This is a genomic window from uncultured Desulfosarcina sp. (assembly GCF_963664155.2).
Taxonomy (GTDB): domain Bacteria; phylum Desulfobacterota; class Desulfobacteria; order Desulfobacterales; family Desulfosarcinaceae; genus Desulfosarcina.
Map to the genome: position 1 here is coordinate 1 of NZ_CAXXXH010000001.1, position 57,179 is coordinate 57,179.

Annotated in this window: 56 protein-coding genes and 1 pseudogene (1 of these 57 running past the window's edge); 27 read left to right on the top strand and 30 right to left on the bottom strand. The window is 51.1% G+C overall.

The genetic code is table 11. The features are described 5' to 3' along the window. Positions 1-82: 82 nt before the first annotated feature. The 4 genes from ACHZBS_RS00005 to ACHZBS_RS00020 form a co-directional block, all read right to left on the bottom strand. Positions 83-859: a serine aminopeptidase domain-containing protein gene (locus tag ACHZBS_RS00005; RefSeq protein ID WP_319404488.1), complete on the bottom strand. Its 777-nt coding sequence runs from the start codon at positions 857-859 to the stop codon at positions 83-85. Positions 860-1,501: 642 nt separating this feature from the next. Then, positions 1,502-2,686, bottom strand: coding sequence for a metallophosphoesterase (locus tag ACHZBS_RS00010; RefSeq protein WP_319404489.1), 1,185 nt, complete (start codon positions 2,684-2,686; stop codon positions 1,502-1,504). A 173-nt stretch (positions 2,687-2,859) separates the two neighbouring features. Continuing rightward, positions 2,860-3,420, bottom strand: a complete 561-nt coding sequence (locus tag ACHZBS_RS00015) for a flavodoxin domain-containing protein (protein ID WP_319404490.1) — start codon at positions 3,418-3,420, stop codon at positions 2,860-2,862. Positions 3,421-3,878: 458 nt separating this feature from the next. Further along, positions 3,879-4,649, bottom strand: a complete 771-nt coding sequence (locus ACHZBS_RS00020) for a hypothetical protein (RefSeq protein ID WP_319404491.1) — start codon at positions 4,647-4,649, stop codon at positions 3,879-3,881. Between the two features lie 206 nt (positions 4,650-4,855). Here ACHZBS_RS00020 and ACHZBS_RS00025 point away from each other — a divergent pair, with 206 nt between their 5' ends. Further along, positions 4,856-5,776 (top strand): DMT family transporter, encoded by a 921-nt coding sequence (locus ACHZBS_RS00025; RefSeq protein WP_319404492.1) that lies wholly within the window; start codon positions 4,856-4,858, stop codon positions 5,774-5,776. Here ACHZBS_RS00025 and ACHZBS_RS00030 read toward each other — a convergent pair. The 6 genes from ACHZBS_RS00030 to ACHZBS_RS00055 form a co-directional block, all read right to left on the bottom strand. Then, positions 5,741-6,556, bottom strand: coding sequence for an AraC family transcriptional regulator (locus ACHZBS_RS00030; RefSeq protein WP_319404493.1), 816 nt, complete (start codon positions 6,554-6,556; stop codon positions 5,741-5,743). The genes ACHZBS_RS00025 and ACHZBS_RS00030 overlap by 36 nt on opposite strands. Positions 6,557-6,649: 93 nt before the next feature. Continuing rightward, entirely contained in the window at positions 6,650-7,819 is a 1,170-nt protein-coding gene (locus ACHZBS_RS00035) for an aminotransferase class III-fold pyridoxal phosphate-dependent enzyme (protein WP_319404494.1), read from the bottom strand. Between the two features lie 82 nt (positions 7,820-7,901). Next, a complete protein-coding gene (locus ACHZBS_RS00040; protein ID WP_394707954.1) occupies positions 7,902-8,384 on the bottom strand; it encodes a hypothetical protein in 483 nt (160 codons plus the stop codon). Further along, positions 8,375-9,232, bottom strand: coding sequence for an IS3 family transposase (locus ACHZBS_RS00045; protein WP_319409048.1), 858 nt, complete (start codon positions 9,230-9,232; stop codon positions 8,375-8,377). The genes ACHZBS_RS00040 and ACHZBS_RS00045 overlap by 10 nt, the downstream gene beginning before the upstream one ends. Beyond that, complete coding sequence (locus ACHZBS_RS00050) at positions 9,229-9,534, bottom strand: transposase (protein ID WP_319404496.1); 306 nt, start codon at positions 9,532-9,534, stop codon at positions 9,229-9,231. The genes ACHZBS_RS00045 and ACHZBS_RS00050 overlap by 4 nt, the downstream gene beginning before the upstream one ends. 726 nt (positions 9,535-10,260) lie before the next feature. Beyond that, a protein-coding gene (locus ACHZBS_RS00055; protein WP_319405970.1) for an IS3 family transposase occupies positions 10,261-11,396 on the bottom strand; the annotation gives its coding sequence in 2 pieces (ribosomal slippage) (positions 10,261-11,117 and positions 11,117-11,396; 1,137 coding nt in all). Positions 11,397-11,440: 44 nt separating this feature from the next. Here ACHZBS_RS00055 and ACHZBS_RS00060 point away from each other — a divergent pair. Continuing rightward, complete coding sequence (locus ACHZBS_RS00060) at positions 11,441-11,953, top strand: GGDEF domain-containing protein (RefSeq protein ID WP_319404497.1); 513 nt, start codon at positions 11,441-11,443, stop codon at positions 11,951-11,953. Positions 11,954-12,052: 99 nt separating this feature from the next. On the opposite strand, the gene ACHZBS_RS00065 is transcribed toward ACHZBS_RS00060, so the two are convergent. Beyond that, entirely contained in the window at positions 12,053-12,295 is a 243-nt protein-coding gene (locus ACHZBS_RS00065) for a hypothetical protein (protein ID WP_394707955.1), read from the bottom strand. Between the two features lie 193 nt (positions 12,296-12,488). Between ACHZBS_RS00065 and tnpC the strand changes: the two genes are divergently transcribed. Continuing rightward, positions 12,489-13,880 carry an IS66 family transposase gene (tnpC, locus tag ACHZBS_RS00070; RefSeq protein WP_319404498.1) on the top strand — a complete coding sequence of 464 codons (1,392 nt, stop codon included), beginning with the start codon at positions 12,489-12,491 and terminating at the stop codon, positions 13,878-13,880. Between the two features lie 271 nt (positions 13,881-14,151). On the opposite strand, the gene ACHZBS_RS00075 is transcribed toward tnpC, so the two are convergent. Then, entirely contained in the window at positions 14,152-14,586 is a 435-nt protein-coding gene (locus ACHZBS_RS00075; protein WP_319404499.1) for a helix-turn-helix domain-containing protein, read from the bottom strand. A gap of 596 nt (positions 14,587-15,182) precedes the next feature. After that, entirely contained in the window at positions 15,183-15,797 is a 615-nt protein-coding gene (locus ACHZBS_RS00080; protein WP_319404500.1) for a LysE family translocator, read from the bottom strand. A 257-nt stretch (positions 15,798-16,054) separates the two neighbouring features. Here ACHZBS_RS00080 and ACHZBS_RS00085 point away from each other — a divergent pair. Next, positions 16,055-16,306, top strand: a pseudogene (locus ACHZBS_RS00085) (transposase); the annotation flags it as partial. Positions 16,307-16,545: 239 nt separating this feature from the next. Here the strand turns inward: ACHZBS_RS00085 and ACHZBS_RS00090 are convergent. Then, the gene (locus ACHZBS_RS00090) at positions 16,546-17,793 is read right to left on the bottom strand and encodes a glycosyltransferase family 4 protein (RefSeq protein WP_319404501.1); all 1,248 of its coding nucleotides are present in this window, start codon (positions 17,791-17,793) and stop codon (positions 16,546-16,548) included. Continuing rightward, positions 17,790-18,620, bottom strand: a complete 831-nt coding sequence (locus tag ACHZBS_RS00095) for a hypothetical protein (RefSeq protein WP_319404502.1) — start codon at positions 18,618-18,620, stop codon at positions 17,790-17,792. Before ACHZBS_RS00095 ends, ACHZBS_RS00090 begins: the two co-directional genes overlap by 4 nt. 303 nt (positions 18,621-18,923) lie before the next feature. Between ACHZBS_RS00095 and ACHZBS_RS00100 the strand changes: the two genes are divergently transcribed. Continuing rightward, on the top strand, positions 18,924-19,259 hold the full coding sequence (locus tag ACHZBS_RS00100) for a hypothetical protein (protein WP_319404503.1): 336 nt from the start codon (positions 18,924-18,926) through the stop codon (positions 19,257-19,259). Between the two features lie 55 nt (positions 19,260-19,314). Here ACHZBS_RS00100 and ACHZBS_RS00105 read toward each other — a convergent pair whose 3' ends face one another. The 4 genes from ACHZBS_RS00105 to ACHZBS_RS00120 all read right to left on the bottom strand — a co-directional run bounded on the left by ACHZBS_RS00105 (position 19,315) and on the right by ACHZBS_RS00120 (position 23,889). Beyond that, positions 19,315-20,853, bottom strand: coding sequence for an SDR family oxidoreductase (locus ACHZBS_RS00105; protein ID WP_319404504.1), 1,539 nt, complete (start codon positions 20,851-20,853; stop codon positions 19,315-19,317). Then, a complete protein-coding gene (locus tag ACHZBS_RS00110) occupies positions 20,850-23,075 on the bottom strand; it encodes a PEP/pyruvate-binding domain-containing protein (RefSeq protein ID WP_319404505.1) in 2,226 nt (741 codons plus the stop codon). Before ACHZBS_RS00110 ends, ACHZBS_RS00105 begins: the two co-directional genes overlap by 4 nt. Next, positions 23,053-23,523 (bottom strand): pyridoxamine 5'-phosphate oxidase family protein, encoded by a 471-nt coding sequence (locus ACHZBS_RS00115; RefSeq protein ID WP_319404506.1) that lies wholly within the window; start codon positions 23,521-23,523, stop codon positions 23,053-23,055. Before ACHZBS_RS00115 ends, ACHZBS_RS00110 begins: the two co-directional genes overlap by 23 nt. Positions 23,524-23,670: 147 nt before the next feature. Next, complete coding sequence (locus ACHZBS_RS00120; protein ID WP_394708026.1) at positions 23,671-23,889, bottom strand: hypothetical protein; 219 nt, start codon at positions 23,887-23,889, stop codon at positions 23,671-23,673. Between ACHZBS_RS00120 and ACHZBS_RS00125 the strand changes: the two genes are divergently transcribed. The 4 genes from ACHZBS_RS00125 to ACHZBS_RS00140 all read left to right on the top strand — a co-directional run bounded on the left by ACHZBS_RS00125 (position 23,815) and on the right by ACHZBS_RS00140 (position 26,990). Continuing rightward, the gene (locus ACHZBS_RS00125; RefSeq protein WP_319404507.1) at positions 23,815-24,024 is read left to right on the top strand and encodes a hypothetical protein; all 210 of its coding nucleotides are present in this window, start codon (positions 23,815-23,817) and stop codon (positions 24,022-24,024) included. The genes ACHZBS_RS00120 and ACHZBS_RS00125 overlap by 75 nt on opposite strands. Before the next feature lie 332 nt (positions 24,025-24,356). After that, positions 24,357-24,542 (top strand): hypothetical protein, encoded by a 186-nt coding sequence (locus ACHZBS_RS00130; protein ID WP_319404508.1) that lies wholly within the window; start codon positions 24,357-24,359, stop codon positions 24,540-24,542. Between the two features lie 13 nt (positions 24,543-24,555). Continuing rightward, a protein-coding gene (locus ACHZBS_RS00135; protein WP_319405970.1) for an IS3 family transposase occupies positions 24,556-25,691 on the top strand; the annotation gives its coding sequence in 2 pieces (ribosomal slippage) (positions 24,556-24,835 and positions 24,835-25,691; 1,137 coding nt in all). Between the two features lie 195 nt (positions 25,692-25,886). Next, a complete protein-coding gene (locus ACHZBS_RS00140; protein WP_319404509.1) occupies positions 25,887-26,990 on the top strand; it encodes an EAL domain-containing protein in 1,104 nt (367 codons plus the stop codon). 110 nt (positions 26,991-27,100) lie between these two features. On the opposite strand, the gene ACHZBS_RS00145 is transcribed toward ACHZBS_RS00140, so the two are convergent. After that, positions 27,101-29,143 (bottom strand): PAS domain S-box protein, encoded by a 2,043-nt coding sequence (locus ACHZBS_RS00145; RefSeq protein ID WP_394708027.1) that lies wholly within the window; start codon positions 29,141-29,143, stop codon positions 27,101-27,103. Continuing rightward, positions 29,050-29,433 (bottom strand): PAS domain-containing protein, encoded by a 384-nt coding sequence (locus tag ACHZBS_RS00150; RefSeq protein WP_319404511.1) that lies wholly within the window; start codon positions 29,431-29,433, stop codon positions 29,050-29,052. The genes ACHZBS_RS00145 and ACHZBS_RS00150 overlap by 94 nt, the downstream gene beginning before the upstream one ends. Positions 29,434-29,610: 177 nt before the next feature. Between ACHZBS_RS00150 and ACHZBS_RS00155 the strand changes: the two genes are divergently transcribed. After that, on the top strand, positions 29,611-29,766 hold the full coding sequence (locus tag ACHZBS_RS00155) for a hypothetical protein (RefSeq protein WP_319404512.1): 156 nt from the start codon (positions 29,611-29,613) through the stop codon (positions 29,764-29,766). Here the strand turns inward: ACHZBS_RS00155 and ACHZBS_RS00160 are convergent. Beyond that, the gene (locus tag ACHZBS_RS00160; RefSeq protein ID WP_319404513.1) at positions 29,763-31,139 is read right to left on the bottom strand and encodes a hypothetical protein; all 1,377 of its coding nucleotides are present in this window, start codon (positions 31,137-31,139) and stop codon (positions 29,763-29,765) included. The genes ACHZBS_RS00155 and ACHZBS_RS00160 overlap by 4 nt on opposite strands. Positions 31,140-31,975: 836 nt before the next feature. Between ACHZBS_RS00160 and ACHZBS_RS00165 the strand changes: the two genes are divergently transcribed. The 9 genes from ACHZBS_RS00165 (at position 31,976) to ACHZBS_RS00205 (ending at position 40,013) form a co-directional block, all read left to right on the top strand. Continuing rightward, positions 31,976-33,859 carry a GspE/PulE family protein gene (locus tag ACHZBS_RS00165; protein WP_319404514.1) on the top strand — a complete coding sequence of 628 codons (1,884 nt, stop codon included), beginning with the start codon at positions 31,976-31,978 and terminating at the stop codon, positions 33,857-33,859. Positions 33,860-33,866: 7 nt separating this feature from the next. Then, positions 33,867-34,706, top strand: a complete 840-nt coding sequence (locus ACHZBS_RS00170) for an HDOD domain-containing protein (protein WP_319404515.1) — start codon at positions 33,867-33,869, stop codon at positions 34,704-34,706. 581 nt (positions 34,707-35,287) lie between these two features. Then, positions 35,288-35,572, top strand: coding sequence for an integration host factor subunit alpha (locus ACHZBS_RS00175; RefSeq protein ID WP_319404516.1), 285 nt, complete (start codon positions 35,288-35,290; stop codon positions 35,570-35,572). Further along, on the top strand, positions 35,569-35,877 hold the full coding sequence (locus tag ACHZBS_RS00180; protein ID WP_394707956.1) for a PilZ domain-containing protein: 309 nt from the start codon (positions 35,569-35,571) through the stop codon (positions 35,875-35,877). Before ACHZBS_RS00175 ends, ACHZBS_RS00180 begins: the two co-directional genes overlap by 4 nt. Before the next feature lie 43 nt (positions 35,878-35,920). Further along, positions 35,921-36,499 (top strand): hypothetical protein, encoded by a 579-nt coding sequence (locus ACHZBS_RS00185; protein WP_319404517.1) that lies wholly within the window; start codon positions 35,921-35,923, stop codon positions 36,497-36,499. Between the two features lie 483 nt (positions 36,500-36,982). Next, the gene (locus tag ACHZBS_RS00190; protein ID WP_319404518.1) at positions 36,983-37,249 is read left to right on the top strand and encodes a DUF4405 domain-containing protein; all 267 of its coding nucleotides are present in this window, start codon (positions 36,983-36,985) and stop codon (positions 37,247-37,249) included. Between the two features lie 3 nt (positions 37,250-37,252). After that, on the top strand, positions 37,253-38,842 hold the full coding sequence (locus ACHZBS_RS00195) for an AAA family ATPase (protein ID WP_319404519.1): 1,590 nt from the start codon (positions 37,253-37,255) through the stop codon (positions 38,840-38,842). After that, a complete protein-coding gene (locus ACHZBS_RS00200; RefSeq protein ID WP_319404520.1) occupies positions 38,835-39,812 on the top strand; it encodes a universal stress protein in 978 nt (325 codons plus the stop codon). Before ACHZBS_RS00195 ends, ACHZBS_RS00200 begins: the two co-directional genes overlap by 8 nt. Before the next feature lie 33 nt (positions 39,813-39,845). Beyond that, on the top strand, positions 39,846-40,013 hold the full coding sequence (locus tag ACHZBS_RS00205; RefSeq protein WP_319404521.1) for a desulfoferrodoxin FeS4 iron-binding domain-containing protein: 168 nt from the start codon (positions 39,846-39,848) through the stop codon (positions 40,011-40,013). 7 nt (positions 40,014-40,020) lie between these two features. Here ACHZBS_RS00205 and ACHZBS_RS00210 read toward each other — a convergent pair whose 3' ends face one another. After that, positions 40,021-40,176: a hypothetical protein gene (locus ACHZBS_RS00210; RefSeq protein WP_319404522.1), complete on the bottom strand. Its 156-nt coding sequence runs from the start codon at positions 40,174-40,176 to the stop codon at positions 40,021-40,023. A gap of 178 nt (positions 40,177-40,354) precedes the next feature. On the opposite strand from ACHZBS_RS00210, the gene ACHZBS_RS00215 reads away from it, so the two are divergent. The 6 genes from ACHZBS_RS00215 (at position 40,355) to ACHZBS_RS00240 (ending at position 46,045) form a co-directional block, all read left to right on the top strand. Then, positions 40,355-40,777, top strand: a complete 423-nt coding sequence (locus tag ACHZBS_RS00215; protein ID WP_319404523.1) for a hypothetical protein — start codon at positions 40,355-40,357, stop codon at positions 40,775-40,777. Between the two features lie 145 nt (positions 40,778-40,922). Next, complete coding sequence (locus ACHZBS_RS00220; RefSeq protein ID WP_319404524.1) at positions 40,923-42,104, top strand: efflux RND transporter periplasmic adaptor subunit; 1,182 nt, start codon at positions 40,923-40,925, stop codon at positions 42,102-42,104. Next, a complete protein-coding gene (locus ACHZBS_RS00225; RefSeq protein WP_319404525.1) occupies positions 42,101-42,781 on the top strand; it encodes an ABC transporter ATP-binding protein in 681 nt (226 codons plus the stop codon). Before ACHZBS_RS00220 ends, ACHZBS_RS00225 begins: the two co-directional genes overlap by 4 nt. Then, entirely contained in the window at positions 42,778-43,983 is a 1,206-nt protein-coding gene (locus ACHZBS_RS00230; RefSeq protein ID WP_319404526.1) for an ABC transporter permease, read from the top strand. Before ACHZBS_RS00225 ends, ACHZBS_RS00230 begins: the two co-directional genes overlap by 4 nt. 54 nt (positions 43,984-44,037) lie before the next feature. Further along, complete coding sequence (locus tag ACHZBS_RS00235) at positions 44,038-45,237, top strand: ABC transporter permease (RefSeq protein WP_319404527.1); 1,200 nt, start codon at positions 44,038-44,040, stop codon at positions 45,235-45,237. Positions 45,238-45,469: 232 nt separating this feature from the next. After that, positions 45,470-46,045, top strand: coding sequence for a CBS domain-containing protein (locus tag ACHZBS_RS00240; protein ID WP_319404528.1), 576 nt, complete (start codon positions 45,470-45,472; stop codon positions 46,043-46,045). A gap of 105 nt (positions 46,046-46,150) precedes the next feature. Here the strand turns inward: ACHZBS_RS00240 and ACHZBS_RS00245 are convergent, their stop codons facing one another. The 6 genes from ACHZBS_RS00245 to ACHZBS_RS00270 form a co-directional block, all read right to left on the bottom strand. Continuing rightward, positions 46,151-47,989, bottom strand: a complete 1,839-nt coding sequence (locus ACHZBS_RS00245; RefSeq protein ID WP_319404529.1) for a chloride channel protein — start codon at positions 47,987-47,989, stop codon at positions 46,151-46,153. Between the two features lie 3 nt (positions 47,990-47,992). Further along, a complete protein-coding gene (locus ACHZBS_RS00250) occupies positions 47,993-49,309 on the bottom strand; it encodes an aminotransferase class I/II-fold pyridoxal phosphate-dependent enzyme (protein WP_319404530.1) in 1,317 nt (438 codons plus the stop codon). Between the two features lie 354 nt (positions 49,310-49,663). Then, complete coding sequence (locus tag ACHZBS_RS00255; protein ID WP_319404531.1) at positions 49,664-49,942, bottom strand: PxxKW family cysteine-rich protein; 279 nt, start codon at positions 49,940-49,942, stop codon at positions 49,664-49,666. 105 nt (positions 49,943-50,047) lie between these two features. Beyond that, the gene (locus tag ACHZBS_RS00260) at positions 50,048-50,881 is read right to left on the bottom strand and encodes a mechanosensitive ion channel domain-containing protein (protein WP_319404532.1); all 834 of its coding nucleotides are present in this window, start codon (positions 50,879-50,881) and stop codon (positions 50,048-50,050) included. A gap of 104 nt (positions 50,882-50,985) precedes the next feature. Then, positions 50,986-51,678 carry a DUF2959 family protein gene (locus tag ACHZBS_RS00265; RefSeq protein WP_319404533.1) on the bottom strand — a complete coding sequence of 231 codons (693 nt, stop codon included), beginning with the start codon at positions 51,676-51,678 and terminating at the stop codon, positions 50,986-50,988. Between the two features lie 98 nt (positions 51,679-51,776). Continuing rightward, positions 51,777-53,120 carry an OmpA family protein gene (locus tag ACHZBS_RS00270; RefSeq protein ID WP_319404534.1) on the bottom strand — a complete coding sequence of 448 codons (1,344 nt, stop codon included), beginning with the start codon at positions 53,118-53,120 and terminating at the stop codon, positions 51,777-51,779. A 517-nt stretch (positions 53,121-53,637) separates the two neighbouring features. On the opposite strand from ACHZBS_RS00270, the gene ACHZBS_RS00275 reads away from it, so the two are divergent. Together ACHZBS_RS00275 and ACHZBS_RS00280 are read left to right on the top strand one after the other, a co-directional pair. Continuing rightward, positions 53,638-54,636: a KpsF/GutQ family sugar-phosphate isomerase gene (locus ACHZBS_RS00275; protein WP_319404535.1), complete on the top strand. Its 999-nt coding sequence runs from the start codon at positions 53,638-53,640 to the stop codon at positions 54,634-54,636. 24 nt (positions 54,637-54,660) lie between these two features. Next, positions 54,661-55,992, top strand: a complete 1,332-nt coding sequence (locus tag ACHZBS_RS00280) for an ATP-dependent 6-phosphofructokinase (protein ID WP_319404536.1) — start codon at positions 54,661-54,663, stop codon at positions 55,990-55,992. Here the strand turns inward: ACHZBS_RS00280 and ACHZBS_RS00285 are convergent. Then, on the bottom strand, positions 55,962-57,179 hold the 3' portion of the coding sequence (locus tag ACHZBS_RS00285; protein WP_319404537.1) for a glycosyltransferase N-terminal domain-containing protein. Its footprint extends 126 nt past the window's final position; the window shows 1,218 of its 1,344 coding nt (coding positions 127-1,344); its start codon lies off the right edge, out of view; the stop codon is at positions 55,962-55,964. The two genes, ACHZBS_RS00280 and ACHZBS_RS00285, sit on opposite strands and share 31 nt — an antisense overlap.

Here is a 57,179-nt window from a genome sequence, read left to right on the forward strand (position 1 = left end):
TCATACGTCCCCGACTCCATATAGGTTGATCAAAGCAGATACCATCTAAAAAGTTAACAATTAGGAGGCGACCCTGTTGTCTTCAATCACCCAACAGATGGTTTCCGAGCCAGTCGGCAATGGTTGATAGCACTTGTTCAGGCAACTGGTTGGTATGCTGCAACAATTTTGCGTAGCCGCTCCTGTTTCCATTTGGATCTTCAAGAAATAGATGATTATGATTTCTGAAAATGACGACCGTCACGTCTTCATTTCCGCTTGTGCGCATCGTTTTTGCCAATAAATCCGCGTGGTCGACCGGGACCTGGGCATCCTTGTCCCCGTGAAGTATCAATGCCGGGCAGGAGACATGTTCGGCTGTCGGCAGCGGCATATACTCAATGAATGATCTGAACCAAAGCCCGCCTTCTCCTCTGGCAAGTGCGCGCCTCAGTCCACGCATCGATTTTGCAAACTCTTGCTCTTTCTCGGTTTCGGACAAATCAGATCGTTCGTCAATCTTGCGCCTTTGCTGGTATTCAATGATCTTATAGCCGTTTGTAGCCGTTGCGGCCATCATGACCACAGCCCGGATGGACGGGTCGGAGGCGGCAATCAAAGGCGCAATGTTCGCGCCTTCGCTAAGACCCAGCAATGCGATCCATTCTCCATCGATTTCTTTTCTATTCTTGAGGTATGCGACCCCTGCCCTGCTATCATCCGCCCTTTCCTGAATTGTCACATTTTCTAATGCATTACCTCCTGAACATCCGGTTCCCTGGTCATCCATGCGCAGGACAGCAATACCTTCCATGGATATTGCGTCTGCTATCTGGCGGAAAGGTCGATACAGACTCATCGGCTTATGTCTGTCCTGCATGTGATCGCGTTCCTGGGGACTTGAACCTGTTATTAAAAGGACTGCCGGGCAGGAAGAAGCATCAACAGACGGTAACGTGAGGGTTCCCGCTAAAGCGTACCCTTTTGAAGTTGGGATCCGTACTTCTTCAGCAATGTAAGGGGCGCCAGGTTCCGATTCGTAGTGTTCAGGCGGGTAACAGGGGATTTTTTTATCGCATCCTGTCGCTATGATAAAGATTAGAAAGCATAGTACAAAAAACTTGTCATGTCTCATTACAGATCTCCGATACCTTATCCAACTGGTTTTAAGATCTGAAAAAATTATATTAGTGACTTTCCCAGCTAAATTCCCCCGGAACGCTTACATAGTTTTTTATGATTTAATGAAATGTCCCGCAGCCCCTTTCCATTGGCGGTGAGATTGCTTCATTACCAAAGATCTCGTAGCAAGTTTCGATGTTATTCGGAGTTGAAATCTTTGCAGCAGTCATGAAGGTATATCCAAATACAAGGAAGAAGGATGGTTGTTTATAAATTGATGGACGTCCCGCCTGTCCCCGCACCCTATTCGTGTTAGATTTCCAGGGAGTCATATGCCTCCAGCTTTGCCGGCAGTATATTACTGGCGCCCCTACTATCCGCTGGATTCACATGACTCCCGCTATTCGGTTCGCAGAACGTAGGCCGCGATTTCCGCCGTAGATCCAAGCCGGGACGGCGGCCCCCAGCACCCGACGCCGGAGTTGACGTAGATCGACGTGGACCGAAACCGGTGCATGCCGGACACAAAAGGCTGGGCGATTGCCATCATGATCTGGCCCGGAAAAAACTGCCCGCCGTGGGTGTGCCCGGAAAACTGAAAGTCGAAGCCCGCCTCGGCGGCCTCAAATACGCTTTTGGGTTGGTGGGCCATCAGAATCCGGACATCGGCAGGGGCCGCATCCCGGATCGCTGCGGCGGGACTGGAGGCATGTCCGGGAAAATTATTTCCCTCCGAGTAATCGGTGACGCCTCCAAGCAAAACGGTTCCGGCACCTCGAGTCAGCAACCGGTGGCTGTTGAGCAGCACGTGAAATCCGAGATGTTCCAGGTGTGAAATCCAGTTTTCGACCCCCTGGGCCGCCATGTAATATTCGTGGTTGCCGGTAACGAAATAGCGGCCGAAGGGTGCCGAAAGGTCCGCTAGTGGTCGGACAATGCCGGCCATTCGTTTGACCGGACCGTCAGCGAGGTCCCCGGTAATGGCGACCACATGCGGGACCAGGGAGTTGGCGATGCGAACGATGGCCTCCACCCAGTCCCGGCTGGTAAAGGGATCGGCGTGAATGTCCGTCAGATGAACAATGCGAAAGCCGTCAAGATCCTTCGGCAGCCCCTTGACGGGTACCGGGATGACCCTGGCCACCGGCAATTCTGCGGCATGCAGACTCGCGCTTCGGGCCAGGCCGGCGGAAAGAAGAATGAGCCCCCCCTGGACGGCTTGGTTGATAAATTGCCGGCGAGCAGGGTCTGCCTCAGAGGCGTCCGACTTTGTGAAGAATTTGAATTTGCGGAGGAGAAAGAGGAAAACGGCGACAATGCTCTCATATACGCTTAAAAGGAAAAGGAACATAAAAACAAAGACCAGGCCCGTCCATCCGGCACCCGCGAGACCGGCCCACAGTTCCCCGCCGGTCCTTGCGGAGTATGCGGCAAGTAATACGACCAAACTGCCGGAAAAAGCGGCGAACAGCACCCAGAAGAAAATGATGCGGATTTTTAGCTGAAGTTGGTTTTCCTGCCTAATGGGATAAGCTTTTTCCAGTGGTCCTCTCAAGTGTGTCAGGAAATTGAATGGATTTAGCATTTCGCTATTTCAGATTATCTCGCGGTAGGAACGCCGGTTATCCAGCACCTCCCGCACAAACCCGGACGTGCGGTTTTCCCGCATCCGGTTCTTCGGTTGTCCCTGCCTCCCCCCGGATTGTCCTGTGAGAAGTCGCTGGTTATAATTTTTTCTGCTATTCATACACTTACAGTTCAACTTTTCTCATCTTCAATGGACGCAGACAGAGCTCCAATAATCCCTTTTGTTCGGTTCACGACATTGGTTAAATCCGCATCGTTCGGGCGGCCTAAAATATTACCAAGTCGCCCTTGAGTATTCATATGGGTCTCCTTGTGGAATTGACCAACGATATGCCATTGATCCAGAACCGCATATCCAAGATGTTCTAAAAACGAGCTAAGCCACATAGTCATGGGAAGTGCCTCGTTTTTACCAATATGCGGTCCAGCATATGTACAGAAACATATGCCATACTTTCCGGGTATTATGGGAGAGGATGGTACGATTTTCCCGTGGTCGCTATATGATTGGAGCTTCTTTTTCAAAAATTCCATCATCCGTTTTGTTGGCAACCAGTCGATGACAGGTGATCCCAAAAAAACCAGATCGTAATCAAAAATTTCAATATCAACCTCAGGTGTAAATTTTACTAGGTCAACGATACTGATTGCATCTCTAAGCGTATCGAATATGTGCTGGGCTGCTTTTTCAGTATTTCCGCCGATAGAATCATATAAAATTACGCTTTTCATTATTCAGCCCTTTTTGAAATTGAAGAGTAGTTAATGTATCGATAGTTTCATTGATGAGGGCCATCCGAGCTCCTGCTACATCCCTGCTTATGAGCACACAATTCTGCTATTTGTATAATTTGTAAGGAACGTCTCCGAATCCCACAGGATATCGATAATTTGTCAAATGTTGAGACCTGACCCTTTTGCCATTTTGACAAAATGGAGATGGTTACCATCGCCAAGTTCTCTGCACTCAGAGTTAAAAATATTGCTTTGAAAAGGCATAACGCTATATCCTGAATGCCTAAAATTTCACGGTTACTGCAGCCCAACGGGATTTTCTCAGGCGCCCGCTGTTTGGCGTCCTGTGCAAAAAAATTATGTCATTTCTTATCTTACCAACAAATGGTATCCGTACCTAAATAAGTCCTGAGCTATTTACCACTATATAAACAATAGCCACTTGCAACGTGCATTTATTGGCTAATCCCTAAAATTTCAAAAAAATTCCAGTAACGATTAAGGACAGGAAGAACGGCTTTTATAATAAACCAATATGTCGATACTGTAAGTGAAATAACAATGCCAATTGTGAAAACTGATTTTATTCTATTTAACCCGTCGTGTTCGATGAGCATCCGAAACCATCTGCGAGTCCATAGGAATATAATAAAAACGAAAATTATTAACATTGGAATCGAAACATAATTCCGTGTTCTCGAAATAATAAAAGGAAAATAGAGCATAATAAGAATAAAAAGAGAGAATGCATATGTTCCAAGTACATATCCAGCGATTGAGAGATTTGTGTCGAATGAAATTTCCCCCCCTAAAACTTGGCATATCAGCCATTGTAAAGCTGCCACTAAAACAATCGTGATCAAGATTGGTGAAATCGCGAGAAGAAATTTAGCAGGATTACCTGACATGATTCCATCAGCCAGGATAAGCATTGTAGCTTCAAATAAAGAGTCGGGTGATTTTGGGTTCCCAAAGGACATGATAAAGATACCAGAAAGATTTAGTATCCAAGAAAATACTGCGAATGTAAAGGGGCCGATTATAATAGCAGCTGAAGACGTATCTGATTCACTCGAAAAAGGAAATCTTCTTCGAATTAACAAATACCGATAGAGTGTGTAGAACATTCGTAAACAAAAAAATATTGCGCCGCGTAAAAGTGATTCGACTGCACGCGCGATTTCGAGAGGGGGACGAATCAGGACTTCTTTATCGGTATTTTCCATTCCATCGCTATCCAATCTCTGATAGATTTCCGGACGTCATAAACAACAAAAAGAGAACGCCGCTAATCAGCCGCGCGGCTTTTTGCGTCGGCTGAATTAGCATGGTTATATATTTTTATAAATTTAAGAGTTTTTTTGCAATATCCTACAAGACGTAATTCGGATATTGCGATACTTTCATGGAAATTTTTCCTATGGAGTGAGCTATGCAACGCAATGGCGATATAAAAGCCTATATATTTCTTTCATTTTCCGTCCTTTTCTGGGGTACCTCTTATGTTGGAACCAAAATTGCGCTAACAAATTTCCCGCCCCTAACCCTTGCTTTTTTACGTTTTTTTATTGCTTCAATCGTTTTTTTGGCCTTTCTAACCCTTCGGGGATGGCCAAAGTTGCCGGATAATTTTCATAAAAAAATGATGCTAATTTCGTTATTTCTGCCCGGTCTTTACTTCATTTGTGAAAATTACGGGGTTAAGTATACCACTGCAACAAAAGCATCATTAATCGCGGCGACTATTCCTGTGGCTGTGCTGTTACTTTCCATCTTTTTTCTCAAAGAGCGGATTTCAGTTAAACGCATTTTAAGTTTATTCCTTTCTCTTGTTGGCGTAACTTTGTTAATTTGCATTGAACAAGACCAATCCACTCTTTTTTCCGTTTCAAAAGGAGATGTTCTAATGTTAGGAGCTGTTTTTGCAGCAGCTGGATATATGATTTTAGCTCGACATTTCAGCAATGAAATTGATCCAGTACTGATTACGGCATTCCAAATGCTTTATGGCGCACTGTTTTTTTTCCCTTTTTTTCTTCTTCAAGTCACTGAAGTGCATTGGGTAGCTGTGGAGTCTTCATCCTGGATAGCCTTATTCGTATTGGCGATGTTCTCATCCGTTGGTGCTTTTGTTACCTACAATTCTGCACTGTGCTATATTCCAGCAAGCAGGGCATCTATTTTTATAAATATTGTTCCCTTTATTACCATTTTTGCGGCATGGTGGCTGTTAGATGAGAGGCTGCGTATAATACAGTTCGCTGGTGGCATGATTGTCATTTTCGCTGCATATTTGGCTCAAATTAGCGGGAAAGACTCAATGCAGATAGCGTCCAGGAGTCACTCCGATTAGCCGTTTAAAGCGTCTTGTAAAATGACTTTGATCTGTAAATCCCAATGATAATGCAACTTCAGCCAGCGATAATCCTTTATCCAGCAACCGCTGAGCTTCACTAATTCGTAAGCATTCAAAAAAAGCATATGGAGACATCCCAGTAACACGATTAAATTCCCGTATTAAACGGAATTGATCGATGCCCAGGTTTTCAGCAACTTCTTTCAGGTTTGGTTTTACCAAGAGATTGGCAAGAATGTATTCCTTCGCTCTTCCTATTACCCAATTTTCAGGACAAGCTGGATATTTCTTGCCCTTATGATGAGCATATCGGTCTAAAAGAAGTGACATAAACTGGATCGCAACGCATTCCTTCTCAAGCACGGAGTTTTTTAAATTTATGGGATCATGTAGCTGGTTAAATAATCGAAGTAATTGATGATCATCCACTCTAACCTGTCTCAGAACAGATTGCTCTTTCAGGTGAATTTCGAGGGAATCCGCGATCTGTTCAACCTGTGAACAACTAAAGTACACTGCACGCCAGCGAAATCCATCCTTGTCTGCTGGTTTTCCGGTATGATCGTCGCCTGGATTTAAAAGAATCATTCCATTAGGAGGCGTAAAGTATTCTTCTTTTTTGTGACAAAAGAGTTGCTTTCCTTCTGTAATGGCGCCTACGACATAGTAGTCATGAGCATGTTTTGGAAAAATGTGACTATAGAAGAAGGCATCACAAAACTTGAGGTTTGTTGCCTTATCTTTCCAAATTCGAACTTTGTCGACAGCTGCTTTCACTTGGCCTCACGATTCCCTTTAAACCATTCTGAACAGATATAACGCTGCTTTTCAGCGGCCGCGCGCTTTTTGCGCTCCGCTGAAAAAGCTTGGTTATCTGAATAATTTGACATGTGATATCGTTTCTCTTAATACTTCAATGAACCCATCAATTTCAGTTTTTGTAATTGTAAGCGGTGGATCAATCCTGAGCGATGAACCTCGATTCCCCACTATATATCCCTTTTTAATTAGTTCGCTGTAAATGGAATTTGTTAGGCCTTCGTTCTTGATATCAACAGCAAACATCAAACCTCTTCCACGAACTTCAAGAATAATTTCTTTATCAACAATTGATTCAAGATGTTTTTGAAGTAATGCGCCGTTTTTCTGCGCTTCCGATATCAAATCGTTATTTTCAATATACTGAATAACCCCTTTTACTATCGAGGCTCCCAAAGGATCATTTTGATGGGATTGAGAATAATGAAACGGTTTCAGTTCCAACTGCCTTGCCGTATATTCGTTGATAAGAGCGATACTCACAGGATATCCGTTTCCAACTCCTTTCCCAACAGCTATAAAATCGGGATTAATGTCATAATGTTGATATCCAAACCACTTGCCAGTCCGTCCGATACCGGTTGTTACTTCGTTAGCAACGATTTTTCCATTATTGTCTCGAACAATCTTAACGATATTCTTTATCATCGCCTTTGGTGGGAACCTCACAAAACCAGAGGAACTGCCTGGTTCAAAAATAAACTCAGACACGTATTTTGGTATTTTTTTAAGCACCTCACATGACAAATCGCATTTATCTTTATCAGAGCATATTTTGCATTGCTCCCAATTTAATAAATGCCAATTTCTGGATTTGTCGGTTATTGAAGAGTATGCGCCAAGATATGAATCATGGAGTGTCAACGAAACGCTTTCCGCAGTTAGATGTTTGGCCATCTGACTTGATATCTCAATTGCTTCGCTACCAGAACAAAGAAACACACTTTTTCCATGATTAAATCCAGCAGCCTTAAGGATTGATTGTGCCGATTCTTCAAGTATTTCATTTGAATAGCAAAAGCCAGCATGCATCAATGAATTTATTTGGTTCTTGATTATCCCGTTGATCCCCTCAATATTGTGTCCTATAGATGTACACCAAACTCCTGACTCTAAATCCATGTAGCTTTTACCTTGTTTGTCATATAGGTAAAGGCCTTCACTTTTCACAATATTTGGAATTTTGAGTTCGTGACCAGTACAAAAGAATACATGTTCCATCTCTTATTATCTTCCTCTCAATATTCACATAACGTTGCGCTTAACCGGGCGCGGCTTTTTGCGCTCCGAGTTAAAGCGTGTGTTAGCTTGTCCATTTTGCCGGTAAATAGCTGTTATTAATAATTTCTGATTTAGTATTAGTATTCCCTGAGTCTGGGTAATCTTGCCACGCTGAGTTAAATGATGACTGTGTTATTATTGCATGTAAACGAATAGCGTGAAGGTAATTTTCCCACTTCTCATATGTTGGGTTTCTATGGAGCTCCATTATTGATTTCCTGGCTATCATCCAGCCATCTAATTCCCCACTAAACAATTTGAGCAAATAGATATGTCTCGCGGTAGCCTTTTTACCACCATAAATAGATCCGCCGACCTTATTCCAACGCGGTTTTTTACCTTTTGCCTTACGATGAGCTTCAATAAGAAGACCCTCTGTGCTTACGATTGCTTCATGACCTGCCTTTATAAGTTCACCATACTGACTCTCCATCTCATCCTTTGACAAATCAAATCTAATGTTAAACTGAATTTTCCCCAAAAAAGTAGACACGGTTAAAAGCAAACTGCTGATTTCATGACCCGTTCAAATTGATCGGGGGTTTTGTAACCCAATGTCGAATGTTTGCGTTTTCGATTGTAAAAGACCTCGATGTACTCGAATATTGCCTTCAGGGTGTCCTGAGGGCCCTTGAAACGCTCGTGGTGGATCAGCTCCGATTTGATGATGCCGAAAAAGGATTCGGCCACGGCATTGTCCCAGCAGTCACCTTTTCGGCTCATGCTCTGGATGAAACGATGCTTTTTAAGAACCTTTCGAAAATCCTTGCAGGCATACTGAACGCCGCGATCCGAGTGAATGATCAGCCCGGAACCGGGGCGACGGTTGCGGATGCCGCGGGCAAGGGCCGTTATAACCATTTCAGCGCTCAACGAACTGCTCAGCGCCCATCCGACCACCCTTCGAGAGAACAAGTCGATAAAGACCGTCAGGTAAAGCCAACCGCGCGCTGTGGCGACGTACGTGATGTCCGACACCCACACCTTGTCCGGCCCATCGGTCGTAAAATCGCGCTGCAAAAGGTTATCCGCGACCGGATGGGAATGCTTCGAATCGGTGGTCGCCCGATACTTGCGCCGGACGATCGAGCGCAGACCGGCGGCTTTCATCCTGCGGGCAACCCTGTTTTTACTGACAGGAAAACCCATATCATTGAGTTCATCCGTGATCTTCGGGCTGCCATAACGCCTTTTAGATTTCATGAAAATCGCCTTGATATGGGCATCCAGACGCCTGTTCTCGATCGTCCGGCGGCTTTCTGGACGACCGCGCCAACGGTAATAGCCACTACGAGACACCGAAAGGACTCGGCACATCTCCTCAACACTCCACTGAGTGCGGTGTTCGTCTATGAATCCGAATACCTGTGCGGATCCTCCGAGAAGATGGCCACGGCTTTTTTTAAGATATCACGCTCCCTGCGAAGCCGTTCATTTTCACGCTTGAGACGCTGCATGGCATCGTCATCGGGTTTAAGGCGGCCTTTGCCGGGAAAGGCCTGGTCGCCGTCTTTAAATAACTCGCGTTTCCAGCGGCTGATAATCCCCTGGCTGATGCCAAGATCGCGTTCTATTCCGGCCTGCGTGTTACCCGGTTCCGACGCCAGTCGTACAGCTTCAATTTTGAATTCTTGGTCGATGTGTCTTTTTCCCATGGTGGAACACCTCCTGTAGCCTCATACAACTTGGCTGTTCGGTGTGTCCACTCTTTTGGGGAGAGTCAGGAGCAGGGCTATTACAAACGGCATAATCACCCATACAGCCTCGTTGAAAAAGATAAGTGGTGCGCAACTTAACATTAAAATTGAAAACAAAAAGAACGATACATTCATTCTATTTGCGATTAAAACTTGCTTTAATCTCATGAATTAGAGCCAATTCAATCTGTGATTTTTTATAAACACACAACATAGTTTATTCATCGGAATACGATGAATAAACGGGTTGTTTGAAATCAAGTTTACGCGTGTCAGTTTGAAAACCGTCGGTTTTTTGGACAGCTGGCTCTTTTCCCTACCATATCCCTCTGATAAATCAAGAAAATTAAACCCTTTCCTTTTTTGTCTGGCTTTTTTTGGCAACGCCGTTAAAATTTAAAACAGACGGATTTTATGCCGATTTTGGTGCTCATCCGTATTTACGGATAATTTTTCAACACGACAAGGAGGTGAAAATGATTCAGGAATTCAAAGCGTATTTATCGTCCAGGAAAGTAGTCTCAAAAAAAAATTCATTTTTTGGCCAAGTGGGTAGACCAACTATATCAATATTATAAAAAACCCCCCGAATCCGGTTTGACCCGGAGGTGGACCCCATCGGCTGGACAGCCTGAGGGGTAGAATAAGCTATGAGCCGAGAGCTTTTTAAAAGATAAAAAGGCATCAGGCAGCCTCGGCGAAAGGATGGGGCAGACCGTAATAAACCTCATCCGGGGTTCTGTCGTCAAGAGCCGAATGGCCCCGTTCGTGATTGTAATAATCGAGCCACCGGCCCAGACCCTGCCGCAGCGCCTTACCGGTGTCGAATGCGTGCAAGTAAATGTATTGGTGTTTGAGGGTCCACCACAGCCGCTCGACGAATATATTGTCCTGGCAACGACCCCGACCATCCATACTGATGGCGACCTTGTTATCGATGAGAACCTTGGTGAACGCGTTGCTGGTAAATTGAGCCCCTTGGTCGGTATTGAAGATTTCCGGTGGCTCATAGCGGCTCAACGCCTCTTTAAGGGCATCGATACAAAAGGCGCTGTCCAGGGTGTTGGATATCCGCCAGGCGAGCACCTTGCGGCTGTGCCAGTCCATGATCGCCACCAGATACATGTACCCACTGGCCATGGGGATGAAAGTGATGTCGCTGGCCCAAACCTGATTGGTGCGACTGATGGTCATACCCCTTAGCAGATAAGGATATACCTTATGCTGGGGATGGGGGCGGCTGGTCCGCGGTTTGGGATACACCGCCTCGATACCCATTAATCGCATCAGCCGCTGAACCCGTTTGCGATTGGCTGTTATGCCCTGACGATCCAGCTGGCGGCTGATCGTTCGGCTGCCCGAGGATGGATTGGTAAGATACAGTTCGTCGATCTTGCGCATCAGTTCCAGCTCTTCTTGGCTTATGGGTATGGGTTGGTAGTAATAGGATGACCGGCTAAGATCGATTAGTTCACACTGCCGGGAAACGCTCAGCTGCCGATCCAACGGATCGATCATGGATTTACGCTGTTTGCGATTCAGCTGCTGAGCTTGCGTGCTAAAAAATCGTTTTCCACCTTGAGTTGACCGATCTGGCGGTACAGTTCGGCGGTTTGGGCATCGGCCTGTTTTCTGGATCGGTGGCTTTTATCGAAGATATCGGCTGCACCGTCGAGCATCTGCCGCTTCCAGGTGGAAATCATGGTGGGGTGAACACCGAATCGACTGGCCAACTGTGCTGCGGTTTCTTCGTTCTGAATGGCAGCCAGAGCGACCTTGGCTTTGAACTGTGGACTGTGTGATTTGCGCTTGTTACCCATCGTCAGATCCTCCTCATTTTTGGTCTGACTCATAGCTTAGCACATTGTCCAGTTTTTGGGGTCCACCGCCTCTTTCACTTCGTGATCCTTTGACTGGTATAGGTAATAGGCGTCAGTTTGATTTGGATATCCAGCAAGAGATATTACGATCAAAGCGATTAAATAGCGGCGTTGGTTTGATATTTTTTGATTTAGACGGATTTAAAGAGATCAATGATAAATACGGTCATAAAGAAGGTGATAATGTTCTTATCAAATTTGCACAAAAACTCTCTAGTTTTTCAAGAAAAGGAACAGATTATTGCTATCGATTTGGGGGTGACGAGTTCGCTGTTTTATTAACAAATATAGACGATGATGAAACCATTAATATTTCCAACAAAATTGAAGATCGTCTCGAAAGAATCGTTTATAGCAAATTACCCAATGGTGTGTCTGCATCTAAAGGGGTTGTTTTTTTAAATAAAGATGAAACTCATCATCAGTTTTTAATAAGAGCAGATGCTGCAATGTACAAAGCCAAACGCGCAAAATGTTCTATTGCAGAGAAATTATAACCAATCGCTGTGTAACCTTTCACGAGGTGTGGTCTTTTACCCGGCTTGAAACCGCGCAAATGATTACAAATGGCCCTTCAAATTCATATTTATCGGGGCTCAAATTGAATGAAACAATTTCTCCGCGATGTTGAGTTTTAAGTTGAATTCGGTCATCAGTTCCTTAACATCCGTTTCGGACACACCTAAACGTCCGAAAATTTCATCATATACCCTGTACGCCAGACAATCTGCGCCGACTCCAGCATGCGCCATCCTTGAAACAGTATCGACGACGTAAATTCCCATGCGAGTTGACAGTATGCTTAACCGGAATTTAATCGCTGATCCGTTGAGTGCCATTCTCCAAAAACCATAAAACGATCAATTCGTTGCACTATTGAAATGATTTTTCGTAAGCATTCACGGGGTACTTTGAGGATCCAACTGGTCTCGCAACCCCCCGAAATCAAAGCACAAAAAATAGATCATAACTAACCGAAATAATACAAAATAAATCTAGATTTTTCTTTTTGACTATGGTAGAGTGCTTTTCATGGCACTCAAAAGACCCTTTTCGGAACTCGATTGGCAACTGACACCAGAGCCGGTGCGACAGTATATCATGGCTCTGGAACGGATGCTTTTCGATATGGAACAGCGGATTGTAGCCCACGAAAAGCGGCTGGAGAAGCTTGAGGTTCGGTCCAGCAAAAATTCTCATAACTCCAGTAAGCCGCCGTCATCCGATCCGCCCTTTAGCAGGCAAAAGAGAAAACAGAAAAAGAGTACACGTGCAAAAGGCGGTCAGAAAGGCCACAAGCCGCATCAGCGGCAGATGCTGGATCCGACCGAGAGCCATTGGTTGATGCCGACGCGCTGCGCATGCGGGCATGCGCAGTTCGATCCGCAAAAGATGCAGCCGTTTTATGCGCATCAGCATATCGAGCTACCCGAAATCGAAATGCAAATCAGCCACTATATTCTCCAGCAATGTGACTGTCCCAACTGCGGCAGGACGGTCAAGGCCGCGCTACCTTCTGACGTATCCACCGGTTATGGGCCGCGCTTTACCGCGCTTATCGGAGAATTGAGTGGGATCAAGGCCATGAGCCGCAACGACGTCAAGCAGTTGTGTGAGTCGGTTCTGGGCATCGGGATTGCCACCGGAACCATCCAGAAGCTTGTCGACCGCACGTCAAATGCGCTATTGCCGGCCTACGAACGCATCGGCCGGGTCGCCCGACGCTTTTGGTGCAACTACATCGACGAAACTTCCTGGTTTAAGGAAAACGACCTGCACTGGTTGTGGGCCATGGCCAACGAACGGGTGGCGTTTTATCGCATCGACCCGCATCGCTCCAAGGAAGCTTTCGAAAAACTGGTCCGGGATTGGGACGGGATTCTGGTCAGCGATGGTTACGGCCTATATCGAAAATGGGTTAACCGCCAAACCTGCCTGGCCCATCTGATCCGCAAAGCCGATGCCCTGGCGGAACGAAAGAAAACCGATCTTTGCCGCTTCGGAGAAATCGTCGCCGCCTGGCTGAGGCAACTGGTATCGTTTGCCAAAGAACCTCCCGACCCGGAAATGTGGTCGGATTTTTATACGTTCTTTTTGTTTACCGTCTCCGTTTGGGAGAAGGACAAGACCGACGCCGGAAAACTCGCCCGGCAGATTGTTCGCGAAATGGACAGTCTGTGGACCTTTCTCGATCACCATGGCATTGAACCGACCAACAACCGTGCCGAACGGGCACTGCGCTTTGGGGTGCTATGGCGAAAGCGCAGCCTGGGCACCCAAAGCGAAAAGGGAAACCGGTGGGTCGAAAGGATATTATCCCTGAAAGAAACCTGCCGTCTAAATGCAAAACCGACGTTCCCGTTCCTCGTGGAATGTATTACTTCCTATTTTCGAAGGTCGACGCCCAATCTCTCCTGGATTTAATTCAAACTGGAATATCCCGTGAACGCGTACGATTTTTCTTGAATATCGGATCGAATGGAAAAATCTAAAGATGAAATTCATCGACTGGGAGGAAATTTCACACTATAACACCACGAGGTTTACAACCACATTTTTATGGCAAGTTTACACTATTGTTCACTGTAATTTTTACTTCAGCCGGTGACAAGGCAGGTGAAAGTTGGACTATATTTTCAGGCTCAATTACACGGTTTCAAACCACCCGTTAAATGGTTTCAAACCAATTGTCAGGTTACAAAAACGTCCATTTTTCCATTTGATTTCTTAAAATTCCCTCCACCCCCTTTTCGGATAAGGTTTTGTGGACGGTGCTCTGACTGGTGGGAATCAGGAAAAACCGTTTGAGAACGTCGGCGATGCACCGGGCGCCGTACTCCGGATGCGACTTCTTGACGGCGATCGCCCGTTCCCGGATCTCTGGCGTTACGGAAGGCCTGCCGCCCGGCCGAGGCTTCGGCGTCAGCCCTTCGACACCGCCTCGCCGGTAAGCTCGAACCCAGCGCCGGATGGAGTGCTGGCTGATGCCAAACTCCTCGTTGATCAGTGACGCGCTGTAGCCTTCCTCCAGGAAGAGCTTGACGATCCGGAGGCGAAACTCGACCGGGTAGGCCAACGTCCGGGAAGAACGTTTCCTATCCCCTCCGGCTTTCCGTTTTTTCTTTTTCATTGGGTGATCTCTTTTCTGTGTAATTGGTTTTTACACTCAGGAGTGTCACCCCATTTTTTCAATTTCGGTGTGCCATTAACTGACGATTAGGACATATCGTTCAAGGAAACCTGCCGGCTGAAATCGAAAGCCACATCCCCTGCTCTTGTGAATTGCGTGGAATCCTATTTTCAAAATTCTCAACCCGACCTATCCTGGATTTAGATCAACCCGCGGCTACGCCCGTGAACACGTATGATTGTAGAGTGGTTTATTAATTAATATTAGATTTATTATTCTTTATATAAAGTATTAAACAACCCCCAAACAACGATAGTAAGATACCCCAAAGGGAAGATTGATAAGTAATAATTAGATACCCACCAATGAACATACAAATGATGCCAACAATATTAGTAAGTAAAAATACTTTATTAATAAACGGCAAAATTATTAACCCTCAACCTTGTATTTTCATCATATTATTCTTCGCATTATCTGCAGATTAAAGAAAATATCTGCAGATAATTATTTTTTTGCGCTTCATACCATGCTGCTGTGGGTGCGCGGCTGTTTGCGCTTCCCTACCAGCAGATGGTTATGTCTGTATTTTATTTCTATTGCTCTGTCATGGCCAGTTTGACACCAAGGACAGCAAAAATAGCAGCAAACGATTTTTGCAAATAAGTGGAAACTTTTTTAGAGCTCACAATATATTTGCTGACATAATTGGCCGAAAGGCCGTATAAAATAAATACAATCAAAGTCATTGCCATAAATACAGCACTTAGAATTAACATTTGAAACAAGGGTGACGATATGTTTGGAGATACAAAAAGCGGTAAAAAGGCCAAGAAAAATATTGATAGTTTTGGGTTAAGAATATTGATTAAGAACCCTTTTACCACTATTTCCAACAGGCTTTTTTTTGAATCAGGAGAGTTAACTTGTAACAAACCGGTTTCACGCCACATTGACCATGATAGGTACATAAGATAGAAAACACCTGCACATTTAACAACTTGGAAGGCGATAGCGCTCATGTGAAGAATGGCAGATAATCCCAAAACGCTTGCTGTTAAATGAGGAATGATACCCATAGTGCAGCCAAATGCGGCAGCAATGCTCGCACGCCAGCCGATAAAAAGGCCTGTTGAAACCGTATAAATAACACCTGTACCTGGTATTAGAACGACCACCAGTGAAGTAAGGAAAAACTCCGTGCTAAACATTTTCTTTTATCCTTCTATTGTATCCCCGCTATTTCATTCTTTGACACAACATAATTTATTCATCGCAATACGATGAATAAACGGTTGGTTTGAAATCAAGTTTACGCGTGTCTGGTAGAAAAACGCTGGTTTTTTAAACTTGATCCCTTTTTCCCTACCATATCCCTCTGATAAATCAAGAATATTAAATCCTTCACCCTTTTGGTTGACTTTTTTGATAACGACCTAAAAATTCAAAACAGACGGATTTCATGCCGATTGGTGATACGCTGGCTTACTATAACTTCCCAAATGCTCATTGGCAGCGCATCCGCACCAATAACCCCGTTGAGCGTATCCTTCGGGAGATCAGGCGCAGGACCTGAGTGGTTGGTGCTTTCCCCGATGGGAACTCCGCCCTTATGCTGGTAGCTGCCAGGCTTCGCCACATTGCCGGTAAACGCTGGGGAACCCGTCGCCACCTGAACATGGAATTACTCAAGGAATTCGTATTCCTCGTACTTTCTTGAAAATTCAACTATTTTTTCAAGGACATCAAACTATTGAAAAATAAAAAATGAAATAAAGCAGACAATTATAATTATGACAACATCCCGAATTATTTCGGTCTTTTTCAACGAGAATCTCCTTGGGAAATTGTCGTCAGCTTTCCATTATTGGGCATAAATTATTAATTCTTGAGCCATTTATTGATTGATCGAATGCCATCGTATTTATGAATAGGTGTTCTAAACGATGTGAATGGAAATCAGTCGGATCTGATTTTCTGGTCAACAGCATCATGGTATATGGACAATGTGCGTTCAAAAACACGCGACCAGGTATAATCGGAAGCAATTTTTGTGGCTTGGGAATCGTCGATATCCGGAGATTTCTTTACAGTAGAAATCATGTTGAGAATGCTTTTGCACAATGCATTTTCCAATCGAGCCTCATCTTTTTGATACGGTCGGTCAATGGTTTCAAGGGGCGGTAATTGAATCAGGTCGATCGTATCTTTATTTGCTCTTCCAAAGATTTCATTGAAACCTGACAAATTGGTGCTGATGATCCGGCATCCGGAGGCCAAGCCCTCAAAGAGCACGAGGGGCAGTCCTTCAAAAAATGAGGGCAGCACCTGGACATGGGCATTTTTCATCAACTCCGACAATCGGCGGTGGGTAACGAAGCCATGGTTGGTAACCTTGTTGCCCAATTTTTCTGCGAGGTCAATGCATTCGCTAAATTCCGGTCCATTACCACCCCCTGCCATATGAAGGTGCCAGTCATGGTGTTTGATTTTCATCAGGGACCTTAGCAGCCAAGGGACGCCTTTGCTCCGATTCAATTTTCCGGCATACAGAAGTTGAATCGTCCCAGCGGTGCGTCGCGGACCACGGGTAAAAAGGCTGTCATCATAGCCGCCGCCGATCACCGCAATGGCATCTGCAGGGATGTCCAACACCCGTTGGATGTCGGCCTTCTGATCGGCACTCAGGGCGATGATTCTGTCGATACGCCGGCAATAGCGCCGTGCGAACCGTCTCAGATGGGGGCACAGTTCAACTTGTCTCAGATCGGTGCCATGGCAGGTGGTTACCATAGGCAATGATGGGAAGCGTTTTCTGACCAGGGCCGACAGCAGGAAAAGGTGGTTGGTGTGAAGAATATCCGGCCTGAATCGGTTTACCGCTGTTTCCAGCACGCGGGAGAATTCCGCTTTGTAGGCCGTAAGACGTCGTCCTTTCAACTCGCTGAACAGCGAACTGGGATAGGGCATCACATCGGACATCCCGACAACTGCAAAATCGAGCGTTTCCGATTCAAAAAAAACATAATCGGAGTCGACTGAAGGCCGAACTGTCGAGGCGTCCAGGCTGCCTTCAGGCACGCCGGCAATCCGATGGCAGGTGATTCCGTGTTTTCGCGATTCCCGGATCAAAGCCTCGAGATAGATCCCGCTGCCGGTCATTTCCGGACGTTGTCCGAGTACATGCAGTACGCGCAAATCGGTCATCGGCAGTCATGTTCTCCTTTGTGTTTTTTCTTCATCTGCGACGCTGCGGCGGCGTATGCCAGACGCCGGGTTTTGGATTGTCTGCTTTTGCGGGTGGGCCACTGAAAGCCGAAATGACCGCACAACGGGCAAGAAGCCGCCATCTGGTCGGTAAAATCATTGGAGTGATCAGGCAGGTCCGGCCGGCCCAGGCGATAACCGAATGTCCGGTCGATACCGCCGGCGACGGCACACATGTAATACCCGGTGGGCATCAGTCCCAATCCGCACTCTTCAATGATGCGGCAGCCGCAGTGGTAATCTGAAAACCGGTTGTAACGGGTATCCACGGACGCCACGTTGAAGGGCCGGAAGAGGTTTTTTCCCGACGTCTTGAGCGAACTCTTGATGGCGATGGAAGGGGGAAGTTGTTCCAATGCCCGGCGAACCCGGCGGCCATAGAAATTGGTCCCGACGACCAACCGCACCGATGGATCCTGGCCCCTTCCATAGTCCATCAGACGGTCGACGATATCGAAAAATAGGCTGTGAAGGGTAGGTTCGCCCCCCAGAATCCGGATGCGCTTCCAGGGGATCTTCCGAGCGATGAAGGTCTCGATGGTCGGGACGGGCATTTCCAGCTCGCTGGGAGCCTGGGTGCAGGAACGGTTGCAATTGATGCATTTCAGGTTGCATTTGTAGGTGATGTCGATTTCGACATATTCGCGGCTGGGTTGATAGGGGTAACCGAGGCGATGGCAGAACCATGACTGGCAGCGAAGGAATCGGAAAACATCCAACAGAAGGCGTTTCACCGTGATGTTGCGGTGTCGGAGGGGCGGTTTCAATGACAAATCTCCTCATCGCGGCGGGCTGCTTGGGGAAACCTCCTCCGGTCGACGGCATACGACGTCCCGCCCCGCAGGGGATCCAAAATAATAGGCTTAACCTACCATAAGACCCATTTGCCTTTCCCATTGCAAGTTTTCCGCGGGTGAATATCTTCGTCGAGGAGATGACGAATCGGTGATCAGCCTCGGTTCGTAATGGCAATGGAGAGGTCGAATGCATACCCGCTTCAGCAGTGTTGGATGGATCTACAGTATCACAATGTTGGTTTTTTTACTAAAGGAATAAAAAGGAGATAAAAAATGGACAACCGCATCGATAAACTGCTCAAGCATGTGGAAGAAAAATACGGCGGCATCATACAGCGCGGCGCACGCCACTACCTGGAAGTGAACCTTGCTGAACAGGCCCGCAAACTGGGGTTTGCGGATCTGGGGGAAAAGTACAAGACCGCTTGTGCGATCATTCCTCTCAAGGCGCCCCAACGCGGGATGAAAGTCCGCATTGACGGGCGCACCTTCGTCAACTATGTCGAGTATGATTCCGGCATGGCCGTTCCGGGATACCTCGCCAAAGCCTCCGGCCGGACATTCCGGACCTTTGTGCCCAGCGACAGCATGATCTGTAACTTTTTCTGATCCAGACGGTGGCCACGTCGGATATGACCGGCAATGTCACTGATTGGCCCGGTTTTCAAGGCAGTGCGCAGCTGCCGGCAATACGCGGTGTAAAACGTCGCGGTTTTCCGCAGATGGGTTTTTGAGTAGCCCGGACCATGGCTTTGGCCATGCCGAAAAAAATGATCTCGTGCAAGGGGTAAAGACTGTACCAGTATATAATGCCAGCCATCCCCTTGGGGAGAAAACGGGAAAGCAGAGTCAATTGAGTGGTTCCGTCCGGGAACGGATCAATTTCGAAAGTCAGCGTGGCCTCTCCCGGAATCTTCATCTCCGCCAGCAAAACCAACTTTTCCCCCTCTTTCACGTCCAGGACGCGCCAGAAATCAATCACGTCTCCCACGCCGATCTCCTCGGGGTGGCGTCGGCCACGCCGCAGCCCAACCCCCCCGGCCAGGCGATCAAGAAAACCACGCAGCCACCAAAGCGATTGGGCATAGAACCACCCCCGGCTGCCGCCGACACTACGCACGACTTTCCATACGGATTTGGGATCGGCCTTTACCCGTACCCGGTACCCGCAAGTCATCAACGTGCCGCCGGACCAATCCGCATCGCCGCAGGCCGCCCAGGCTGGCGGTAGCAGTTCGCCCGCATCATGCCAGCAGGTGTCCACCTGATGGGTCAATATTTTTTCCAAAGCGATCCGGATAGCCATGCGTAAGGGGGTTCGCTTTATCGGCACCAGATCGAGAATGCGATCTTCCCGACAAACGACGGGGATGGCCAGCCCTTCGGCTAGCGGCTGGGCGATGGAAGCCGGGACCGGAGTGACCAGATGAATCCATTTGGCGCTCAAATACGGAGTGAGTACGGGAACGGAAATCACCATGCGTGGCGGAAGTCCGGCCTCTTCGGCATAGATGCGGATCAAGTCACGATAGGTGACCACATCCGGGCCGCCAATATCCAGGGTTTCACCTGCGGTGTGTTCATTTTCCAGGCAACCCGCGAGATACGTAAGAACATCGCCGATGGCAATAGGTTGGCAGGGCGTGTTGACCCAGCGAGGCGGCGTCATTACGGGAAGACGGTCAACCAGATAGCGAAGCATCTCAAAACTGGCGCTGCCCGAGCCCAGGATCATGGCGGCCCTCAGGTTGGTTACCGGCACCGGCCCGCTGGCAAGAATAATTTCGACTTCGTGCCGGGAGCGCAGGTGAGAGCTGAGCCGCCGGTCATCCCTGTCGCCCAGTCCGCCCAGATAAATGATCCGCTCAAGGCCGCAAGCAGCGGCCACGGCGGCCATGTTTAGCGCCCCTTCCCGATCCGCCTGCGCATATCCCTTTTTATCTGCAATCATCGAGTGAACCAGGTAAAAGGCCGCACGGCACCCTTGGGCGGCACAAACAAATGATTGCACATCCCGTACATCGGCCTGCACCGTTTCGACCTGGGCAAGGCGCGCCCACGGGCGACAATTGAGCTTCTGCAGGGACCGGCCCATGGCACGAATCTGGTATCCGCGGGATGCCAGCAGGGGCACCAAACGTCCGCCCACATATCCTGTCGCGCCGACCACAAGCACGGGACGTTCGGATCGATCCTTGGTCATGGTTTCACCTTGTCGGCGCTGTTGCTTTGGGTCTCTTCCGGACTGAATGTCCCGGGTTCATCGGCAAGCGTAACGATACCCAGATATCCGTCCACCGTAATCTGTTGGCCGGTTCGGATTCGCCGGGTGGCGTCGGCTACACCGGTGACGCATGGCAATCCATACTCCCGGGCGATGATGGCGCCGTGGATCAGCATACCGCCGCGCCGTTCGACGATGCCGGCGACCAGGGGCATAACAAAGGTCATATTGGGATCCACACCGTCGCAGACGATGATTTCACCGCGCTTGAATCGGGCAATGTCCGTGTGCCGGTGAATCACTCGGGCTCGCCCCCGGGCCAGGCCAGGTCCTGCAGGCTGCCCGGTAATTTGTCGATCACGCACGACCGGCGGCCGTGATGCATGTGCTGCGATGATCGTTTCATCCCCGTGATCGAGGCCCAGTTTCGCCATGACATCGGCAAGTTCGGCGCTGCCGGCAGCGATTCGGCGCCGACCTTCATGGGCAGCTGCAATCAACTGGGCCTCGATAGCACCCAATAGAATGTTGTCATCGTCCCTGAGGCGGTAACTGGACCGCCCAAGGGAGAGCAGTTGACGGCAGTCCGCCGCCATGGAAGGCGAACAGGCGTCAAAGAATCGCGACTCCAGATCAAGGGAGGACTCATTTTCTTGGTCATTTTCAGAAGTCTCCGGCAGCTTGGCCATTTCGAGGAGCATGTTGGCCAGCGTACCGGCATCCGGAGCGCAGTCGACGGCACCGGTGACCGTACAGCTCAGATCACCGTAGCGCCGAACGAAACTTTCCAGTGCAGTTCGAAAATCCGCGTCCAGGGCATCCAGGTCATTATCGCCAAGCGCCTGTGCCCGTCGGGGCTGACGGCGAACTCCGGATGCCAGTTCGGACAGCGCCCGGTTTCTTTTGATGCTGATCAGGTTCTGGTTTTTTAACAAGGTCATGAATGCGTATGGGTCATCTGGCGTCATCACCTGATTGTAGACCTGACCAAAAAGGCGCATACCGTGGGCATAGGGAATGAAATCATCCCAGTAGACGGAAGTCCAGTAACGGTTGATCTTCCAACGGCGCTGGATTTCGGCGGCCAACGCGGCGTCGCTCAAGCCCCCAAGCGGCTCGCGCGCCAGTGCCTCCGCTGTCGCCTGCATTTGGGGAATCAGGTTGTCTTCGATTTTTCGTTGAAGCTGCAAGAGGTTGTCCAAACTTCGATGCAGACTCAGGTACCAGGAGCGTTGGTCTCCGTCCGCCGGTTGCGTCAATGCGGTGATGGGCCGGGCTTGAAGCACCACCAGATCGTCGTCGCGAAACGTCCACTCGATGTCCCGTGGGCTGCCTGCCATCCCGGCGATCTTTTCACCGGCCGTCCACAGGATAGCGATGCTGTCCGTGGATAACGGCGCCTGGTGTTTCAGTCGTTCGGGAAGCGGAACCAACTCACCATCGGTGCCGTCCGGCGGCTGCCACTGGGCTCTCGACTCCGGGGAAACGTGGTCGATGACCAGGCCGGTGTCGGCCTCCAGCACCCAGCGATCCGGCGAAATTTTACCATCCACCAAGGGCGGGTTCATCCCGTGGATCGATTCAACCATGGCACGATCCGATCGGGTGGGATCCTGGGTAAAAAGAATACCCGACACGCGACCAGGGATCATCTCCTGGATCAGCACCGCCATGGAGCTGGTAAGGATGTCCAATCCCAATTCCTGACGATACAGCAGGGCCGCGTCTGACCAAAGCGACGCCCACACGAGCCGCAAGTGGCGAATCACCTCGTCCGTCGCGTGCAGGTGGGTGTAGGAAGCATGTAGTCCGGCAAAACTGTGCCCACTGCCGTCCTCGTCCGGTGCCGACGATCGTACCACCGTTGTCGCGTCTTTGAAGGTACGGGAGATGGATTGCTCCAATTCCAACTGCAAGGCTGCCGGCATGGGTGCACGTAAAAACAACAGGCGTATCCGCTGTGAGGCATCCCACACCTCTTCCCAGCGCATCTGGGAAAAGACTTTGCGATTGAGTTCAAGGTTAATTTTCTCCCTGAGCCCCGAATCATCAACGAAATCCTTGTACGCTTGGGTGGTCACGCACAGGGTCCGGGGGATTCGCAGGCCTTGGTCCGAAAGCTGCCGAAGTGCATTGCCCTTGCCCCCAATCAGGTGCCCGCTGCCGGTCGGCACTGTCTCAATGGGTAGAATCCAGTTCATCTTCGATCCGGTATTCGGTGACGTTTTGAAAACGTTCCACCAGGATGTAACGTTCCACCCGAATGGCCACGAACGCACAGCTTGGCGAGTAGGCGAATTCTTTCAGGTACGGGTGTTTGGCCAGGTAGTGATCGCGCACGGACTCCAGCTCCGGCGGAACGATTGTTAAAGCGCGACCAACCGCCGTGACCGCCGCAGCCTGATGAAAATCTTCAGGGCGATTGATGCTGTTATTGACCAGCAGGGCAACCCGGGCGTCTGCCGTGATATTGGCGAATTTACGGGTGGTCCGGGGCGTGACAAAAAAAAGACGTCGATCGTCATCCGAAATTGAAAAGGCCACCAAACTGGCATAGGGGCCCTTCTCACCGGCGGTGGAGAGAACGCCAAGCTGTTGGCCACGTATGAGCTGATGGACGGCATTCCGGGTCAATTCCTCGCGAATCATGTCGGCAAACCTCCTTTTCAAGTTGGTTCGGCTGTCTATAAATTGGATGGAGGAAGGACGATATTCATTTATAATCAAAAAGCAGCTGATGATCAACGCAAGCTTTTGGACGCCTTGAAGCTATCGCTTCAGGTCGTTGCCCCATTTCTATACCGCCAGTTCCTTGGCCTTGGCCTCCACATCCACGGTAATATCAAGGGCACGCCAGGTCTTGGGAAAATCCATCTCATCAATGGTGTCAGCGTGCCGCCGATCCATCGTTTCAGAAAAACGGTAAAGCGGTGATGAGGCATGAAACAGGAACTCCCGATTCCATGTTTCCAGCGCCTCGTGCGTCTCTGCTTCAATACTGAGCATATCCGGCAGACAACGATGATGGTGGACGTCATAGACAAGCGGTATGCCGACATTTTGGCATACGGCAGCAAATCCTCCGGGCGTATTGTCCTGCCGTCGTTTTATAATGTTCGCCGGGATGCTATGCTGGTCGGCAGAGATTGAATGCCCCCAGCCAGGCGTTAGATTACCCGATTTGTCGCCGTATGCGCCCCGGCGTGAAAATTTACCGGGGGATCTCTTTCTTGTCCTTATTTTTTTCGTGGTTCAATTAACTCACAAAAATTGGCAAAATGCTCTCATTTTTTGTCCAAATTTTAGGTGAGAATAGAATCCTATCTTAAATAATAGTCTAAAATTAAACTGTGTTTACAGAATGTTACTCTTAAATTTGTGATTTAATAGGATCTTAAAGGATATTACTGCACAGATTTTGCTTGTTTAATGCAAATGTTAGAATTTGATGGTCGAAAAGTCGGTTTCTATGATTTGCCGGCATGGACAGCTACTGGAATGATGTCGATGGTAACAATCATGTTCAGAATCAGGTCAAAATCGCTTCTTCCGGCAATTTCGGTACATGCTGGCTACAACCTTATTTTAGCGATCGCATTATTTCTCGGGTCGGCGGTGGACCCCAAAAACTGGACAATGTGCTAAGCTATGAGTCAGACCAAAAATGAGGAGGATCTGACGATGGGTAACAAGCGCAAATCACACAGTCCACAGTTCAAAGCCAAGGTCGCTCTGGCTGCCATTCAGAACGAAGAAACCGCAGCACAGTTGGCCAGTCGATTTGGTGTTCACCCCACCATGATTTCCACCTGGAAGCGGCAGATGCTCGACGGTGCAGCCGATATCTTCGATAAAAGCCACCGATCCAGAAAACAGGCCGATGCCCAAACCGCCGAACTGTACCGCCAGATCGGTCAACTCAAGGTGGAAAACGATTTTTTAGCACGCAAGCTCAGCAGCTGAATCGCAAACAGCGTAAATCCATGATCGATCCGTTGGATCGGCAGCTGAGCGTTTCCCGGCAGTGTGAACTAATCGATCTTAGCCGGTCATCCTATTACTACCAACCCATACCCATAAGCCAAGAAGAGCTGGAACTGATGCGCAAGATCGACGAACTGTATCTTACCAATCCATCCTCGGGCAGCCGAACGATCAGCCGCCAGCTGGATCGTCAGGGCATAACAGCCAATCGCAAACGGGTTCAGCGGCTGATGCGATTAATGGGTATCGAGGCGGTGTATCCCAAACCGCGGACCAGCCGCCCCCATCCCCAGCATAAGGTATATCCTTATCTGCTAAGGGGTATGACCATCAGTCGCACCAATCAGGTTTGGGCCAGCGACATCACTTTCATCCCCATGGCCAGTGGGTACATGTATCTGGTGGCGATCATGGACTGGCACAGCCGCAAGGTGCTCGCCTGGCGGATATCCAACACCCTGGACAGCGCCTTTTGTATCGATGCCCTTAAAGAGGCGTTGAGCCGCTATGAGCCACCGGAAATCTTCAATACCGACCAAGGGGCTCAATTTACCAGCAACGCGTTCACCAAGGTTCTCATCGATAACAAGGTCGCCATCAGTATGGATGGTCGGGGTCGTTGCCAGGACAATATATTCGTCGAGCGGCTGTGGTGGACCCTCAAACACCAATACATTTACTTGCACGCATTCGACACCGGTAAGGCGCTGCGGCAGGGTCTGGGCCGGTGGCTCGATTATTACAATCACGAACGGGGCCATTCGGCCCTTGACGACAGAACCCCGGATGAGGTTTATTACGGTCTGCCCCATCCTTTCGCCGAGGCTGCCTGATGCCTTTTTATCTTTTAAAAAGCTCTCGGCTCATAGCTTATTCTACCCCTCAGGCTGTCCAGCCGATGGGGTCCACCTCCGTCTTTTTACACTTCATAGGCGTTTAAGGCAACTGTGTGTCCGAAAATGGTTCAAGGTTAGGGAAAAAAATGAAGTAAAATCATGATAAAAAATAAGTCCTGAAAAGGAAAAAAAATGCAATGGTGTTTAGAGGCTGTTACTGACGCAGATAGCAAATGGCTTGTCAATATCAAGTCAGTTCCTCTTGTTATTGGTCGGGCTGACGACTGTGATCTTAAATTGAGTAATGGGCTTATCTCCAGACATCATAGTGAAATTCGCATAAGCAGTGATTTAATGTGGATTCGGGACCTTAAGAGCACTAACGGTACATATGTCAACCAAAATAAGGTCAAAAACGCGCAACTTCTCGAACCAAACGATACAATATCAATAGGGAACTACAAATTTAAGGTAAAGACAATTTCGTCTTCAATATCTACCAAAGAACCAGAGACGATTCCCGCAACATATTCTAAAGATTTCATAAATTTTGACTTATCTTCTTTTGAACCAAAGTTGCGGATGCTAATTCACGATCGGAATGTAATACCGCATTTTCAACCAATATTAAAATTCCCTGATATGGCTGAAGTTGGATACGAGATTCTTGGACGGGTTGGCAATGAAGGCTTGCCTTCGAACCCGGCTGAATTATTGGAATTGGCAGAGTGTTTGGGATGTGGCTCTGAATTGAGTTCTCTTTTCCGTGAAACAGGGGTAGAATTGGGTAAGCATATACATGGTTCCCCCTTGCTATTCGTCAATTCCTGCGAGTTCGAAATCAACGGAATTGACGACCTACTGGCATCCATGCAAAGGATACGTGACATAGCTCCATCGAACAAAATTGTGTTGGAAATAAATGAGAAGACGGCTGCAGAAACAAATAATCTCATTCTGCTACGGGATGCCTTGGAAAAGATGGACATGGGGTTGGCTTTCGATGATTTTGGTGTCGGCCAAACACGTTTGGTGGAGCTTTCAAACACACCTCCGGATTACCTCAAATTTGATATTTCCCTAATTCGTAAAATTCACCTCGCACCAAAGCGACTACATCAAATGGTTTCAACTTTTATCAATGCATCTCATGATCTTGGTATACTTACTCTCGCAGAAGGTATAGAATGCTCCGAAGAAGCTAAGGTATGCCAAGAGCTTGGTTTTGATTTGGGGCAAGGTTATTTTTTCGGAAGGCCCGCCCCTATCGATGCGTTAAAAATAAATATTGAATGACGTTTTACAGTTCCGATCACACGATTTCAAACCAGATGTTAAATGGTTTCAAACCTACCGTCAAATTACATCATCGCCCTGCGATCACTTAACCGTTAAATGGGAAGCACCTATTTTGTTAGGGTCGCTCGTAATTTTGCAGTCAGATTATAAACTGTAAAAGGTTTTTGGATAAATTGCAGACCTTCATCAAGCACACCATGGTGGGAGATAACGTTTTCTGTATATCCAGACATATAGACGACCTTCATGTTTGGATGTTTTTTTCTTAAAATGGAAAATAACTCCTTGCCGTTCATCTCCGGCATAACCACATCGGTGAGTAACAGATCAATCGAGTCTTCATTTAATTCGCAGACCTTCAGCGCATCTTTCCCATTTTGAGCCTGGAATACCTTATATCCATTTTTTATTAGGATTTCGTGGGCAAGATCGCGCACCTGTTTATCGTCTTCTACCAGTAAAATAGTTTCATGACCTTTTAAATTAGAATTTACCTTTTTTCCAATTGATGCGTCAGCAGGTAATTTTTCAGTAATTGGCAAGTAAACCTTAAATATCGTTCCTTTACCGAGTTCGCTATAGACCCAGATGTTGCCTTTATGTTGTTTGACGATACCGTAAACGGTTGCAAGCCCTAAACCCGTCCCTTGTTTACCCTTGGTTGAAAAAAATGGTTCGAAAATTTTTAAACGGGTTCCTTCATCCATTCCGTGTCCTGTATCACTAAAACTCAGCATAACGTATTCGCCTGGATTGACAACAGGATGAGTTGAGGCATAATTTTCATCCAGTTCAGCTATTGCTGTTTCAATCGTTAATTTTCCTCCCCCTGGCATGGCGTCTGAAGCGTTAACCGATAGGTTCATAATCACTTGCTCTACCTGCCCAATATCGGCCATTATGGGCTTCATTAAAGGTGATAGGCAAATACTAAGCTTAATGTCCTCCCGAATGGTACGCTGAAGAAGTTTTCCAAAATCAGTAAGGACATTGTTGATGTTTAATGGCTTGAATTCCAAGGTTTGTCTACGACTAAAAGCCAACAGTTGGCGAACTAAATCCCGAGCTCTACTTCCAGCTTTGTTAATCTGCTCTATCTTCTCTTTACGTTGATCATTTGCTGCAAAATCATCTAAAAGCAGCTCACTGTATCCAAGTATCGGTGAAAGCAGGTTGTTCAAATCGTGGGCGACTCCTCCGGAAAGACGGCCTAACGCTTCAAATTTCTGTGCTTGCATAAGTTGTTTTTCCAGCGCTTCTTTTTCTTTCTCGGCCTGAATGCGATCGGAGATATCACGCGTGCCGAAGATGGCTCCCTTCGAAAAGCCATGTTCATCGTAGAGAAGGCGTGTTGAAGATTCTACCCACACAAAAGTACCATTTGCATGTCGCCATCGGTATTGCAATAGAACCGAAAGAGCATGATTTTGCCTGGCTTCTGTCGCTTCCTTGAGAACTCGTTCGATATCATCTGGATGTATGAAATCAATGGCAGGCTTCCCGATCATCTCACACGACCGATACCCAAGAACTCGCTCTAAAGAAGGACTGCCAAAAACAACTTTGATCTGCGCATCTGTCTGGGTGATTACATCGTCCATATTATCCGTAATTAAACGTAAACGTTCCTCACTTTCCTTCAGGGATTTTTCTGCCTGTTTGCGCTCAGTAACATCCTTAGTTATGGATTGAATGACATCTTCATCGTTAATATGAAGGATGCGGGCAGACATATGGCCGATGCCGATGTCTCCATTTTTCCTTACGAATTGAGCCTCGAGTTTTTTAACATGGCCTGTTCTCATCAGTCCATCTATCAATCTTTTCCTGTCATCCGGGTCTTTCCATATATTGATATCAATTGATTTTTTTCCGATGACCTCCTTGCGTGAATAACCCGTAAGATCGGTAAATCCATCATTGATATCAATAAACACCCCATCGGAAAGTCTGTTTAAATTGATAGCGTCCGGAAGAGTTCGAAATGCCAACCGAAATCGTTCTTCACTTTCTTTTAGAGCTTGGTTTGCAGTTTTCAATTCAGTTATATCACGAGTTATTCCCTCAACACCCAGTATTTTTCCGTTTTTATCTCTGTAGAAATGCGCACTTGCAGATGCCCACCAGACTGACCCATCTTTTTTTTTAATTGAGCATCAAAATTAACCACTTCCCCTTTGCTTTGAAGCTCTTCTAATAAAAACTTCCGTTCATCCGGAATCAGGTATATTTCTTCAGCCAAATTTATTCCAATAGCTTCTTCAACGGTATAACCCGTTAGTTTATATACCGAAGGAGAGATATAGGATATTTTACCATCGAGACTTGTTCGATAAAAAAGATCTGAACTTTTTTCCACTAAAGGGCGAAAAATCCCTAAGCTTTTTTCGAGGTCTATGACCTTTTGATGGAGTTCTTCATAGGAGGGTTTATCAGACATCTTTTAGACCTCTTAAACCTTAAGATAAATGGACAACTTTTTAGTCAATAATAAAATATAATGAATCAGAATTCTTTAGGCTAAAGGGCTTGTTCACGGCGCCTCCTTGTGCGTTGCGATCAACTTGTGATATTGCCCCGTTGCTTGTCATGAACAGTGGTGGGCTGCTGCGGTTTCATGGATAAATGCGTCCACCCATGCGGCCACGTCCAGGACTGCCACCTGATCCTTCGCCTCCAGCAGGACGGGAAAGGCGGCGGGATTGCCGAACTCACGATTGCTTCTGAATGTATCCCGGAAGTTGAGGCCGTCTCGGTCGCTTTGGAATTTTAGAAAGCATCCTTTAATCCTTTGTACCGCTCCCGATGGTAGTTAAAACACGATTCGAATAAAAATCGCCCATCTTGTGCACAGCGGGGAAAATATCGTGTTTGATCCTGCTTGAATATTGCTTCACTGACCAGTGTGGAAAAATAGGCCATCACATTGTCGTTAAAGACATCATTGTGATCTTTGATAAAAGACTCGGTTGTATAGATAAAAGAGACGGCTTCATTGTCTTCACACGGAAAATATTCGGTCTGGCCGGCTTCCGAAACCTGAGGGTTAGAACAATAACTGTGGATAATCCACTGACCCAACGTCGGCATGGCCTTTCTGTCTAAAACCACCTTGAATTTTTTAAAAAGCTTCTGCGACTCCGGTTCACGTATGCCTTCGAGATCCAGCAAAGCGGCTGTGTGGAAGGGAATGTAGTTGCCCACCGTGGTCGTATCCAAGTCATATTCAGATAGAAGGTAATTCTTACTCTTGTATTTCCGTTGAAGATTGTGCTGATTCCAAGTCAGCCCAACGCCAAGCGCCTGGCCGATCGGGAATACAGTGTGGGTGGCGGAGTCTCCCTTCGAGCTCAAGACATGCAATAAATTGGGCTGATATGGATCGGCGCCGCCTAAAGCCATGCTCGACTCTTTTAGCTGCAGAATCTGATTGGCTTCAATTGCGGGGTTTATGATAACCGTTCCTTCTCCGAAGGCCCTAAGGGGCACATCTGCGTTGCCATGGGCAGTTTTCAACCGTTCTAAAAAGATTTCATTCAACGCCGACAGCGTAATGGCACCCCCAAAACTATGCCCGACGATAAAAAGGTAATTTCTGGAATTGGAACGATCAATCTTCTCCAACTCGATAAACACCTCTGAAACACCGCCCTTTCCTACCTCTTGGGCCACTGCTTTTCTGTCCCAGTAGGATAGATTTTCTGACCCCAGGCCATGCACCGACAATCCCCGCCACCCGATATATACCCCCACCAGCTGGCGAGGTCCGAGGACGCCGCTTTCGCCAAGATTCTTCAGAGCATGTCTGAAGCTAATGACATTTCCATCTTTGGTATTGGCGTTGTGCTTCCATCCATGTACGAACACCATAATGGCAAGCGGCTGAGGCTTTTTGCTGAGATCCCACAATCGATCATAGACGGTCTGTGCGTGCTCATTTGAAAAAACATTGCCCCGTTCGGTGAACTCGATGAAAGCCAACTTGTATCCTGTGTGCCGCTCCCATATAGCCGTCGCACATGCATCGGGGTTGTCATCACAATCCTGCGGTGCGGTCGTGGTCCGCCATGGCTCGTTGCGGGCGCATCCCGCAATCAATATTGAAATAAAACACGCGGCAAGGACTGACAGACGAATCTTTTTCATAGCCACCTCCTTATGGGCAAAAAAGAAGTCCGATAACACGTCGTACGATTTATCGTTCCTGCATGGGGAGGATCCGCAAACAGGATCAGGGCAAAGAAGGTTTCGCAAGGAGGCGCAAGATGGCGAAAAAAAGATATACGCAAATGGTCAGGCCGATCCGGAGGTGGCCATAAATGGTGCATGGGACAGTTACCCCACAACCTGTCCGTATGGTACTGATAGCAGCTTCATTTATAAAAGGAACACCTTCTAAGATATCTTGGATAGTATCCAGGTATTTACCGATAAAGCAACCATATTCGAACGATCCGGGTTTTCCTCAGATAGTCAGATTCGGCTGCTTGCGGTAATCGTCGCAACCACAAAGTCGTCATAACATTTTGGCCAGCTGGCATGTGGCACACACCGAAAAATATCGAACCGTTCCGGCACCAGATGGATTTGCCAGACAAATCCGGCGTTACGAAGATGACTCTGTCCCGCGTAATCAATTTCAAAATGACATCCAAACGCCTGATGCGGGCAATCGCCGATGAACTGGGCAGGGGCCCGAAGGTCGTATTTGCCAGGTATTACAAATCGCCCAAACGCCGCCCGAGGCGCAACACCCGGAGATCAACTGGAAGATCTCAATATCAGGAGGTGCTTTCCGATATCCCATAAATAGCTAAAGAAGGAATTGAGTGTGCCGATACAGATATTGCAAGTGAACCACTATTAAAAGCACCCGTATAAATATCAAACCGACCGGATCGGCAGGTTGAACCTAAAGCGCATCGCTATCTCAGGCGATAAATATACTATTTGAATTTCGGCTTTCGGAAGGAATTGGAATCGTGACACCTGAAGACTTGAAAACAGGGAAATACGGTAAAATCATCGGTCTTCTGATCGACGTCGGGACGCTTACCGATGCGCAGGTCGAGTATGCACAGCGCGTCAGATCCAAGATCAAAACCGAAAAGCCTTTGCTTGAGATTATCAAAGAGCTCAACTACCTGAGCGAAACACAGATCCGGCAGACTTTGCGGGAAAACTCACCTTGCCTGAGAATCGGTGACTTTCTGGTGGAACTGGGCCTGATCAGCAAGCAGGATCTCGAACTGGCCCTCAAGCTGCAAGCGGAGGAGGAACCCAAGCGCAAGCTTGGAGAAGTGCTGGTAGCCCACAATCTTATCGAGGAACGCAAGCTGATCAGCGTGCTTTCCATCCAGTTGGGCTTTCCATTCATCGAACCGGATTTCCTGAAAACCAACCCGGAGCTGTTCAACCGGGGATCCGTCGTCCAGTACCTGGAACACAATTTCATTCCCGTACGCCTGGAAGGCGACAAAGTACTGGTAGCTTTCGCCGATCCCATGGACCCGCGGGATGTGGATGCGGCCACTAAGGCCATGCACCAGCCGGTCATTCCCGCCATATCCACCAAACCGTCCATCAAAGCCGCCATCAATCACCTGCGATCCGACAAAAAATTCGGGGAATATATCTCTTCCGAAACAGGCGAATCCGTGGTGGATATTGTCAATGCCATCATCGTCGACGCCATCGATGCTGCCGATGTGAGCGATATCCATATCGATCCGCTGGCTGACCGGCTGCGCGTGCGGTACCGGCTGGACGGTGTTCTGGTTCAGCACCAGGAATACCCCATGAGTATCGCCCAGGCGTTGAGTACGCGTATCAAGGTGCTGTGCAAGGCGGATATCGCTGAAAAAAGACGCCACCAGGGTGGCCGCATCATGTTCGATCACGGTGGGTACCAGATGGATATCCGGGTCTCCTTCTACGCCACGGTAAAAGGAGAAAAGATCGTCCTGCGGCTGTTGAACCGTCAGACAGAACTGCTCGACATTGACCAGATTGGCATGGCCAGACGGGTAATGCACCGTTTTCGGGAAGACGCCCTGGACCGTCCCAGCGGCGTCATATTGATCACCGGCCCCACCGGTTCCGGAAAGACCACGACCGTCTATAGCTGCATCAATCAACTCAACACGATGGAGGCCAGCATCATCACCGCCGAGGATCCGGTCGAATATGTCATCGACGGCATCGGCCAATGCTCCATCGATCCCAAAATCAATCTTACTTTCGAAGATTCGCTGAAGCACATCGTGCGCCAGGACCCCGATGTAATCGTGATCGGTGAAATACGGGATACCTTCTCGGCAGAAATCGCGGTCCAGGCTGCGTTGACCGGTCACAAGGTTCTTACGACCTTCCATACCGAAGACAGCATCGGGGGGTTGCTGCGGCTGCTGAATATGGACATCGACGCATTTCTCATCTCCTCTACCGTGGTGTGCGTGGTGGCCCAACGGCTGCTGCGCCGCATATGCAGCCATTGCGCCCAGCCCTACCAACTCACCCCGATGGACCTGCTGCGCATCGGTTGCGAACCTCGCCACCTGGAAGGAGCAACCTTCAGGAAAGGGCGTGGATGTGACCACTGCCGCTACACCGGCTACCGCAAACGCGTGGCCGCCTTCGAACTGCTGGTGCTTAACGATGAGGTCAGGGACGGCCTGATCCAGCGAAAAACCAGCCACCAGATCCGACACATCTGCACACAAACCACCGGCCTGGTAACCCTTTTTGAAGATGGCCTATACAAGGCGGCTCAGGGAGTTACCACCATTGAAGAAATTATGCGCTGCCTGCCACGCTTCCAGAAACCTAGGCCACTCGGGGAACTGGAACGATTGCTTGGAAAGTAATGCAATTATGGATCAACAACAGTCTTTTTTGGGAATCATCAAGGCCTATCTGACCAGCAGGAAGGCCGTTCTGCCAGTATTCAACGCCACCGGCCTGAAAATTCAGCACGAGGCCTCCAAACCGGAACCTGATATGGCTGTTATCGAGAAGATGATTACCTGCGATCCGTCGCTGACCAGCCAGGTGCTTCGCATTGCCAATTCTGCCTTTTATAAGGGAATGCAAAAAGTATCCACGGTACATACCGCCATGGTCCGCCTGGGCAGCCGGGAAATCGCCAACATCGCCATACTGGTATCGCAGAAGCGGCAGTTCCATTCCAAAGATCCGTTCATCAGCGGTCTGATGCAGAAACTGTGGCAACATTCCGTGGGAACTGCCATCAGTGCCCAATGGATTGCAAACCGATGCGGGTTGAGGAAAAAAGCTCAGGAAGCCTTCACTGCCGGGCTGATCCACGACATGGGGAAACTACTTATTCTGACTGTCACCGATGCGGTAAGGCGGACCGGCACCCTAAACCGGATGCCTTCGGATATTCTGCTCAACGAGGTGATGGACAATTTCCACAGTGTCTACGGCTATGCCCTCCTGCGCCACTGGAACCTGCCTGACCACTACTGCCGCATCGCCCGCGATCACCATAAGACCGATCTGGAAAAAGAAAACGATTTAATGATGATGGTCCGGCTTGCGGACAAAACCACCAACAGCCTGGGTATCGGTATGCGGGGCGTTGAATCCTGCGTTCTGGCCGCCACACCGGAAGCTGATTTTTTCGGGCTCTCAGAAATCACCATCGCCGAACTTGAGATCAAGCTGGAGGATGCCAGGGTCTTTTCCTGACGGATGATATCGGTTTTGCCATTCAGCCCGCAAGGTTGGAATCTGACACGTGGTTTGAAACCAGGCGGGATATCGTGGGATAGTGCAGTATGGTGGCGCAGGGGGGCAAAGCCTACCAACGCAAAATCCCAAGCGGGTTCCCCAGTGTCGTCTTGCATGGTGTTGTAAGACAAAGTGGCAATAAAGTCCCGAATCAACCTTCCAATCCAGTTCCCGGAAATAGCGGCATATTGTTTCAATTGGAGTCCCTATTTTATCAGTTTTTTCTTGATCCAGGCCAAGGCTGGGAGGGCACAGGACGAATCGTCCAAGGGCAACCGGGTGATTCTTCTCATACCGTTGCGTTCCATTTCTTGATCAACGGTCCATCTTGCCGCCACACCCAGCAAGTATTTTTTACCCTTGTAATCGGACTTTCAATACGCGGGATGATTCCTTCAGAGCGATGGAACAATTGAGCAATATTCTTCGCCAGTCAGATTGTCAAGAAATACCAAACCCTTGACAAGGATCGGATTTTTTGCCAACGTGGTTTTATCCTTCCTCTCATTTCCATTATTTACGAAACGGAGATCGCACACATGGCCCTGACGAAGAAAGACATCGCAGAAAAAATCCAGAATGAACTCGGCTTTCTCAGAAAACAATCCGTCGAGATCGTCGAGACGCTTCTTGAACTTATCAAATCCACCCTGGGATCTGGCGATGATGTCCTGGTGTCCGGTTTTGGCAAATTCTGCGTGAGGGAAAAAAACGAACGGAAAGGACGGAATCCGGCCACTGGTGAAGATGCAATCCTGCCGGCGAGACGGGTGGTGACATTCAAGTGCTCGGGGAATTTACGGGAAAAGGTGAATGGGAAATGACCACAAAATCGGATCTGCGCCGTTATCCTCGCCACACCGCCCTGTACAGTGCGAAATACACCGTCAAGTCCGGAACGTATCGAGATCTGATCGGCAACGTAAGTGCGGGCGGCATATACATATACACCCGGCGGAGGATAAAAAATGGACAAAAAATCAGCCTTCGATTCCCGATTGTTGCCTTCGACACAAGGACCAGCATAATAGGTACTGTCGTGCGATCCCAAGACAGGGGGTTTGCAGTGATGTTTGACAATCCGATTGAAGAGAGGATTCCCAAGGTCGCTCGATATAATAGGAGCTAAACGGCTGCCAACTATCCCTTTTCAATAGAGGAGGGTATAAATTATGACAATAAAACATGATATTCTGGTATTCTTGCTCACCAACCTGAATATACAACAACTTAATTTCGAATTCTTGCGTTATAAAATATTCCCGAAAGACTATAGCAGTTCTTTGTATTTGGCTCTTCAATCCGACAATATTTTAATACGAACAAAGGGAGCTGCCGGTCCTTCAGCTGGAGCTTCCTATGACCCCAGTTACGACAGCTTTGAACTCAGACCCAATTTTTCTATTTCCAATTGGCGTGACCAAGGTTTTTTCATACACGAGTCCACCCATGCGATTGTGGATATGAGAAATATCGGCCCCCACTCAGGGCATGAGGACGAGGCAGTTGCCTATTTAGCCGAAGCAATTTTCCTTGAGTCATCAAAAAAAAGCCCGCTTGGGAATCAGTCCATCCGAATGATTAGCCACAACATCGCCAAAGGTATTTTGTCGAGTCGTCAGATAAAGGTATCCGATGCCGATGCCAAAAAACTGGTCAGCGAGGTGGCTCAGCACCCAATGTATCAATCCACTGCGTTATACAATTCCAATCGTTTTAAACGAAACCTGATTCATAGACTTCTGAGGTAGTCATTACTATCGTGGTTGATCCGCCCAAAACACTTTACGCAGACAAATTACCCGGACTCCTAATGCCGTCCGCTTCACTGGATCGAATCCGATATGGCTCCGGTCAGGATGGTGATTGCTGACATCGGTTTCCAGACTGCACGACGTGGCCAGGGTTGCAGATAAAACGGCTATTAAACGTGTCAGTTCTTTTTACAGCTTGTAAAAAATGCCGCCCTCACCATCAGACGCTGCAGCGTGCGTCGGCAAGGGTAATTGACGCTTGCAACGCTCGTCGATCCTTGCCAAAATCATTTTCCCTGGATTCTTTTTTGGGTTGTCTGCACTTAAATGCCCGTCTGCAGGGACATGAAGGGTGGTAACAGCCGCAGAGGGTTCTCAGCTGTGTCGGCATCCGCCCGGCGGTCGTGACCGATCAGGGCCCATGAATTTTTGGTTTTGGGTTTGCATGGTTGTTTTTTAATGGGAGGGGGATCAATTAACATGGGAAAGCCATTAAAGTTGTGGACGGTAAACGTCATTTCCTTTGTCCTTTTTTCGCTGCTGGCCGTAACCGGGCTGGTCAACTGGCTGGTGCTGCCTCACGGTAGCGGCCACAGGGAGGGATTATTGATCGGGACCCGCCATCTGTTGATGGAGGTGCATGCCTGGCTGGCAATACTTTTTCTGGTGGCGATCGCCATCCATCTGGGGTTGCACGGGTCGTATATCAAGGCCAATCTGAAAAAATCCGGCCTTTTGAAAAAATAGCCTATGGAAAAGAACCACCAGGCCGAGATTCTTGAGACCATGATGCAGGCGAGCTTTTACCCGCATCCGGTGGAAACTGTCCAACGGCGTGAAACCCACATCTCGACGGTCTTTTTAACCGGCCCGTTTGTCTACAAAATCAAAAAGCCGGTGGATCTGGGGTTCCTGGATTTTACGAGTCTTGAAAAGCGACGGCATTTCTGTCTGGAGGAAATCGTGCTGAACCGTCGCCTGTCCCATGGTGTATACATCGACGCGGTTCCCATCACCCGGCATGACCGCACGTATCGGCTGGGTGGTTCAGGCCCAACGGTGGAGTTTGCCGTAAAGATGCATCAGCTTGCCGACACCGATTCCATGCAACAGCGCCTGCAGCGTGGCACGCTGGATGACACAGAAATCGAATCGCTGGCCCGCCTGCTGGTCGGCTTTTACGAACAGACCGCCACAGTTTGCAACGCGGCCCCGACTGCCCCCCTTGCCTGGGAGGAGAATCTGCAACTGGCCGAGGCATTCGCCGGTGTGTGGATCGACCGGCAGGAATTCGAGTTCGTCCGGTCCGCCGCCCGCTCTTTTTATCGCCGGCATCAACGCCTTTTTCACCGCCGCCGCATGGAGGGCAAAATAAAGGATGGCCACGGAGATTTAAGAACCGACCACATTTACTTTACGAAAACCGGCATCCAGATCATCGACTGCATCGAATTCAATGACCAACTGCGCATTCTGGATATCATCAGCGACCTGGCTTTTCTGATCATGGATCTTGAGTACATCCATTTTTCGGAAACTGCCAAATCCCTGATCCGGTGGTACGTCAACCTGACCGATGATGTCGGCTCCCTGCCGCTGCTGCCTTTTTTCTGCTGCTACCGGGCCATGGTGCGCTGCAAAGTGAATTGTTTTCATCTCCTGGAACGCAGCAACCCAAGTGCAGACAGTAACATCCTGAAGTCGGCCGCCGGGCGATGTCTGGCCATGGCTCATGGTTATGCCGCCGCCTTCAACCGACCGATCCTGTGGATAGTCTGCGGCCTGCCCGCCTCGGGGAAAAGCACCATCGCCAGCGCGCTGGCAGCAGTCCTCGACCTCAACGTGATTCGCTCGGATATGATACGCAAAGAACTGTTTTCCGGTTCACCCGCCCCTTCCGATCCAGACACATATGGCACGGGAATGTACTCCGCCCTTGCCAGCGAGGCTACCTACAAACGGCTGTTCGTCCTGGCCCAGGAGGACCTCAAGAAAGGGAAAAGCGTCATCATCGATGCCACCTTCAGCCGGGCATCTCGACTGGCCCAAGCCCTGCGGTTGGCGACCGGTCGACAGGCAACGCCTGTCTTGGTGGAATGCAGGGCCGCCGAAGCCACCCTGGCTGCTCGGCTGCTGAAACGGGAAACCGAACCGTCGGTGTCCGATGCCCGTCTGATCCACCTGGAGGCCTTCAAAAAACGCTTCGAAACCATCGCCCCGGTCGGCAATACCATCCATATTTTCGTGGACACCGAAAACCCGCCGGCGGTCTGTCTTCGGCAAATACTGCTGACCGATTCCTTGTTAGGTTTCACCCGGATAGGAGGCAATCATGTTTAATCGAATCGTGGCCGCCACGGATATCGTCACTACCACCGATGCACCGGTGATTTCTGCAGTCCGGCTGGCCAAGCAGCAGAATGCCCGTCTTTATCTGCTGCATACGATGGAATCCGCCTCGACGGAAAACCGCCGCTTGATCCGTCATTTCGAGACCGGCGCGGAAATGATCGCCGATGCCGAGTATGAACAGGCCATCCATCAGACATTGGAAAAGACCTACAGGGAAGAGCTGTCGGACATCCCCCATGAGATAAGGATCACCGCCGGCTACCCGTGGGAAGAGATCCTGCGGTGGGCCAAAGCGATCGATACGGATCTGATCGTGCTGGGTCCCCATTCGACCCGGGCGGAAGAAAAAGGGGTGGTGAGGATTGCCGGTCGGGTCGGGTCGACGGTCGAGAACGTCGTCACCCGGGAGACCTGTCCGGTGATGGTGGTCAACCGACCCGCGCAAAAGGACCAGCTGCAGTTTCAACGGGTGCTGGTCGCGGTCGATTTCTCCAGATCCTGTGAGTGCGCGGTCTGTTTTGCGGCAGGGCTGGCCAAACACCACCGCAGCCGGTTGTTTGTGTTTCATATGATCCCGGTTCCCCCGTTCCCCAAATACACCCGGATCGACTACACAGCCGATGTGGCCCATGCAAAAAAGCGGCTTGAGTCTTTTTATGAGGCTTACCTGGACGGTATCGACCACCAGTACCTGATCAGGGCCGGTGCCATGCCCCACCTGGAGATACTCACCGGTGCCGGGGATAATGCCGCCGATTTGATCGTCATGGGGTCCCACACCAAAGAAAAACCGGGCAAATGGTATCCGGGCAGCGCCGTGGAGCGGGTCGCCTACCGGGCGGACTGCCCGGCGATGGTGGTCACCGACCCCAGGGCGCTGACCCACTGGGACCTTTCCGTCACCGCCGATGACGGGGAAGGCAAAGACCGGTTGATCCGCGTGTTCAGTGGAACATAAACCGGGAAACACCCAAGCGAAAGGAGAACTGTCATGACAACCCAATCTCAAGTATTCAAATGCAACGCCTGCGGTGCCATTGTCGCCGTAATCACCGGGGGCAAAGGGGAACTGACCTGTTGCGACCAGAAGATGGTAGAGGTAACGCCGGACAAGGCCAAAAAACTGATCTACGGTATGAGTCGCCCCGGTTCCCCCTGAATGGGCTTCAGTGCCTGTAAATTCGGTCTACCCAATCCTTGAACCACTTCGGTTTCTGGAACAGCACCATAATCAGCACCATAGCCGTGATAGGAATGGGAACGACGGTATCGATGATGGCGAGTACGATAAGGTTGATCAGGATCTGCGTTTTTAGTGACACATTCATTGTCCTTTGGCTGAAGGGGGGGGTTAAGGCGTGTGGTTGCATAATTTTCAAAGTCATATCGTCCGGGGAGAAGCAATCAGTATACGCCACTCGTTCGAATATTTCCATCAGCAATCATCTCAGTGGGGGCTTCGACGGATAAACGCATTCACCCGGTCGGGAGGACCAGCCAATGCAAAAAAATATGGGAATATGGATTGACCATAAAAAGGCGGTGATTGTTACCCTGAATGAGACTGGAGATACGAAATCAATCCGTGAAATTCAATCCGATCTGGAGCGCCATGTCCGCTTGTCCGGCGGATCGCGGACCAAACGAACGCCGTGGGGCCCCCAACAGATCGCCTCCGACAGCAAGATGGAGGCGAGACATCGGCAGCAATTGAGCCGCTTCTACCAGAAGATCGTCGAAGCGGTCGCCGACGCCTATAAAATTTTCCTCATGGGACCCGGTGAGGCAAAGGTGGAATTGAAAAAGGAAATGGACAAGTCCAAAGCGATATCGGAAAGCCTCGTCTTCATGGGTCCCTGCGACAAAATGACCCAGCGGCAGGTCGCCGCACGCGTCAGAGACTTTTTTGCTCCGGTACCTTAAGGACGGCGGAGGTTAATAGTCACTGGCCGCGAATAAGGGTTGCCAGCGAACGGGCAAATGGCTTAGATGATAGGAAGATACCATTATCCGGCTACCGGATCGGTCGGTTTTTTGTGATTTTCCTCAATGCATGGTGAATGCTGTGGTGACGGATCGGAAAACCGGGGGGCCGTCCTCCCGCGGACTGCCCAAGTGGATCTTGTTATTCTTCATTGTGACGGCGGCGGGTTGGGCCTTCTGGCATTTTACGCGGCCTGATCCTTTAGGCGTGTCGGTCAAGCCGGTCACCCGGGGCACGGTCGAACGCACGGTGGCCAATACCCGTGCCGGGACGGTGAAGGCCTGCCGGCGTGCCAAGCTGTCTCCCAGCATCGGCGGGCAGATCGCCCGGTTGCCGATCAAGGAGGGGGACCGCGTCAAGGAAGGCGCCCTGCTGTTGGAGTTGTGGAACAACGATCTGGCCGCACAGGTCCTCCTGGCCGAACGGGAAGTAACCGCCACCCGGTCCAGGACGCTGTCCGCCTGTTCGCGGGCCGAGGTGGCCGCTAAAAACGCAGACCGGTTGCTGACCCTGCTCAAATCCAACGTGGGAACCCAGGAGCGCACGGAAAACGCCGTTGCCGAGGCCGATGCCCTCAACGCGGAGTGCGAAGGCGCCCGCAGCGAAGTGCAGGTCCGTGAAGCCCAGCTGGCCGTAGCCAGGGCCAATCTTCAGCGCACCCGTCTGCTGGCGCCTTTTGATGGGGTAATCGGCGAAATCAACGGCGAGCGTTACGAGTACGTCACGCCCTCCCCGCTGGGTGTTCCCACACCGCCTGTGGTGGATATTATCGAATCCGGCTGCTTTTACGTCATCGCCCCCATCGATGAGGTGGATGTGGCCGGCATCCGGGTGGGCATGCCGGCCCGCATCACCATGGATGCTTATGGCAGCCGGATTTTCCAGGGCAAGGTGCGCCGGGTGTCCGATTACGTCCTGGACGTGGAGAAGCAGGCCCGCACCGTCGATGTGGAGGTCGGCTTCACCCATCCCGAGGATTTCTCTCTTCTCCTGGCCGGCTACAGCGCCGACATCGAAGTGATCCTGGACGGCCGCCCCGATGTGGTACGGGTTCCCACCGAGGCCGTCACGGCGGATCATCACGTTTACGTGTTTAATCCCGGCCATAGAAAAATCGAACGACGCCAAATCCGCAGCGGCCTTTCCAACTGGGATCATACCGAGGTGATCGACGGAGTGAAGCCGCAAGAGCAGGTGGTGGTCAACATCGATGCACCGGGCCTGAAAGACGGAGCGCCTGCTGTTCAAATCGAGGACGCCCCGTGATTCGCCTGGAGAATGTGAGCCGGGTGTTTCAGGTGGGGGGTGAATCCGTGCATGCCCTGGACCGGGCGAGCCTGGTCGTGGAAAAGGGCGAGTATGTGTCCATCATGGGACCGTCCGGATCGGGAAAATCCACCCTGCTGAACATCCTCGGCCTGCTGGATCGCCCGGACGAAGGCACCTATTGCATCGACGGCAGGGACACCACCGCGTTGACCGATGACCAGCAGGCAACCGTCCGGCGCTTTAAAATCGGATTTATCTTCCAGTTCTTTCATCTGGTCCCCCGGCTCACGGCCGCAGACAATGTTGGCCTGCCGCTGGTCCTTGCCGGCGTCGCCCCCCATGAACGACGGCATCGTATAGCTGAGGCCATGGACCGTTTCGGTCTGTCCAGCCGGGCCGGCCACCGTCCGGATCAACTCTCCGGCGGACAACGCCAGCGGGTAGCCATCGCCCGGGCCGTGATCATGAATCCCGCGGTCATCCTTGCCGACGAACCCACCGGTAACCTGGACCGGACCTCCGGCGACGAAATCATTCGAGCGATCGAATCCCTCAGGGAACAGGGCATGACCGTCCTTATCGTTACCCACGACCCGCATATCGGGGGCCGCGCCGCCCGCGCCATCCGGATGGTGGACGGTCGTATCGTCTCTGACCTTAAGGGGCAGGCATGAGAGCCGCGGATGTCATCGGCTTCTGCCGCCGGGCCGTTTCCGGATATCCCCTGCGCTCAAGCCTGATGCTGCTGGCAATGGCCATCGGTGTGGCCTCGGTGGTACTGCTGTCCACCCTGGGAGAGGGAACCCGTCGATATGTGGCCGGGCAGTTCAGTTCCCTGGGCACCCACCTGCTGATCGTCCTGCCGGGCCGAAGCGAAACCACCGGCGGGCCGCCGCCGATGATGGGCCAGACGCCCCGGGACCTGACCGTCCAGGATGCGGTGGCCCTGACGCGCAGCACCGCCGTGCGTCGGGTGGCACCCATTGTGGTCGGTTCCGCACCCGTATCCGTCGGCAGCCGGCAACGTGAAATCACCATCCTCGGCTCCACGGCCGAGCTTCTGCCGATTCGCAACCTGGCCTTGTCCCTGGGGCGATTCATTCCAACCGGGGATGTATCCCGGGCCGAAGCGGTTTGTGTATTGGGGCACAAGGCCAGAAACGAACTCTTCGGGAACCGGTCGCCGCTGGGCCGGTTTGTGCGCATCGGCGAGCGCCGGTTTCGGGTGATCGGTGTACTGACCCGGAAAGGTCAGTCCCTGGGAGTGGACATCAGTGATGTGGCCATTATCCCCGTTGCCTCGGCCACGGCGCTGTTCAACACCGAATCCCTGTTCCGGATTCTGGTGCAGGCCAGAAACCGGGATGCCATATCCCGGGCCAAGAGGAACCTGCAGGAAATCATCCGGGATCGGCACGATGGTGAAGACGATGTGACCGTGATTACCCAGGACGCCCTTCTGGCCACCTTCGACCGGATCCTGCGCACCCTGACCCTGGCTGTCGCCGGCATTGCCGCCATCAGCCTGGCCGTAGCAGGCATCCTGATCATGAATGTAATGCTCATCGCCATCTCCCAGCGAACGGCGGAAATCGGTCTTCTCAAGGCTGTCGGCGCCACCCGGGGGCAGGTGCTGATCCTCTTTCTGGTGGAGTCGACCCTCCTTTCCTTATTGGGAACAGCCGTCGGGCTGATGGTTTCCACAGCCGGTCTGCTGGTACTGCGGCAGATGTTCCCCGAGTTCCCCCTGGCAGTGCCCTGGTGGTCTCCGGCGGCGGCCGCCGCCACCGCAGTGGCCACCGGTACCCTCTTCGGCATGCTGCCGGCGCGCCGGGCGGCGCAATTGGACCCCGTGACGGCGCTGGCTGAAAAATGAAAAATTTAGGGGATTGAGGAACAAATCTCATGCGGACATACCGGAACCAATCCTATGATTTTTCGTGACGCGCTGAAATGGGCCCTGCAGTCGCTTGCCGGCCAGCGCCTGCGCAGCTTTCTGACCATCCTGGGCATTGCCGTTGGAATTGCCGCAGTGGTTCTGCTCACCTCCCTGGGCGAAGGCGTTCACCGTTTTGTGTTGGGGGAATTCACCCAGTTCGGTACGAACCTCATCGGGATCACCCCTGGAAAAGCCTCCACCACGGGCGTTTCCGGTGCGGTGATCAGCAATGTCCGGCCCCTTTCCATCGACGATGCCGTGGCCCTGTCCCGGATTCCACAAATTATGTCCACCGTGCCGGTGGTCCAGGGCAACGCGGCCGTAGAATACGGTCCACGCAGCCGACGGACGTATGTTTTTGGTGTCGGCGCGGCCGTACCGCAGGTCTGGCAAATGACCGTGGCCCAGGGCCGATTCCTCCCCGACGACCATACTGCCGGCACACGGGCGCTGGCGGTTTTGGGAAGCCGGGTCAGCCGTGAACTTTTCGGCGGGTCGAACCCTTTGGGACGGCGCATTCGCATCGGCGGGGAACGCTATCGCACCATCGGCGTCATGGCCACCAAGGGGCAGATGCTGGGATTCGATCTGGACGATGCGGTCTATATCCCGGCCTCCCGCGCCCTGGCCATGTTCAACCGGGAAAGCCTGATGGAAATCGATGTGCTCTTTACTGCCGGCAGCAATGCGGATAAAATTGCAGACCGAATCAAAGCGCTGTTGCTGTCCCGCCACGGCAGCGAGGATTTCACCATCGTCACCCAGACCCAGATGCTTGAGGTATTGGGATCGGTGCTGGGTGTACTGACCCTGGCCGTGGGGGCCATCGGCGGCATTTCCCTGCTGGTAGGCGGGGTTGGCATTACGACCATCATGACCATCGCTGTGCGCCAGCGCCGGGCGGAAATCGGCCTGCTGCGCGCCCTGGGAACCGGTCAACGTTGGATCATGGGCCTGTTTGCCATCGAAGCCACCCTGTTGGGAGGTATCGGCGGAATCGCGGGAGTCATCCTGGGAACCGGCGGCGCATGGCTCCTGGAAACCCTCGTGCCGAAACTGCCTACGCATACGCCTCTTTCCTATGTGGTTCTTGCAGAAGGCCTGGCGGCGGCCATCGGCCTGCTGTCCGGTATCCTTCCGGCACGTCAGGCGGCCCGGCTGGACCCCATCGAGGCGTTGCGCGCAGAGTAGAAAAGGCCCTCGGATCGAAGCACCATATGACGGGTTCCTCGACGACTGTTGGTACGTGCAACCCACCGGCATCGAAGAAACGGGTAGTGGTTGCGACTGCCGGAAACTTGGGTTGCATCTCTGTTGCCGACGCCTGTGGATATGCTTATTTTTCGTTAAAACTGTGGATATGCTTATTTTTCGTTAAAATAGTAGCATCGTAGCCGACCAACCGGAGAAGGGAAGGTGTGAGATGAAATCTTACCAAGTAAAAGACCTGATGGTGCCGCTTGCCGAATATGCCACGGTTTTCGAAGGCGCAACGCTCCTGGAGGCCGTCAGGGCATTGGAGACCGCACAATCCGCTTTTGACCAGAAGCGCTATCGACATCGGGCCATTCTGGTGATTGACAAAAACAACCATTTTGTCGGCAAAGTGAGCCAGCATGACGTCATTGAAGCCCTCGAACCCAACTACAAGGAAATGAGGAGTTCCATGAATCATGGATCCATGCATCGCCTCGGTTTCAGTGACGACTTCTTCAAATCAACCCTGGAGCAATACCACCTGTGGGAAAAAGCGCTCGAAAACCTGTGCGAAAAAGCGGTTCACCTCAAAGTCAAAAACATCATGTATACACCCGGCAAGGGCGAGTTCATCAATGAGCACGCCAGTTTGGATGAAGCCATCCACCGGCTGATCATCGGGCATCACCACTCCCTGCTGGTGACTGCAGACCGTGACGTGCGTGAGATTGTCGGGGTGCTCAGACTCACGGATGTCTTCGAGTTCGTAAGCAACGCGATGCATGAATGTATGCTCAAGTGAGACCCTTCCGCGCATGCCTTCACTTTTTTACGATACGAATCCGCGGGCGTCCGAGAAACGGTTGACGGTTTCCTTCCTGATCATTTTCTGTCCGCTGATGATCAGCTATGAACCGTAAAGGGCCTGGCGCCGGGATTTCATCTCGTCCACTTTCTGGTTGTAAAAGGAGATCACCTCGCGTCTGTTGAGCATGCCCAGCAGAATCCCGTGATCCTCAGTCCTCACCACCGGCAGGCTGTCGATATTTCGGGTGGTGAATTTTTTAAGTACGGCATTGAGATCCTCGTCCGGCGTGGTGACAATGATGTCTGAAGTTCCCACGTCCTTCATCACCACCAGCTGCTCAATCTCGGGGGAGAAGAGAACACCCCGGATATCGTTGACGGAAAAGATTCCCACCAGGCGTTTCTCCTCATCCACCACCGGAAAGTAGTGCTGTTTGGTCTCGGAAAAGGTGCGTTTAAATTCCAGAAACGGCATATTCTGCGGAATCAGGGTCACTTTTTTCACCAGGGGCATGAGGTCGTTGACCGGTATGGCCTGAAGGATGTCCACGAAAAAGTCGCCGGCGTGAGCCTGTGAATCCACTTTGCTCTGCACCTGCTGACTGTAAATGCTCCAACGCCGCGATGCCATATAGGCCACCGAACAAACCAGCAGGCTGGGCAGCAGCAGGTGGTAGGAATTGGTCATCTCGCTGACGAAAATGATCGTAGAGATGGGGGTGTTGGAAACCGCCGTGAAGAAGCCGGCCATTCCCACCACCACGAAGGCACCGGGTTCGGTGACGACGGAAGGCATGATATCGTGAAAGATTTTGCCCACGCATCCGCCCATGGCGCCGCCGATAACGATGGAAGGCCCGAAAACGCCGCCGCTGCCCCCGGAACCGATGGAAAAAGAGGTGGTCAGCACCTTGCCCAGGGCCAGTGAAAGTAAAAACGGAATAGCCAGTTCGTTATTTATCGCCTTCTGGGCGAACCCATAGCCAAAGGCCAGGGTGTGAGGCAGGAAAAATCCGATGATACCGGTCAACAGGCCGCCGATGGCCGGTTTGATGTGGTTGGGAATTTTCTTGATCGATGCGAAGATATGAACCGTGCCGTAAAAGGCCTTGATGTAAAAGACCCCGGTGGCCACCAACACCAGGGAAAGCACCAGGTAGGGACCCAACTCCAGGGGGTTTCTAAAATTAAACGGCGGCGAATCGAACAACGAGCCCCAGCCGAACACCAGGCAGAAGACACAGTATGCCACCACCGATGAGATGCCTGCCGGAATGATCACCTCCGATTCAAAGTCAGGATCCCGATAAAGGACCTCCGCCGCAAACAAGGCACCGGCCAGCGGAGCACGAAAGATGCTTCCCACGCCAGCACCGATGCCGGCGGCCATCATGATCCGGCGTTCACGGTCGGAAAGCTTGAGGGTGGTGGCCAGAAAGGAGCCGAAACCGGCACCGATCTGGGCAATGGGCCCCTCCCTGCCCCCGGATCCCCCGGTGGTCAGGGTAATGGCTGACGCGATAGTTTTAATAATGGGCACCCGGCCGCGAATGAATCCGCCTTTGTTGTGGTAGGCATTTATCGCGGCATCGGTGCCGTGACCTTCCGCTTCCGGAGCAAATGTGTAGACCAGCCATCCGCTCAGGACCCCCCCCATGGCCGGCAGGAACAGCAGCATCAACCGGTTGAGCGAAACCGATGTGGGTGGCAGCAGGTGGTGTTCGCCCGCCGGCGCCGGGGGGCGGTAACCGGCAAGCATATCCAGAAAGTAATGGAGCCCCAACTGGCACAGGTAATGAAAAACGACGGAGCCGAGGCCGGCAATCAGGCCGATTGCAATGAAATAAAACGACCAGCGGGTGGCCTGGGCAATATTCAGGCTTTTCAGCTTTCCATTGATTCGCCGGTACGTACTTGGTTTCGTTTCCGTTTGCGGCATGATCTACTGACTTTTTTCCAGGTCTTTGACTCCTTGAAAGATGGTATCGAACAGTTTTTCCACATCGGCTTCTTCCATACACGAAAAAGCGACACGAAGGTTCGATTCCCCCAGTGATATCAATCCGACGCCATAGCGATCCAACAGATGAACACGCAGGGTTTCGGCATCCACGGTTTTAAGCCGGATGCACATGAAATAGCCGGAGTTGAAGGGGTAAACCTCCCACGCCGCGGCGTACTTGGAATCATTAGAGACCGTCTTGACCCGTTTTGCACGGGCCATGAGGATGTTGAACTTTGATTTCTTTTCGGCCGCGTTCTTCTCGTTCTGCATGGAATTGAGCAATATGGTCTGGCTCAAATGCGAGGCGTTGGAAATAGTGCCCCGGATGCACCCGGCCGTCTTACGTTCCAGGGCATCGAAAAGGGGCGCCGTGTCGCCCTTGAAGGTGCCCCCGTAGGTAATGAAACCCACCCGCAGTCCCCACACATAATTTTCCTTGGTGGCCCCGTCGAGCTTAACCGCCAGGATACCGGGATGCGCCCCGCACAGCCGTGCAAAGAGAGATTCCTTGAGTGTTTCCGGTTCATAAAAAAGACCGAAATAGGCGTCGTCGGTGACCGCCAGAACATAGGTGCCGGCGGCGGCCGTATCCGTAAGGATGCGGACGATACCGTCCGCTTCTCTTTCGGAAACGGTATATCCCGACGGATTCTGGGGAAAATTGAGCACTACCGTAATCTTGCGGTGGTCGGCCGCCTCTTGGCGGACCGCCTGTTCGAAGGCACCGAGGTTGAATTCGCCTTCCGCGGTAAACAGCTCGTAGTGGCGGATGCGGGCATCTTTACGCACGGAGAAGATCATGCTGTAGTTGCCCCACATCATCTCGGGCAAAATAATCACATCCCCCGGACTGGTCCATACATCGGCAAAGGTGGCGATACCATGAGTAATTCCGCAGGACACCACCGGCAGGCTTACCGTTTTTCCCGCCAGGGACGGATTCTTTTCAAACATCTCAGTCTGCCACTGCTTGCGCAGGGCGGGAATGCCGAATGAGGGGGCGTAGGTCAGCGACTGGCTGGGCCGGATATTGTTGAGCGAGGCCATAACACTGTCAAACCGCATGGTCCGGCCGTCCTCGGTGGCGATGCCGATAGTGGCATTAATGGCATGGGCCTTTTCCTTGGCTTCGGCACTCTGGCTCAGGATGCCTTTGGGAAAAAATAGTTTTTTGCCCACATCGGACAGCATGTCGTAAACATGAGGGGCCGCGGATTTAATGATCTGATTCAGTTGTTCGGCTAAAGGATTCATGGGCATCCATCCTCAATGGGTTTCATCCAGACACGGAACCGGTAACAGGGATAGGGTGACTGCACGATGCCAGTTTTTTTCTGTCTATTGCGGGAACAGAAGATTCAAAGGGCCCGACAACAGTCTTCAGAACCGATACGACAACATACGGACAAATATGATAAAGGGGATATTTACTTCCTGAACGTAAAAAATGTCAAGGGAAAAGTGCTTTAAAAATCAGGAGGATGCGTACGGGATCGCTTTCGATCCCATGCCGGGCATACCAGCGACCGCGACGTAACGCAAAAAACCCCGCCACATCGGACCGATGGCGGGGTTTTCGACTAATCGGTTGGATTGTCGGCTGATGAACTACTTCCTTGAGCGCTTGGAAGCCTTCAACGGGTTGATCTTCTGAGCCGTTTCAACCATACTCGAGCTGACATGCGTGGCCAGGTTGCAATTTCCGTTTTTCCACTTGGTCATGGGATCAGGGCAGGCAGCGCAATACCATCCCGAAGCGATCTCCAGGGTACGGCTGCATCCTTTGCACTGTTCTACAATTTCAAGGCAGACGCCACCGTTGTATCCACAGCCTTTGGCTGTCATGAAGGCACATTCCATGCCTTTGCGAACCGTTGTACATTTCATTGAAAACACCTCCCGTAATAGTCTGAACAATTAAAAAGGCCAAAGAAGAAGGTTCCTTCGGCCTTTTCAAAATTGGGCGATATATAATCAGGTCAAATGGGCTTGTCAAGCACTTTTTTCCTGCGCCTCGGCACCATGCTGATAAAGGTGAACGTCGCGCTGGGGGAACGGGATGGAGACACCGTTGGCGTCGAAGGCTTTTTTGATCTTTTCGGTCAGATCGAAATGAACCCCCCAGTAGTCTTCCACCTTGACCCAGGGACGAACCACGAAATTCACACTGCTGTCCGCCAGTTCGGAGACGGAAATCTGGGGTTCGGGCGTCTTTAAGATCCGACTGTCTTCGGCGATGATATCGGCCATAAGGGATCGGGCCTTGTCGATATCGTCATCGTATCCGATGCCGAACACCATGTCCACACGACGGGTTCCCTTGACCGTCCAGTTGACGATGTTATCGTCGGTAAGCTTGGCATTGGGAACGATGACGGTCTTGTTGTCGGCGGTTTTCAATTGGGTGGTGAAGATCTGGATGGCCTCCACCACACCGAATACGCCGGCCGCTTCAATGAGGTCACCCACTTTGAAGGGCCGGAAGATGATCAGCAGAAAACCGGCGGCAAAATTGGACAAGGACCCCTGAAGGGCCAGGCCGACGGCCAGACCGGCAGCACCGAGAATGGCAATAAAAGAGGTCGTCTGGATACCCAGCTGTCCCAGGGCGGCAATGACAATAAAAACCAGCAGACCGATGTAGGCCATATTGGATGTGAAGGTAATCAATGTGTGGTCGACCTTTCCCTTGGTCATGATGCGCTCCACCAGTTTTCGCACGCCTCTGGCCACCCATCGCCCGATGATAAAAATCGCCAGGGCGGCCAGGACCTTCAATCCGTAAACCGTCAACAGTTGATAAATTTTGTCGAGCATCGCTTCCATTTTAAAGATTCCTTTCCTCTTGTTACCGGTTCCGACAAAGGCGCTTCATCGGACCATCCCGTGGTTTTTATTGGACCTGTAATCCTGAATGGATTGAATACGGCCTACATGGTTTTCACAAATGCATCGGCCTCTTTGATGGAGCGATTCATATCCGCAATCAGGGAAGAAACGTCCGCTTCGATGTCCGTTACCTCTTTTCTCAGGGAACTGACCGCCTGGGCGTTGAGGTTGTGTTTGAGATAGAGCACATAATCCTGCAGGTTGGTAAGTACCGGGTCCATGGACGCTTCCGCACGGGCCATGGAGCGCTGCAGCCGGGCAAACCGGTTGCGGGTGTCCTGCAGGGACGCCCGGCTTTTGGATTTAAACTTTACATTTTCGATGGCGGCGATTTCCGCCTCCCACTCTTTGAACAGGTCAGCAGCGATGCGCTCGACCTTGTCGATGCGGTCACGCACGGCATCGGCCCGTTCTTCACAGGCCCGGTAGTCTTCACTGAGCTTTTCGTAGACATCTTCCAGCTCTCCGCCCTCAAAGCCATACATGGCCTTGATGCGGTCCACGACGCTGGCGAACTGTTCAGACGCCTCGGCCTGGTCTTCGCGGACCTTTTCAACATTGTCTTTCAGCAGGTGACGCTTCTCCTTGCCCATCTTCTCCCAGACGGCGTAGTAGGTGGTCTGGCAGCCGGCGGCAAAAAGAAGAGCCGCCGTCATCAGCACAGCGACACGCATGGCCCCACTGCATTTGAATGACGCGGACGGATTTTTGGGTCGACTGTCTCTGTCAGTCATTCGTCATTACTCCACGAAAGTTGGGTTTATGGCTGCCCCGCGACCCGGGAAAAGGATCTCCGGGCCGCAGATGGCAGCCGTTTATAAAGGTGAAGGGATCAGTCGATTTTGGTGAACTGAACCCGACGGTTCTTGGAACGGCCCAGCTTGGTCGCGTTGTCGGCGATGGGGCGATCCGGCCCGTATCCCTCGGCCGAAAGCCGGGACGGGGAAACGCCTTTGCCCACCAGATAATCCACGACGGCCTGGGCACGTCGCTTGGACAGATCCATATTGAAGGCGTGGGCGCCGGAGCTGTCGGTGTGGCCTTCGACCACGACCTTCAACTGGGGATTGGCACCCAGCGCGGCGGCAATTTCATCAAGAATTCCATAGGAAGAGGGTTTGATATCCGCCTTGGAGACTTCAAAGTTGATCTCATTGAATGTCCATGAAACCGCACCCGATTGCAGCACGGTCAGGGGGCAACCGGAGGCATCGACCTTCACGCCGGCAGGCGTTCCGGGACATTTGTCCAACGAATCCGGCACACCGTCACCATCACTGTCCAGCGGACAGCCGGTGGAATCCACTTTCACACCGACAGGCGTCCCCGGGCATTTGTCCAGATAATCCGGCACGCCGTCCTTATCGCTATCCAGCGGGCAACCCACCGCATCGACCTTCACGCCGGCAGGGGTCCCCGGGCATTTGTCCATGGCATCGGCCACACCGTCGCCGTCGCTGTCCATCATCTCGCCGATAAAAATCTTGCGCACATAATCGGCCATCTGCTGACCGCTGGCCAGGCCGTCGGCAGTGGTGGCAAATCCGCAACCGCCGATACGGGCGAGTTCGTCCATCAGTTTCTTCCCATTGGCGTCGTCGCCGATCAGGATGGGATAGACGCAGAGCGAATCACCGAATTTCTCTTTTAAAGCCATTGCCGATGCCGGCGGTTGGGTACCCATACCCGCAGCGTCGGTAACGATGATCAAGGCCGTTTTCCCCTCGATTCCTTCCAGGTCCATGGCTACGGCGGAGATCGCCTTATCTAAAGGACTCGGGCCGCCGGCCTTGGAAACCGTCGAGAGCCCCTTGGCAAAGGCGGCCTTGTCAAAGTCGCCCATATCAACGATCATCGTTGAGCTTTTCCGGGTCAGATCGGGATCGCCCCCGAAGATGCGCAGTCCGCTTTTAATCCCCATATCCGCCGGAAGGGTTCGGGCCATGTTGCCGACCACGGATGCGGCGATATCGAGCTTCTTCCACTGTTGATAGCTTTGATCCATGGATGAAGAAGCATCCAGAATGACCATCATATTCTGCGTCTTAAGGGCATGTCCACCCGCATCGACACCCACCGGGGTAATCGGGGGTACCGGCTCGTAGGACGTGGCACAAGCACTCATCAACATCGCAACCGTCAACATAAAGGCAAACTTGAAAACAGGGTGTTTCATGACTCTTCCTTTCCATGCGCTGGGATTTTTTGGGGATAGGTCTCATTTTTAGGGTTTTGATTTAAATACAGTGGAACGGAATAATGGGAAATTCTGCTTCAGGAACCAAAATTTTAGTCGCTGATATGGAACTGGGCAAGGGAAGTTTTCCTCAGACTACAAAAACACCCGATTGAAATCAACAACATTATACTTGCGCCGGACAGGTAGCAAAATAATCGCCTTCCGAAAAAAATCCAGCGCGCGATCAAAATAAATTAAAACTGTTGCATTACGTTCACCATGGGTCGACCCGATATCATCCACAATCCGCCGGCCATTCGATCCGGCGGTTGATATGAATCATATAGAACCCATACCCTGTCCGCTGCCACGAGATTAATTGACTTTTCAGGCAAATGGGCTATTGTTGGTCAACATAAAATCCATTTACAGAGGGCTGCCAATCCAGCTCGCCAAAGCGTCGGACGCACCCATCAAGTCAACCGTCGCAATCATCAAACAGGAATTTTGAGTAATGATCTTAGATGAAGCACGCCAGGTTCTGCAGATTGAAGCAAACGGCATTTTAAAGCTGATCGACCGTCTCGACCACCGCTTCGAGCAGATGGTGGAAGTCATCCTTAACGCAACCGGCCGGCTCATCGTCAGCGGCATTGGAAAATCCGGCATCATCGGCCGAAAAATCGCCGCCACCCTGAACAGCACCGGTACGCGATCGCTATTTCTGCACCCGGTGGAGGCCATGCACGGCGATCTGGGAATTGTCGGCCCGGAAGACGTCTTTCTGGCCATGTCCTATAGTGGGGAGACCGATGAACTGAACATACTGATGCCCAGCATCCGCGATATCGGGTGCACCGTCATCTCCATGACGGGAAACCCCGCGTCCACCCTGGCCAAACACAGTGACATCATCATCGATGTGGGTGTGGAAAAAGAGGCCTGCCCCCTGGGTCTGGCACCGACGGCCAGTACCACGGCCCTGCTGGCCATGGGGGATGCGCTGGCCGTGGTGCTGATCAACAAGAAGCAATTCAAGACAAGCGATTTCAAGCGATTTCATCCCGGCGGGGCGCTGGGCCAGCGACTGTTCAGCCAAGTGAAGGACATCATGTTCACCGGCAAGTCAGTTCCCACCGCTACGACATCGGTATCCATGCAGCAAGCCGTGGAAGAGATGGACCGGCACGGGTTGGGTGCCCTGATCATCGTCGGCGAAGATCAGCGACTGGCGGGGATTCTCACCGACGGCGATCTCCGGCGGATGATTGCTCAGAAGAAAACGGTTTTCGAACAATCGCTGACTGAAGAGATGACCCCCTCGCCCCTGCATGCATTTTCCCAGACACCTGCCTATGATGCCCTCACTATTATGGAGCAGCATGAAATCACCGTTCTGCCCATCATCGACAACGATCGCCGGGTGCTGGGCATCCTGCACCTGCATGACATTTTAGGCAAAGGTGAATTCAAGTTTAACGGGCTCGTACCCGAAAAAAAGGGCATCATCTGAATGGATACCCTGCAAGGAACCTTCATGAATCAAGAAACCATCGAAACCAGCATTCGGACACTGGGTGAGGCCAAGATTCCATCGCCGATGTTGAAGGAAGAGCATGGCGGGATTCACCACCTGTTCGTTTCCGATGAAGATCAGGTGATGATCAATATCAAGCGGGCGAATATCGAAGCAATGTTTGCCAAAGGCATGTCCCCACCGGCCTTTGAAGTGGCCGGTCCGAGGCGGAAAGTCTATTTCGACGCTTCCAAACTCAGGTGCGCCATTGCCACCTGCGGGGGTCTGTGTCCGGGGCTGAACGACATCATCCGCGCCATTGTGCTCGAACTGCACTACCGCTACGGCGTAAAAATCATCTACGGCGTACGCCACGGCCTGGAGGGCTTTATTCCTGAGTACAACCGCGATTTTCTGGACCTGACACCGACCCGGGTGACCACCATTATGAACATGGGCGGTTCCATTCTCGGATCGTCGCGGGGAGCACAGGACATCGATCGGGTGGTGGACTGCCTGGAGGTGAACAATATCGGCATCCTGTTCATGGTAGGTGGCGACGGCACCCTCATGGCCGCATCCAAGATTGCGGATACCATCTCTCAACGGAGGCTGAAAATCAGCGTGGTGGGCATCCCTAAAACCATTGACAACGATATTCACATGGTCTCCCGCTCCTTCGGATTTGACACGGCGGTGGATGTCGCCCGCATGGCCATTCAGAGCGCACATAACGAGGCCATCGCCTACCCCAACGGCGTGGGTCTCATTAAACTCATGGGGCGGCATTCCGGTTTTATTGCCGCCACAGCCGCCCTGGCCCAGCAGGATGCCAATTTCGTTTTGATTCCTGAAGTTGATTTCGACCTTGAGGGACCCAAGGGATTGATGGCCGCGTTAGAGGCCAGGGTGACCAGCCGGGGTCATGCGGTTATTGTGGCGGCCGAAGGAGCCGGGCAGAAATTTTTCCAAAATGTGGATGAGCGTCGGGATCCATCCGGTAACATCCGGCTCAATGACATCGGTCCCTTTCTCAAGGAAGCCATCAAGGCTCACTTTGCCCAAAAAAATATTCCGTTAAATATCAAATATATCGATCCCAGCTACATGATTCGCAGCCTTCCTGCCAATGCCAATGACAGTGTGTTCTGCGGTTTTCTGGGCAGGGATGCGGTGCATGCGGGGATGGCGGGAAAAACCAAGCTGGTCATCGGCCATTGGAACAACCATTTTGTGCATTTGCCCATGGAGGCCACGGCAGGCAGGAGAAAACAGGTTCGGCCCAACGGAAAACTGTGGACAACAGTACTGGAATCCACCGGTCAACCCTCGCTGAAAAATGACCCATCCTGACCGCTGACCGGTGGCACGGGCAATAACTCCCTGACCACCTGCGCGTGACGGCGGGCGGCCCCCTGGTTGGAGAGCACCGCCCTTTTCGCCAAACGGCCCATTCGGCGGGCCACGTCGGGATGCTTCAGCAAATGGATGGCCCGGTCAGCCAGTTCCCTTCCGTCTTTCACACAGATACCGCCGCCGAAGGTCTCGAGCAGGGTTCTGGCCTCTTCAAAATCCTCCATGGAGGGACCGAACAGTACCGGCTTTCCCCACACTGCGGCCTCCAAAACATTCTGCCCGCCAAGCGGTACAAGGCTTGCCCCGCAAAATACCACCGAAGCAATGCTGTAGACATTGCGCAATTCACCGATTGTGTCCAGAATCACCACCGGTGCAGACCGTCCGGCCCCTGTTTTTTCCAGTTCGGTCCGATATTGGCATTCAATCCCTTTTGCACGCGCAGTCTCCGCGATCCTGGAAGACTTGTTTATGTGTCGCGGCGCAAGGATGAAGACCAGCCCCGGAATCTGTATTCTCAACCGGTAATAAACATCCATCAAAATATCCGCTTCTCCCCCGCGAATGCTTCCCGCGATGAACACCGGAGTGGTTTCATCCACTGCGTAAAGCCGCTTTAAACCTTGAATCACGGCGTCATCCCAATCAACATCCGGGGCGTCCATCTTCGCATTGCCGTTAATGTGGACCCGATGGGCCGGTGCGCCCAGGGAGACGATCCGCCGGGCATCCGCTTCGGATATCATGCTGAAGGCATCCACCTTCTCCAGCACAGGCTTCATCAGCCTCCGAATCTTCCTGTACGAACGAATCGACCGGTCGGAAATACGGCCATTGATAAACACCGTTTTAATCCCGGCCCCATGGGCTTTAAGGATCCAGTTGGGCCAGATTTCCGTCTCCATGCAAATCAGCAGATCCGGGCGGTAAGCGGAAAAAAACCGTCCAATGGGCCGCCATAGATCCACCGGTGCGTATCGCACGGTGGCCCGTCCGTCAAACTGCCTGCAGGCATATCGCTGGCCGGTCATCGTGGTGGTGGTAATGAGAATTGACGCCTGGGTGCAGGAGATCTCCAGGGCGCTGACGATGGCTTCGGCCGCCTTCACTTCGCCCACAGAAACGGCATGAATCCAGATTCGCGGGCGTACGGACATGGCCGGGTCCCGGTGAGGCAACCCGTA

What these genes read in the sequence shown, in the direction of transcription:
- ACHZBS_RS00005 (WP_319404488.1), bottom strand. Translation starts at nt 859, where the DNA reads ATGCAGGACAGACATAAGCCGATGAGTCTGTATCGACCTTTCCGCCAG.
- ACHZBS_RS00010 (WP_319404489.1), bottom strand. Translation starts at nt 2,686, where the DNA reads ATGCTAAATCCATTCAATTTCCTGACACACTTGAGAGGACCACTGGAA.
- ACHZBS_RS00015 (WP_319404490.1), bottom strand. Translation starts at nt 3,420, where the DNA reads ATGAAAAGCGTAATTTTATATGATTCTATCGGCGGAAATACTGAAAAA.
- ACHZBS_RS00020 (WP_319404491.1), bottom strand. Translation starts at nt 4,649, where the DNA reads ATGGAAAATACCGATAAAGAAGTCCTGATTCGTCCCCCTCTCGAAATC.
- ACHZBS_RS00025 (WP_319404492.1), top strand. Translation starts at nt 4,856, where the DNA reads ATGCAACGCAATGGCGATATAAAAGCCTATATATTTCTTTCATTTTCC.
- ACHZBS_RS00035 (WP_319404494.1), bottom strand. Translation starts at nt 7,819, where the DNA reads ATGGAACATGTATTCTTTTGTACTGGTCACGAACTCAAAATTCCAAAT.
- ACHZBS_RS00050 (WP_319404496.1), bottom strand. Translation starts at nt 9,534, where the DNA reads ATGGGAAAAAGACACATCGACCAAGAATTCAAAATTGAAGCTGTACGA.
- ACHZBS_RS00065 (WP_394707955.1), bottom strand. Translation starts at nt 12,295, where the DNA reads ATGGCACTCAACGGATCAGCGATTAAATTCCGGTTAAGCATACTGTCA.
- tnpC (WP_319404498.1), top strand. Translation starts at nt 12,489, where the DNA reads ATGGCACTCAAAAGACCCTTTTCGGAACTCGATTGGCAACTGACACCA.
- ACHZBS_RS00075 (WP_319404499.1), bottom strand. Translation starts at nt 14,586, where the DNA reads ATGAAAAAGAAAAAACGGAAAGCCGGAGGGGATAGGAAACGTTCTTCC.
- ACHZBS_RS00080 (WP_319404500.1), bottom strand. Translation starts at nt 15,797, where the DNA reads ATGTTTAGCACGGAGTTTTTCCTTACTTCACTGGTGGTCGTTCTAATA.
- ACHZBS_RS00090 (WP_319404501.1), bottom strand. Translation starts at nt 17,793, where the DNA reads ATGACCGATTTGCGCGTACTGCATGTACTCGGACAACGTCCGGAAATG.
- ACHZBS_RS00100 (WP_319404503.1), top strand. Translation starts at nt 18,924, where the DNA reads ATGGACAACCGCATCGATAAACTGCTCAAGCATGTGGAAGAAAAATAC.
- ACHZBS_RS00105 (WP_319404504.1), bottom strand. Translation starts at nt 20,853, where the DNA reads ATGACCAAGGATCGATCCGAACGTCCCGTGCTTGTGGTCGGCGCGACA.
- ACHZBS_RS00110 (WP_319404505.1), bottom strand. Translation starts at nt 23,075, where the DNA reads ATGAACTGGATTCTACCCATTGAGACAGTGCCGACCGGCAGCGGGCAC.
- ACHZBS_RS00115 (WP_319404506.1), bottom strand. Translation starts at nt 23,523, where the DNA reads ATGATTCGCGAGGAATTGACCCGGAATGCCGTCCATCAGCTCATACGT.
- ACHZBS_RS00125 (WP_319404507.1), top strand. Translation starts at nt 23,815, where the DNA reads ATGAAACAGGAACTCCCGATTCCATGTTTCCAGCGCCTCGTGCGTCTC.
- ACHZBS_RS00130 (WP_319404508.1), top strand. Translation starts at nt 24,357, where the DNA reads ATGGACAGCTACTGGAATGATGTCGATGGTAACAATCATGTTCAGAAT.
- ACHZBS_RS00140 (WP_319404509.1), top strand. Translation starts at nt 25,887, where the DNA reads ATGCAATGGTGTTTAGAGGCTGTTACTGACGCAGATAGCAAATGGCTT.
- ACHZBS_RS00150 (WP_319404511.1), bottom strand. Translation starts at nt 29,433, where the DNA reads ATGTCTGATAAACCCTCCTATGAAGAACTCCATCAAAAGGTCATAGAC.
- ACHZBS_RS00155 (WP_319404512.1), top strand. Translation starts at nt 29,611, where the DNA reads ATGGATAAATGCGTCCACCCATGCGGCCACGTCCAGGACTGCCACCTG.
- ACHZBS_RS00160 (WP_319404513.1), bottom strand. Translation starts at nt 31,139, where the DNA reads ATGAAAAAGATTCGTCTGTCAGTCCTTGCCGCGTGTTTTATTTCAATA.
- ACHZBS_RS00170 (WP_319404515.1), top strand. Translation starts at nt 33,867, where the DNA reads ATGGATCAACAACAGTCTTTTTTGGGAATCATCAAGGCCTATCTGACC.
- ACHZBS_RS00175 (WP_319404516.1), top strand. Translation starts at nt 35,288, where the DNA reads ATGGCCCTGACGAAGAAAGACATCGCAGAAAAAATCCAGAATGAACTC.
- ACHZBS_RS00180 (WP_394707956.1), top strand. Translation starts at nt 35,569, where the DNA reads ATGACCACAAAATCGGATCTGCGCCGTTATCCTCGCCACACCGCCCTG.
- ACHZBS_RS00185 (WP_319404517.1), top strand. Translation starts at nt 35,921, where the DNA reads ATGACAATAAAACATGATATTCTGGTATTCTTGCTCACCAACCTGAAT.
- ACHZBS_RS00190 (WP_319404518.1), top strand. Translation starts at nt 36,983, where the DNA reads ATGGGAAAGCCATTAAAGTTGTGGACGGTAAACGTCATTTCCTTTGTC.
- ACHZBS_RS00195 (WP_319404519.1), top strand. Translation starts at nt 37,253, where the DNA reads ATGGAAAAGAACCACCAGGCCGAGATTCTTGAGACCATGATGCAGGCG.
- ACHZBS_RS00200 (WP_319404520.1), top strand. Translation starts at nt 38,835, where the DNA reads ATGTTTAATCGAATCGTGGCCGCCACGGATATCGTCACTACCACCGAT.
- ACHZBS_RS00205 (WP_319404521.1), top strand. Translation starts at nt 39,846, where the DNA reads ATGACAACCCAATCTCAAGTATTCAAATGCAACGCCTGCGGTGCCATT.
- ACHZBS_RS00215 (WP_319404523.1), top strand. Translation starts at nt 40,355, where the DNA reads ATGCAAAAAAATATGGGAATATGGATTGACCATAAAAAGGCGGTGATT.
- ACHZBS_RS00230 (WP_319404526.1), top strand. Translation starts at nt 42,778, where the DNA reads ATGAGAGCCGCGGATGTCATCGGCTTCTGCCGCCGGGCCGTTTCCGGA.
- ACHZBS_RS00235 (WP_319404527.1), top strand. Translation starts at nt 44,038, where the DNA reads ATGATTTTTCGTGACGCGCTGAAATGGGCCCTGCAGTCGCTTGCCGGC.
- ACHZBS_RS00240 (WP_319404528.1), top strand. Translation starts at nt 45,470, where the DNA reads ATGAAATCTTACCAAGTAAAAGACCTGATGGTGCCGCTTGCCGAATAT.
- ACHZBS_RS00245 (WP_319404529.1), bottom strand. Translation starts at nt 47,989, where the DNA reads ATGCCGCAAACGGAAACGAAACCAAGTACGTACCGGCGAATCAATGGA.
- ACHZBS_RS00250 (WP_319404530.1), bottom strand. Translation starts at nt 49,309, where the DNA reads ATGAATCCTTTAGCCGAACAACTGAATCAGATCATTAAATCCGCGGCC.
- ACHZBS_RS00255 (WP_319404531.1), bottom strand. Translation starts at nt 49,942, where the DNA reads ATGAAATGTACAACGGTTCGCAAAGGCATGGAATGTGCCTTCATGACA.
- ACHZBS_RS00260 (WP_319404532.1), bottom strand. Translation starts at nt 50,881, where the DNA reads ATGGAAGCGATGCTCGACAAAATTTATCAACTGTTGACGGTTTACGGA.
- ACHZBS_RS00265 (WP_319404533.1), bottom strand. Translation starts at nt 51,678, where the DNA reads ATGACTGACAGAGACAGTCGACCCAAAAATCCGTCCGCGTCATTCAAA.
- ACHZBS_RS00270 (WP_319404534.1), bottom strand. Translation starts at nt 53,120, where the DNA reads ATGAAACACCCTGTTTTCAAGTTTGCCTTTATGTTGACGGTTGCGATG.
- ACHZBS_RS00275 (WP_319404535.1), top strand. Translation starts at nt 53,638, where the DNA reads ATGATCTTAGATGAAGCACGCCAGGTTCTGCAGATTGAAGCAAACGGC.
- ACHZBS_RS00280 (WP_319404536.1), top strand. Translation starts at nt 54,661, where the DNA reads ATGAATCAAGAAACCATCGAAACCAGCATTCGGACACTGGGTGAGGCC.